56 protein-coding genes, 1 pseudogene and 1 riboswitch (1 of these 58 running past the window's edge) are annotated in these 54,299 nt (G+C 74.1%); of the genes and pseudogenes, 25 read left to right on the top strand and 32 right to left on the bottom strand.

What is annotated here, in order from left to right; all coding sequences use genetic code 11:
* Both RIM90_RS05170 and RIM90_RS05165 read right to left on the bottom strand, forming a co-directional pair.
* A pseudogene (locus RIM90_RS05170) lies at positions 1-132 on the bottom strand (4-hydroxybenzoate 3-monooxygenase) (its annotated part extends 135 nt beyond the left edge of the window); the annotation flags it as partial.
* A gap of 201 nt (positions 133-333) precedes the next feature.
* On the bottom strand, positions 334-741 hold the full coding sequence (locus RIM90_RS05165; RefSeq protein ID WP_309059347.1) for a CoA-binding protein: 408 nt from the start codon (positions 739-741) through the stop codon (positions 334-336).
* A gap of 125 nt (positions 742-866) precedes the next feature.
* Here RIM90_RS05165 and RIM90_RS05160 point away from each other — a divergent pair, with 125 nt between their 5' ends.
* From RIM90_RS05160 to RIM90_RS05140, 5 genes are all read left to right on the top strand, one after another.
* On the top strand, positions 867-1,631 hold the full coding sequence (locus RIM90_RS05160; protein ID WP_309059346.1) for a hypothetical protein: 765 nt from the start codon (positions 867-869) through the stop codon (positions 1,629-1,631).
* Positions 1,628-2,170, top strand: coding sequence for a histidine phosphatase family protein (locus RIM90_RS05155; RefSeq protein ID WP_309059345.1), 543 nt, complete (start codon positions 1,628-1,630; stop codon positions 2,168-2,170). The genes RIM90_RS05160 and RIM90_RS05155 overlap by 4 nt, the downstream gene beginning before the upstream one ends.
* 41 nt (positions 2,171-2,211) lie before the next feature.
* Positions 2,212-2,838, top strand: coding sequence for a YigZ family protein (locus tag RIM90_RS05150; protein WP_309059344.1), 627 nt, complete (start codon positions 2,212-2,214; stop codon positions 2,836-2,838).
* Positions 2,839-2,961: 123 nt separating this feature from the next.
* Positions 2,962-4,125, top strand: a complete 1,164-nt coding sequence (locus tag RIM90_RS05145) for an exonuclease SbcCD subunit D (protein WP_309059343.1) — start codon at positions 2,962-2,964, stop codon at positions 4,123-4,125.
* Positions 4,122-7,115: an SMC family ATPase gene (locus RIM90_RS05140; protein ID WP_309059342.1), complete on the top strand. Its 2,994-nt coding sequence runs from the start codon at positions 4,122-4,124 to the stop codon at positions 7,113-7,115. The genes RIM90_RS05145 and RIM90_RS05140 overlap by 4 nt, the downstream gene beginning before the upstream one ends.
* Before the next feature lie 31 nt (positions 7,116-7,146).
* On the opposite strand, the gene RIM90_RS05135 is transcribed toward RIM90_RS05140, so the two are convergent.
* Positions 7,147-7,593 carry an Lrp/AsnC family transcriptional regulator gene (locus RIM90_RS05135; RefSeq protein ID WP_309059341.1) on the bottom strand — a complete coding sequence of 149 codons (447 nt, stop codon included), beginning with the start codon at positions 7,591-7,593 and terminating at the stop codon, positions 7,147-7,149.
* 93 nt (positions 7,594-7,686) lie between these two features.
* Here RIM90_RS05135 and RIM90_RS05130 point away from each other — a divergent pair, with 93 nt between their 5' ends.
* Together RIM90_RS05130 and RIM90_RS05125 are read left to right on the top strand one after the other, a co-directional pair.
* Positions 7,687-8,181, top strand: a complete 495-nt coding sequence (locus RIM90_RS05130) for a rhodanese-like domain-containing protein (protein ID WP_309059340.1) — start codon at positions 7,687-7,689, stop codon at positions 8,179-8,181.
* Positions 8,182-8,360: 179 nt separating this feature from the next.
* Complete coding sequence (locus RIM90_RS05125) at positions 8,361-9,206, top strand: SDR family oxidoreductase (protein WP_309059339.1); 846 nt, start codon at positions 8,361-8,363, stop codon at positions 9,204-9,206.
* Between the two features lie 27 nt (positions 9,207-9,233).
* Here RIM90_RS05125 and RIM90_RS05120 read toward each other — a convergent pair whose 3' ends face one another.
* Both RIM90_RS05120 and RIM90_RS05115 read right to left on the bottom strand, forming a co-directional pair.
* Positions 9,234-10,922 (bottom strand): DUF885 domain-containing protein, encoded by a 1,689-nt coding sequence (locus RIM90_RS05120; protein WP_309059338.1) that lies wholly within the window; start codon positions 10,920-10,922, stop codon positions 9,234-9,236.
* Between the two features lie 32 nt (positions 10,923-10,954).
* The gene (locus RIM90_RS05115; protein WP_309059337.1) at positions 10,955-11,446 is read right to left on the bottom strand and encodes an Lrp/AsnC family transcriptional regulator; all 492 of its coding nucleotides are present in this window, start codon (positions 11,444-11,446) and stop codon (positions 10,955-10,957) included.
* A 60-nt stretch (positions 11,447-11,506) separates the two neighbouring features.
* Between RIM90_RS05115 and RIM90_RS05110 the strand changes: the two genes are divergently transcribed.
* Positions 11,507-12,694: a PLP-dependent transferase gene (locus tag RIM90_RS05110; protein WP_309059363.1), complete on the top strand. Its 1,188-nt coding sequence runs from the start codon at positions 11,507-11,509 to the stop codon at positions 12,692-12,694.
* A gap of 69 nt (positions 12,695-12,763) precedes the next feature.
* Here the strand turns inward: RIM90_RS05110 and RIM90_RS05105 are convergent, their stop codons facing one another.
* The 4 genes from RIM90_RS05105 to RIM90_RS05090 all read right to left on the bottom strand — a co-directional run bounded on the left by RIM90_RS05105 (position 12,764) and on the right by RIM90_RS05090 (position 18,256).
* Positions 12,764-14,107, bottom strand: coding sequence for a GNAT family N-acetyltransferase (locus tag RIM90_RS05105; RefSeq protein ID WP_375165400.1), 1,344 nt, complete (start codon positions 14,105-14,107; stop codon positions 12,764-12,766).
* Positions 14,108-14,192: 85 nt separating this feature from the next.
* On the bottom strand, positions 14,193-15,779 hold the full coding sequence (locus tag RIM90_RS05100) for an alkaline phosphatase D family protein (RefSeq protein WP_309059335.1): 1,587 nt from the start codon (positions 15,777-15,779) through the stop codon (positions 14,193-14,195).
* Between the two features lie 46 nt (positions 15,780-15,825).
* The gene (locus RIM90_RS05095; protein WP_309059334.1) at positions 15,826-17,352 is read right to left on the bottom strand and encodes a PLP-dependent aminotransferase family protein; all 1,527 of its coding nucleotides are present in this window, start codon (positions 17,350-17,352) and stop codon (positions 15,826-15,828) included.
* Between the two features lie 70 nt (positions 17,353-17,422).
* Positions 17,423-18,256, bottom strand: coding sequence for an alpha/beta fold hydrolase (locus RIM90_RS05090; protein ID WP_309059333.1), 834 nt, complete (start codon positions 18,254-18,256; stop codon positions 17,423-17,425).
* A gap of 184 nt (positions 18,257-18,440) precedes the next feature.
* On the opposite strand from RIM90_RS05090, the gene RIM90_RS05085 reads away from it, so the two are divergent.
* Together RIM90_RS05085 and RIM90_RS05080 are read left to right on the top strand one after the other, a co-directional pair.
* Positions 18,441-19,325, top strand: a complete 885-nt coding sequence (locus RIM90_RS05085) for an RNA polymerase sigma-70 factor (protein ID WP_309059332.1) — start codon at positions 18,441-18,443, stop codon at positions 19,323-19,325.
* Positions 19,326-19,572: 247 nt separating this feature from the next.
* A complete protein-coding gene (locus tag RIM90_RS05080) occupies positions 19,573-20,334 on the top strand; it encodes a GntR family transcriptional regulator (protein ID WP_309059331.1) in 762 nt (253 codons plus the stop codon).
* A 75-nt stretch (positions 20,335-20,409) separates the two neighbouring features.
* Here the strand turns inward: RIM90_RS05080 and RIM90_RS05075 are convergent, their stop codons facing one another.
* The 3 genes from RIM90_RS05075 to RIM90_RS05065 all read right to left on the bottom strand — a co-directional run bounded on the left by RIM90_RS05075 (position 20,410) and on the right by RIM90_RS05065 (position 23,517).
* Complete coding sequence (locus tag RIM90_RS05075) at positions 20,410-21,567, bottom strand: ROK family transcriptional regulator (RefSeq protein WP_309059330.1); 1,158 nt, start codon at positions 21,565-21,567, stop codon at positions 20,410-20,412.
* Between the two features lie 106 nt (positions 21,568-21,673).
* Positions 21,674-22,336 (bottom strand): response regulator transcription factor, encoded by a 663-nt coding sequence (locus tag RIM90_RS05070; protein WP_309059329.1) that lies wholly within the window; start codon positions 22,334-22,336, stop codon positions 21,674-21,676.
* Between the two features lie 14 nt (positions 22,337-22,350).
* Positions 22,351-23,517 (bottom strand): histidine kinase, encoded by a 1,167-nt coding sequence (locus RIM90_RS05065; protein WP_309059362.1) that lies wholly within the window; start codon positions 23,515-23,517, stop codon positions 22,351-22,353.
* Positions 23,518-23,626: 109 nt separating this feature from the next.
* Here RIM90_RS05065 and RIM90_RS05060 point away from each other — a divergent pair, with 109 nt between their 5' ends.
* Both RIM90_RS05060 and RIM90_RS05055 read left to right on the top strand, forming a co-directional pair.
* Positions 23,627-24,547 carry an ATP-binding cassette domain-containing protein gene (locus tag RIM90_RS05060; protein ID WP_309059328.1) on the top strand — a complete coding sequence of 307 codons (921 nt, stop codon included), beginning with the start codon at positions 23,627-23,629 and terminating at the stop codon, positions 24,545-24,547.
* Between the two features lie 2 nt (positions 24,548-24,549).
* Positions 24,550-25,275: an ABC transporter permease gene (locus tag RIM90_RS05055; RefSeq protein WP_309059327.1), complete on the top strand. Its 726-nt coding sequence runs from the start codon at positions 24,550-24,552 to the stop codon at positions 25,273-25,275.
* A 20-nt stretch (positions 25,276-25,295) separates the two neighbouring features.
* Here RIM90_RS05055 and mug read toward each other — a convergent pair whose 3' ends face one another.
* The 8 genes from mug to RIM90_RS05015 form a co-directional block, all read right to left on the bottom strand.
* A complete protein-coding gene (gene mug / locus RIM90_RS05050) occupies positions 25,296-25,793 on the bottom strand; it encodes a G/U mismatch-specific DNA glycosylase (RefSeq protein WP_309059326.1) in 498 nt (165 codons plus the stop codon).
* Between the two features lie 44 nt (positions 25,794-25,837).
* Positions 25,838-27,280 (bottom strand): adenylosuccinate lyase, encoded by a 1,443-nt coding sequence (gene purB, locus RIM90_RS05045; RefSeq protein WP_309059325.1) that lies wholly within the window; start codon positions 27,278-27,280, stop codon positions 25,838-25,840.
* A gap of 90 nt (positions 27,281-27,370) precedes the next feature.
* Complete coding sequence (locus tag RIM90_RS05040; protein WP_309059324.1) at positions 27,371-28,147, bottom strand: SGNH/GDSL hydrolase family protein; 777 nt, start codon at positions 28,145-28,147, stop codon at positions 27,371-27,373.
* 75 nt (positions 28,148-28,222) lie between these two features.
* Positions 28,223-29,236, bottom strand: coding sequence for a hemolysin family protein (locus RIM90_RS05035; RefSeq protein ID WP_309059323.1), 1,014 nt, complete (start codon positions 29,234-29,236; stop codon positions 28,223-28,225).
* Positions 29,233-30,636, bottom strand: coding sequence for a hemolysin family protein (locus RIM90_RS05030; RefSeq protein ID WP_309059322.1), 1,404 nt, complete (start codon positions 30,634-30,636; stop codon positions 29,233-29,235). Before RIM90_RS05030 ends, RIM90_RS05035 begins: the two co-directional genes overlap by 4 nt.
* Positions 30,637-30,807: 171 nt before the next feature.
* The gene (locus RIM90_RS05025; RefSeq protein WP_309059321.1) at positions 30,808-31,269 is read right to left on the bottom strand and encodes a GNAT family N-acetyltransferase; all 462 of its coding nucleotides are present in this window, start codon (positions 31,267-31,269) and stop codon (positions 30,808-30,810) included.
* A 487-nt stretch (positions 31,270-31,756) separates the two neighbouring features.
* Positions 31,757-34,324, bottom strand: coding sequence for an ABC transporter permease (locus RIM90_RS05020; protein ID WP_309059320.1), 2,568 nt, complete (start codon positions 34,322-34,324; stop codon positions 31,757-31,759).
* A 4-nt stretch (positions 34,325-34,328) separates the two neighbouring features.
* A complete protein-coding gene (locus RIM90_RS05015; RefSeq protein ID WP_309059319.1) occupies positions 34,329-35,159 on the bottom strand; it encodes an ABC transporter ATP-binding protein in 831 nt (276 codons plus the stop codon).
* Between the two features lie 200 nt (positions 35,160-35,359).
* Here RIM90_RS05015 and RIM90_RS05010 point away from each other — a divergent pair, with 200 nt between their 5' ends.
* Both RIM90_RS05010 and RIM90_RS05005 read left to right on the top strand, forming a co-directional pair.
* Positions 35,360-35,635 carry a toxin-antitoxin system HicB family antitoxin gene (locus tag RIM90_RS05010; RefSeq protein ID WP_309059318.1) on the top strand — a complete coding sequence of 92 codons (276 nt, stop codon included), beginning with the start codon at positions 35,360-35,362 and terminating at the stop codon, positions 35,633-35,635.
* Positions 35,636-35,639: 4 nt separating this feature from the next.
* Positions 35,640-36,014, top strand: coding sequence for a fic family toxin-antitoxin system, toxin component (locus RIM90_RS05005; protein WP_309059317.1), 375 nt, complete (start codon positions 35,640-35,642; stop codon positions 36,012-36,014).
* Here RIM90_RS05005 and RIM90_RS05000 read toward each other — a convergent pair whose 3' ends face one another.
* From RIM90_RS05000 to bioB, 4 genes are all read right to left on the bottom strand, one after another.
* A complete protein-coding gene (locus RIM90_RS05000) occupies positions 36,015-36,707 on the bottom strand; it encodes a class I SAM-dependent methyltransferase (protein ID WP_309059316.1) in 693 nt (230 codons plus the stop codon).
* A gap of 150 nt (positions 36,708-36,857) precedes the next feature.
* Positions 36,858-37,574, bottom strand: coding sequence for a dethiobiotin synthase (gene bioD / locus RIM90_RS04995; protein ID WP_309059315.1), 717 nt, complete (start codon positions 37,572-37,574; stop codon positions 36,858-36,860).
* 1 nt (position 37,575) lies between these two features.
* On the bottom strand, positions 37,576-38,856 hold the full coding sequence (locus tag RIM90_RS04990; RefSeq protein WP_309059314.1) for an adenosylmethionine--8-amino-7-oxononanoate transaminase: 1,281 nt from the start codon (positions 38,854-38,856) through the stop codon (positions 37,576-37,578).
* On the bottom strand, positions 38,849-40,075 hold the full coding sequence (gene bioB / locus RIM90_RS04985; RefSeq protein ID WP_309059313.1) for a biotin synthase BioB: 1,227 nt from the start codon (positions 40,073-40,075) through the stop codon (positions 38,849-38,851). The genes RIM90_RS04990 and bioB overlap by 8 nt, the downstream gene beginning before the upstream one ends.
* A gap of 147 nt (positions 40,076-40,222) precedes the next feature.
* On the opposite strand from bioB, the gene RIM90_RS04980 reads away from it, so the two are divergent.
* The gene (locus RIM90_RS04980; protein WP_309059312.1) at positions 40,223-41,350 is read left to right on the top strand and encodes an 8-amino-7-oxononanoate synthase; all 1,128 of its coding nucleotides are present in this window, start codon (positions 40,223-40,225) and stop codon (positions 41,348-41,350) included.
* A gap of 68 nt (positions 41,351-41,418) precedes the next feature.
* Here RIM90_RS04980 and RIM90_RS04975 read toward each other — a convergent pair whose 3' ends face one another.
* Both RIM90_RS04975 and RIM90_RS04970 read right to left on the bottom strand, forming a co-directional pair.
* Positions 41,419-41,643 carry a DUF397 domain-containing protein gene (locus tag RIM90_RS04975; RefSeq protein ID WP_309059311.1) on the bottom strand — a complete coding sequence of 75 codons (225 nt, stop codon included), beginning with the start codon at positions 41,641-41,643 and terminating at the stop codon, positions 41,419-41,421.
* 9 nt (positions 41,644-41,652) lie between these two features.
* The gene (locus tag RIM90_RS04970; protein WP_309059310.1) at positions 41,653-42,513 is read right to left on the bottom strand and encodes a helix-turn-helix transcriptional regulator; all 861 of its coding nucleotides are present in this window, start codon (positions 42,511-42,513) and stop codon (positions 41,653-41,655) included.
* Positions 42,514-42,724: 211 nt separating this feature from the next.
* On the opposite strand from RIM90_RS04970, the gene RIM90_RS04965 reads away from it, so the two are divergent.
* Positions 42,725-43,198, top strand: coding sequence for an ATP-binding protein (locus RIM90_RS04965; RefSeq protein ID WP_309059309.1), 474 nt, complete (start codon positions 42,725-42,727; stop codon positions 43,196-43,198).
* On the opposite strand, the gene RIM90_RS04960 is transcribed toward RIM90_RS04965, so the two are convergent.
* The 4 genes from RIM90_RS04960 to RIM90_RS04945 form a co-directional block, all read right to left on the bottom strand.
* Entirely contained in the window at positions 43,170-43,802 is a 633-nt protein-coding gene (locus RIM90_RS04960; RefSeq protein WP_309059308.1) for a DUF6328 family protein, read from the bottom strand. The genes RIM90_RS04965 and RIM90_RS04960 overlap by 29 nt on opposite strands.
* 88 nt (positions 43,803-43,890) lie before the next feature.
* On the bottom strand, positions 43,891-44,364 hold the full coding sequence (locus RIM90_RS04955; RefSeq protein WP_309059307.1) for a C40 family peptidase: 474 nt from the start codon (positions 44,362-44,364) through the stop codon (positions 43,891-43,893).
* Positions 44,365-44,367: 3 nt separating this feature from the next.
* Positions 44,368-44,570, bottom strand: a riboswitch (cyclic di-AMP (ydaO/yuaA leader).
* A 336-nt stretch (positions 44,571-44,906) separates the two neighbouring features.
* A complete protein-coding gene (locus tag RIM90_RS04950) occupies positions 44,907-45,215 on the bottom strand; it encodes a hypothetical protein (protein WP_309059306.1) in 309 nt (102 codons plus the stop codon).
* Between the two features lie 7 nt (positions 45,216-45,222).
* Complete coding sequence (locus tag RIM90_RS04945) at positions 45,223-45,858, bottom strand: ATP-dependent Clp protease proteolytic subunit (protein WP_309059305.1); 636 nt, start codon at positions 45,856-45,858, stop codon at positions 45,223-45,225.
* Positions 45,859-45,964: 106 nt separating this feature from the next.
* On the opposite strand from RIM90_RS04945, the gene RIM90_RS04940 reads away from it, so the two are divergent.
* Complete coding sequence (locus tag RIM90_RS04940) at positions 45,965-46,252, top strand: type II toxin-antitoxin system Phd/YefM family antitoxin (RefSeq protein ID WP_309059304.1); 288 nt, start codon at positions 45,965-45,967, stop codon at positions 46,250-46,252.
* A 134-nt stretch (positions 46,253-46,386) separates the two neighbouring features.
* Here RIM90_RS04940 and RIM90_RS04935 read toward each other — a convergent pair whose 3' ends face one another.
* The gene (locus tag RIM90_RS04935) at positions 46,387-47,418 is read right to left on the bottom strand and encodes an ABC transporter permease (RefSeq protein WP_309059303.1); all 1,032 of its coding nucleotides are present in this window, start codon (positions 47,416-47,418) and stop codon (positions 46,387-46,389) included.
* A gap of 163 nt (positions 47,419-47,581) precedes the next feature.
* Here RIM90_RS04935 and RIM90_RS04930 point away from each other — a divergent pair, with 163 nt between their 5' ends.
* The 7 genes from RIM90_RS04930 (at position 47,582) to RIM90_RS04900 (ending at position 52,880) form a co-directional block, all read left to right on the top strand.
* Entirely contained in the window at positions 47,582-48,211 is a 630-nt protein-coding gene (locus tag RIM90_RS04930; RefSeq protein WP_309059302.1) for a TetR/AcrR family transcriptional regulator, read from the top strand.
* 137 nt (positions 48,212-48,348) lie between these two features.
* Positions 48,349-48,651 carry an urease subunit gamma gene (locus RIM90_RS04925; protein ID WP_309059301.1) on the top strand — a complete coding sequence of 101 codons (303 nt, stop codon included), beginning with the start codon at positions 48,349-48,351 and terminating at the stop codon, positions 48,649-48,651.
* A gap of 17 nt (positions 48,652-48,668) precedes the next feature.
* Complete coding sequence (locus tag RIM90_RS04920) at positions 48,669-48,980, top strand: urease subunit beta (RefSeq protein WP_309059300.1); 312 nt, start codon at positions 48,669-48,671, stop codon at positions 48,978-48,980.
* Complete coding sequence (locus RIM90_RS04915; protein ID WP_309059299.1) at positions 48,973-50,694, top strand: urease subunit alpha; 1,722 nt, start codon at positions 48,973-48,975, stop codon at positions 50,692-50,694. The genes RIM90_RS04920 and RIM90_RS04915 overlap by 8 nt, the downstream gene beginning before the upstream one ends.
* Positions 50,694-51,380 (top strand): urease accessory UreF family protein, encoded by a 687-nt coding sequence (locus RIM90_RS04910; protein WP_309059298.1) that lies wholly within the window; start codon positions 50,694-50,696, stop codon positions 51,378-51,380. The genes RIM90_RS04915 and RIM90_RS04910 overlap by 1 nt, the downstream gene beginning before the upstream one ends.
* 67 nt (positions 51,381-51,447) lie before the next feature.
* Positions 51,448-52,125, top strand: coding sequence for an urease accessory protein UreG (gene ureG, locus RIM90_RS04905; protein ID WP_309059297.1), 678 nt, complete (start codon positions 51,448-51,450; stop codon positions 52,123-52,125).
* Complete coding sequence (locus RIM90_RS04900) at positions 52,113-52,880, top strand: urease accessory protein UreD (RefSeq protein WP_309059296.1); 768 nt, start codon at positions 52,113-52,115, stop codon at positions 52,878-52,880. The genes ureG and RIM90_RS04900 overlap by 13 nt, the downstream gene beginning before the upstream one ends.
* 86 nt (positions 52,881-52,966) lie before the next feature.
* Here the strand turns inward: RIM90_RS04900 and RIM90_RS04895 are convergent, their stop codons facing one another.
* The gene (locus RIM90_RS04895; protein ID WP_309059361.1) at positions 52,967-53,692 is read right to left on the bottom strand and encodes a lysophospholipid acyltransferase family protein; all 726 of its coding nucleotides are present in this window, start codon (positions 53,690-53,692) and stop codon (positions 52,967-52,969) included.
* A 285-nt stretch (positions 53,693-53,977) separates the two neighbouring features.
* On the opposite strand from RIM90_RS04895, the gene RIM90_RS04890 reads away from it, so the two are divergent.
* Positions 53,978-54,299 (top strand): RpiB/LacA/LacB family sugar-phosphate isomerase (locus RIM90_RS04890; protein WP_309059295.1); only part of this gene is annotated, 322 nt, incomplete at its 3' end.

Genomic DNA, 54,299 nt, shown 5'->3' with positions numbered 1-54,299 from the left:
GGACGGCCACTGCGAGAACTCCTGGTGGTCCCACACGCGTCGCAGGCACGCCGAGGAGTAGCCGGCCAGTGCGCTGTCGTCGCCCTTCGTGAGCCGGGCGGCCAGCGCGTCCCCGAGCAGGAAGGCGTCGTACCGGCCACCCTGCAAGGGGCCGGACCGTGCCCCGGGGCCCCGTCGGCGGCACGCCCGGACCGGCGACCGGACGATCCGCACGAAACGGCCCGGGACCCGTCCGGCGGATCAAGCCGGGGGAGACCGACGGCACTTCGCGAGCACGGGTGAGCGGGGCGGCGGGAGTGTCCCGCGCCCTTGGCGTGATCCGCCGGACAGGCCTCAGCGGAGCCGGGGTATCTCGATCGCCGGGCAGCGGTCCATGACCATCTCCAGCCCCGCCGCACGGGTGCGCTCGCAGGCCGCCTCGTCGATGACGCCGAGTTGGAACCACACCGCGCCGGCGCCCTTGGCCACCGCCTCGTCCGCGACGGCTCCGGCCAGGTCGCTGTTGACGAACACGTCCACGACGTCCACGTCGAAGGGGATGTCCGCGAGCGAGGCGTACCCCCGCTCGCCGTGCACCGTCTCGGCCTTCGGGTGCACCGGCACCACGCGCTTGCCGAAGCGCTGCAGCACCTGGGCGACGCCGTACGCCGCGCGCTGCCGGTTCGACGACAGGCCCACCACGGCCCAGGTGTCACCGAGCTCGGTGAGGATCTTGCGGACCGTTGCCTCGTCGCCGTACACCGTCGGCCTCCCGGAGCGTCGTGAAGGTGCTGTTCTCCCGGGAACGACCCGGGGTGCGCGGTGATTCCCGGCGGCGGCCGTACGTCCGGCCCGGATCCGCCACGGCGGCCCGAAAAGCGGGCGAGATGCCTGCGTACGACCGCTCGCGCGCCTACGCTCGCCTCGTGCTGCGCATCATCGACGCCCGAACCGGCGAACTCGTGGACGCCGCCCCCGCCCGGCGGGGCCTGACCCGCGTCCAGGCCCACACGCGCGGGCTCGACCCGACGAACCTGCGCGTGCTGCTCGTCGCCGACCTGCTCGTGCGCGCCCTGGAGCTCGGCGGCACCCCGGTGTGGGCGCTGCTCACCGGCGAACGGCAGCAGGCGGAACTGCGCGCGGCGGGCGCGGCACTCGGCGTCCGGCCCTTCGAGGACGGCCGGGACGCGGGCACCGGCCTGGGCGAGGCACAGGTCCTGCACGTGGTGAGCGAGGGCGGCGCGGCACCCGACGGAGTGCGCATCGCCGTGGCCCCCGTCCACTGGGAGGCGTCCGGCCCCCCCGGCGAAGCCGACCCCGCCGTGCTGCGCCTCGCCCTGCTCGCGCGTCCCAGAAGCACACCCCTGCGGGTCGGCACGGCCACCCTGGACGACGCCGGCGACACCCTCGCCCACTGGCGCCGCGCGGTCGCCGCCTGGGCGCACAGGCCCTCACGCCCCATCCCCGACCAGGTGCGCGCGGACCTGCGGACCGCCTGGGAGGACGACCTCGACGCGACCGGTGTGCTCCGCGTCCTGCGCGCGGTGGAGACCGTCCCGGACCTGGCGGACGGCGCCCGCTTCGAGACGTACGCCTACGCGGACCGGCTGCTCGGCCTCGACCTCACCCGCGACCTGGGCTCCCCGGCATGATCGAGCGCGCCGGGGCGGGACCGCTGCGCCGCCTGGTCGTCCTGCGCCACGCCAAGTCCGCCCGACCGGGGGGCGTCACCGACCACGAGCGCCCCCTCGCGCCGCGCGGCCGCAGGGACGCCCCCGCCGCCGGACGCGCGCTCGCCGAGGCCGACTGCCTGCCGGGCCTCGCGCTGTGCTCCACCGCCGTACGGGCCCGCCGGACCTGGGAACTGGCCGCCGCGCAGTGGGGCACGCCCCCGCCGGTCCGGTACGACCCGCGGCTGTACGCCGCCGGCGTCCCCGAACTGCTGGCCGTGGTGCACGAGACGCCGGCCGACGTCGAGACGCTGCTGCTGGTCGGCCACAACCCCGGCCTGGAGGACCTGGTCCTGACGCTGGCCGGCGACGGCCTGGACGACACCCTGGACCGCGTCCGCGAGAAGTTCCCGACCTGTGCCGTCGCCGTCCTGTCCTGGCGCGGCGCCGACTGGCGGGACCTCGCCCCCGGCACCGCGCTGCTGACGTCGGTGACCGTGCCCCGGGGCGGGAAGCGCTGACCGGGGCGGCCGGCCCGCGCGGCGGCGCATAGGCTGGCCGGATGCAGGACGAGTACCGCACCGTCGCGCGCGCGGGTGTGCACGAGATCGAGATCAACCGCTCCCGCTTCCTGTGCGCCCTCGCTCCGGCGGCCACCGAGCAGGAGGCGCAGGACTTCGTCGCCGCCGTGCGCAAGGAGCACGCCGACGCCACCCACAACTGCTGGGCGTACGTCATCGGTGCCGACGCCTCGACCCAGAAGGCCAGCGACGACGGCGAGCCCGGCGGCACCGCGGGCGTCCCCATGCTCCAGATGCTGCTCCGCCGCGACATGCGGTACGTCGTCGCCGTCGTCACCCGCTACTACGGCGGCGTCAAGCTCGGCGCCGGCGGCCTCATCCGCGCGTACGGCGGCGCCGTCGGCGAGGCCCTGGACACCCTCGGCACGATCACCCGGCGCCGCTTCCGGCTGGCCACGGTGACCGTCGACCACCAGCGGGCCGGCAAGGTCCAGAACGACCTGCGCGCCACCGGCCGCGAGGTGCGGGGCGTGCACTACGGCGAGGAGGTCACGATCGAGATCGGCCTCCCGGACGCCGACGTGGCCGCCTTCCGCGCCTGGCTCGCCGACGCGACCGCGGGCACGGCCGGGTTCGAGCTCGGCGGAGAGGCGTACGGGGACGCGTGACGGGCACCGGCCGTACGCGCCCGCCTCCGGGCGCGTGCCGGGCACGACCGGGCCGGGCCGTGACGGAGCGATACGGGAGTAACCGCCCGTGCCGTCGGGCCCGGCGGATACCCTGCGGGAATCATGAGACTGCTGCACACTTCCGACTGGCATCTCGGCCGGGCGTTCCACCGGGTCAACATGCTCGGTGCCCAGGCCGCGTTCGTCGACCACCTCGTCACCACCGTGCGGGAGCGCGACGTGGACGCGGTGGTCGTGTCGGGAGACGTGTACGACCGCGCGGTGCCGCCGCTCGCCGCGGTCGAGCTGTTCGACGACGCCCTGCACCGCCTCGCCGGTCTCGGCGTGCCGACGGTGATGATCTCCGGCAACCACGACTCGGCCCGCCGTCTCGGCGTCGGCGCCGGGCTCATCGGGCGCGCGGGCATCCATCTGCGCACCGAACCGTCCGCGTGCGGCACGCCCGTGGTGCTGTCCGACCCCCACGGCGATGTCGCCTTCTACGGGCTGCCGTACCTCGAACCCGCTCTGGTGAAGGACGAGTTCGGCGTGGAGAAGGCCGGCCACGAGACGGTGCTCGCCGCCGCCATGGACCGGGTCCGCGCCGACCTCGCCGCACGCGCGCGCGGCACCCGTTCCGTCGTCCTCGCACACGCCTTCGTCACCGGCGGCCGGCCCAGCGACAGCGAGCGGGACATCACCGTCGGGGGAGTGGCCGCCGTGCCCGCCGGGGTGTTCGACGGCGTCGACTACGTGGCGCTCGGGCACCTGCACGGCTGCCAGACCCTCACCGAGCGGGTGCGCTACTCCGGCTCCCCGCTGCCGTACTCCTTCTCGGAGGCCGACCACCGCAAGAGCATGTGGCTGATCGACCTGGACGCCGACGGGGCCGTCACCGCGGAGCGCGTCGACTGCCCGGTGCCGCGCGCCCTGGCCCGGATCCGCGGCACCCTGGAGGAACTGCTCGCCGATCCCGCACTGGCGCGGCACGAGGAGGCGTGGGTCGAGGCGACGCTCACCGACCCGGTCCGCCCGGCCGACCCCATGGCCCGGCTGACCGAGCGCTTCCCGCACACCCTCAGCCTCGTCTTCGCCCCGGACCGGCCGGCGGACGACCCCGGGGTGTCCTACGCCCGCCGCCTCGCCGGCCGCGGCGACCAGCAGATCGCCGAGGACTTCGTGGCCCATGTGCGCGGCGCCGGCCCCGACGAGCACGAACGCGCCGTCCTGCGGGACGCCTTCGACGCGGTCCGCGCGGACGAGGCGGTACGGGAGGTGGCCCGGTGAGGCTGCACCGGCTGGACATCACCGCCTTCGGGCCCTTCGGGGACTCCCAGACCGTCGACTTCGACGAACTGTCCGCCGCCGGGCTCTTCCTGCTGCACGGCCCCACCGGCGCCGGGAAGACCTCGGTGCTGGACGCCGTCTGCTACGCCCTGTACGGCTCCGTCCCCGGGGCCCGGCAGAGCGGCCAGGGCACGACCCTGCGCAGCGACCACGCCGCACCGGGAACCCGTACCTCGGTCACCCTCGAACTCACCGTCGCCGGACGCCGGTTGGAGATCACCCGGCAACCGCCCTGGGAGCGCCCGAAGAAGCGCGGCACGGGCACCACGCTGGACAAGGCCCAGACCTGGCTGCGCGAGCGCGACGCGGCCTCGGGCACCTGGAAGGACCTCAGCCGTTCACACCAGGAGATCGGCGAGGAGATCACCCAGCTCCTCGGCATGAGCCGGGAGCAGTTCTGCCAGGTCGTGCTGCTGCCCCAGGGCGACTTCGCGCGCTTCCTGCGCGCCGACGCCGAGGCGCGCGGCAAGCTGCTGGGGCGCCTCTTCGACACCCGCCGCTTCGCCGACGTGGAGAAGCGCCTCGCCGAACGCCGACGTGCCGCCGAGGCCCGGGTACGGGACGGCGACGCGGCCCTGCTGGCCGACGCGCACCGCATGCAGCAGGCGGCGGGCGGCGTCCTGGAGCTGCCCGAACTGGCGCCGGGCGAACCGGGGCTGGCCGAGGCGGTGCTGAGCGCGGCCGCCGTGGCCCGCAGCACCGCGCGCGAACAGCTCGCCGTCGCCCACTGCCGCCTCGCCGCCGCCGAGTCCGCCCAGGCCGCCGCCGACCGGGTCCTGGACGACGTACGCGAACGGGACCGCCTGCAGCGGCGGTTCGCCGAGGCGCGGGAGCGGGCGGCGCGGCTTTGGGAACGGGCCGGAGACCACCGGGAGGCACAGGCGCGCATGGAGCGGGCCCGCAAGGCCGAGGCGGTCGCCCCCGCCCTGGAACTGCGGGACGCCGCCGACGCGGAGCACCGCCGGGCGGCCGCCGCCGAGGCACACGCGCGTGCCCTGCTCCCGGCGTCCTTCGCGGACGAGGGAGCGGCCGGGCTCGCGGCCGCCGCCCGCCGCGCCGCCGAGGAACTGGGCGGGCTGGAGTCGGCCCGCCGGGCCGAGCGGAGGCTGGCGGAACTCCTCGAGGAGCGGGCCGGGCTGGAGCGTCAGGAGCGCGCCGACGAGGAGGTGCTGCACGACGCGGAGAGCTGGCTCGCGGGCTGGGAGGAAACCAGGGCCGGTCTCCAGGCCCGCATCGAGGCCGCGCAGCAGGCCGAGACCAGGGCCGGTGAACTCGCCGTACGACGCGACCCCGCGCAGAGGCGGCTGAACGCGGCACGGACGCGCGACCGGCTGGCCGAGGACGTGGAGAGGGCCGCCGAACAGGTCCGCGCCGCCCGGGAACAGGCTCTGAAGGCCAAGCAGCACTGGCTCGACCTCAAGGAACAGCGCCTGAGCGGCATCGCCGCCGAACTGGCCGCGGGCCTCGCCGACGGTGCGCCCTGCGCGGTCTGCGGCGCCACCGAACACCCCGCCCCCGCCCGCAAGGTCGACGGACACGTCGGCCGCGAGGCGGAGGAGCGCGCCCTGGCCGGCTACCAGCGCGCAGAGGAACAGCGCGCCGAGGCCGAGCGGCGCCTCGGCGCCGTACGCGAGGCGCTGGCCGCCGCCGGCGCGGAGGCCGGTGACACGCCCACCGAAGAACTCGCCCTCGCGGCGCAGGAGTTGGAGGGCCAGTACGCCGAGGCCCGGGCCGCCGCCTCGGACCTGCACTCCGCCCGGGAAGAGATGCGCCGGGCGGAGCACGAGCACGAGCTGCGGGTCGTCGCCCAGCGGGAGGCGGCGGTCCGGGCCGCCTCCCGGGTGGGCCACCGCGACCGGCTGGACCGTGAGAAGGCCGCCCTGGAGGAGGAACTGGCCCAGGCACGGGGGGCCGCGACCAGCGTGGCCGCGCGCGCCGAGCAGCTGGAGCGGAGCGTCACCCGGCTCACGGACGCCGCCGACGCCGCCCGAGCCGCCGAGGACGCGGCCCAGCGGCTCAAGGACGCCGACGCCCGGCTCGCCGACGCCGCCTTCCGCGCGGGCTTCGACACCCCGCAGGCCGCGGCCGACGCCCTCCTCGACGACACCGCCCACCGCGAACTGCAGCGGCGCCTGGACGCCTGGCGGCACGAGGAGGCCGCCGTCCGTGCCGTCCTCGCCGAACCGGAGACCGCGGCCGCCGCACAGCGGCCGCCCGCCGATCCCGCCTCCGCGCAGCGGACCGCCGAGGACGCGGCCCGCCGGGTGCGCGAGGCGGCCTCCGCGCGCGACGCGGCCGCCCGCCGCTGCACCGAGCTCGACCGGCTCTCCGCACGGGCCACCGCCTCGGTGCGCCGGCTGGGGCCGCTGCGCGAGGAGTACGACCGCGTGGCCCGCATGGCCGGCCTCGCCGCGGGCACCTCGGCCGACAACGAGCGCAGGATGCGCCTGGAGTCGTACGTCCTGGCGGCACGCCTGGAGCAGGTCGCCGCCGCCGCGACGGTACGCCTGCACCGCATGTCGTCCGGCCGCTACACCCTCGTCCACTCCGACGACCGCACCGGACGCGGCCGCAGCGGACTCGGCCTGCACGTCGTGGACGCCTGGACCGGCCGGGAGCGCGACACGGCGACCCTCTCGGGCGGCGAGACGTTCTTCGCCTCGCTCGCCCTCGCCCTCGGCCTCGCCGACGTCGTCACCGACGAGGCGGGCGGGGTCCGGCTGGACACCCTCTTCATCGACGAGGGCTTCGGCAGCCTCGACGACCAGACCCTCGACGAGGTCCTGGACGTCCTGGACTCGCTGCGCGAACGCGACCGCAGCGTGGGCATCGTCAGCCACGTCGCCGATCTGCGGCGGCGGATCCACGCCCAGCTGGAGGTCGTGAAGGGCCGCTCGGGGTCGGCGCTGCGGCAGCGCGGGGTCCGCTGACTCCGGACGGAGGCCGTGCGCGTCCGCGGCGTCAGCGCCCCAGCGCGCGGCGCGGCAGCGGCGAGGAGTAGACGACGCTGGTGGTCACCGACCCCAGCGCGCCGATCCGGCCCGACACCTCCTCCAGATGCCGCATCGAACGGGCGGCGACCTTGATGACGAAGCAGTCGTCACCCGTGACGTGGTGCGCCTCCAGGATCTCGGGCGTCGCGGCGACGAGGTCGTGGAACGGCTTGTAGTTGCCGGTCGGATAGCGCAGCCGGACGAAGGCCAGGACCGGCAGGCCGATCCGCTCCGGGTCCACCACCGCCGCGTACCCCTGGATGACCCCGGCCTCCTCCATGCGCCGCACCCGCTCGGTGACCGCGCTCGCGGACATGGAGACGGCACGGGCCAGCTCGGCGAAACTGGCCCGCCCCTCCCGCTGGAGGACGTCGAGAATGCGCCAGTCGGTGGCGTCCGGGGAATACGCGGTCATTCCCGAGGGATAGCAGGGGATCCACGCCCGATCAAGACCGAGGCCGGGGAATGTCCCTTCTGCCCGGGGTTTCGCGGCCGTAGTTTCTCTGTCATGACCTCTACCGCCATGACCCCTGCCACCACCGTGAACCCCGTGCTGCGCGTCGCCCCCGCCGCCCCGGCCGTGGCCGCCGCCCACTTCCGTGCGAGCCTCGCGTTCCACACCGACGTCTCCGACGTGGCCGCCGCCCTCGCGGCCGGCGGAGATCCCGGGTTCGTCCTGGTGGACTCCCGCTCCACCGAGGCCTGGGACCGGGGCCGTGTCCCGGGCGCGGTCCACCTGCCCACCGCGCTCGTCCCCGAGCGGGCCGCGGAACTCCTGGACCCGTCGGTGCCGGTCGTGACGTACTGCTGGGGCCCCGGCTGCGACGGCGCCACCCGCGCCGCGCTCGCCCTCGCCGAACTCGGCCACCGGGTCAAGGAGATGCTCGGCGGCTTCGAGTACTGGGTGCGCGAGGGCTTCGCGTTCGAGACCTCGCGGGGCCGCGGGCGCCGTGCCCCCGACCCCCTGACGGCACCGGTGGACGCCGGGGACTGCGGCTGCTGAACCCCCGGGTTCAAACACGCGGCCGACCCGGTGGGTTGTGCCGCACAAGCGCCGGCCACGTGCGACGCACGCTCGCCCCGGCCGTTGCGCGGTCCGCCCGGCCGCGGCACGGACACACGAGGGGACCGCGGCGGAAAACGGGGTGCGCCGGTCCACCGCGTCCTCCATCATGGGCGACCATGCCCAGACTCCCGCATCCCGCCCCCGAAGCACTCCGCCGTGACCCCCTGCCCCTGCGCGGCCGGACCGCGCTGGTCACCGGGGCCAGCAGACGCGGCGGCATCGGACACGCCGTGGCCCGGCGCCTCGCCGCCCACGGCGCGAGCGTCTACCTGCACCACCACGTGCCGCACGACGCCGCCATGCCCTGGGGCGCCGACCGGATCGAGGAGGTGACCGCCTCCGTGCGGGAGGCCCAGGGCGACCCCGGCGCACGGGTGGTCGCCGGGCCGGGCGACCTCGCCGATCCGGACGTCCCCGCCGAACTGCACGCCCGGGCCGCCGCGGCGCTCGGCGGACGGCTCGACATCCTCGTCGCCAACCATGCCCTCAGCGGCTCCGACGGCACCCTCGACACGATCGACACGGGGATGCTGGACGCCCACTGGGCGGTCGACACCCGCTCGGTGCTGCTGCTCGTCCAGGCCCACGCCCGCCACCGCGCCGCTCTGCCTCCGCGCACCCCGGGCGGGCGCGTGGTGATGATGACCTCCGGGCAGGACATCGCCGGCGGCATGCCGGGCGAGATCGCCTACGCCCTCCAGAAGGGCGCGCTCGCCTCCATCACCCGCTCCCTGGCGACCACGCTCGCCGAGCACGCGGTCACGGTGAACACCGTCAACCCCGGCCCGGTCGACACGGACTACCTCACCGGCGACGCCTACGAGGCCGTCGCCGCGCGCTTCCCCGCCGGGCGCTGGGGCATGCCCGACGACCCCGCCCGCCTCATCGCGTGGCTGGCCACGGACGAGGCGGACTGGATCACCGGTCAGGTCATCGACTCGGAGGGCGGTTTCCGGCGCTGACGGCGCCGCCCCGGCCCCACGGCCGGATCACAGCGCCGACAGCTCGTCCACCAGGTCGTCCAGGCCCAGCGAACCCTGGGACAGGGCCGCCATGTGCCAGGCCTTGAGGTCGAAGGCGTCGCCGTGCCGCTTGCGGGCGTTCTCCCGGCCCAGCAGCCACGCCCGCTCGCCGAGCTTGTAGCCGATCGCCTGACCCGGAATCGTCAGATAACGGGTCAGTTCGCTCTCCACGAAGTCCGCCGGGCGGCTGCTGTGCGCCCCGAAGAACTCCTGCGCCAGCTCCGGCGTCCAGCGCTCGCCCGGACGGAACGGCGAGTCCGCCGGGATCTCGAGCTCCAGGTGCATGCCGATGTCGACGATGACCCGGGCCGCCCGCATCATCTGCGCGTCCAGGTAGCCCAGCCGCTCCTCGGCGTCCGCGAGGAAGCCGAGTTCGTCCATCAGCCGCTCCGCGTACAGTGCCCAGCCCTCGGCGTTGGCGCTGACCATGCCCACGGAGGCCTGGTAGCGGGAGAGGTCCTCGGCCACGTGCACCCACTGCGCCAGCTGGAGGTGGTGTCCGGGGACGCCCTCGTGGTACCAGGTGGAGACCAGGTCGTAGACCGGGAAGCGGGTCAGGCCCATCGTGGGCAGCCAGGTGCAGCCCGGCCGGGAGAAGTCCTCCGACGGAGGCGTGTAGTACGGCGCCGCCGCGCTGCCCGGCGGGGCGATCCGCGACTCCACCCTCCGTACCCGCTCGGCGAGGTCGAAGTGGGTGCCGTCCAGGGACTCGATCGCCCGGTCCATCACGCCCTGGAGCCAGTCGCGGACCTCGTCGACGCCCTCGATGTGCCGGCCGTGCTCGTCGAGGTGCGCCAGCGCCACCCACGGGGTCTCGGCGCCCGGCAGGATCTTCTCGGCCTCCTTCCTCATCTCGCCGAGCAGCCGGTGGTACTCGGACCAGCCGTACGCGTACGCCTCGTCCAGGTCCAGATCGGTGCCGTTGAAGTAGCGGGCCCAGCGGGCGTAGCGCTCCCGGCCCACGGTGTTCGGCGCGCCCTCGATCGCCGGCGCGTACACGTCGCGCATCCAGTCCCGCAGTTCCACGACGGCGGCGGTGGCCGCGCGAGCCGCCTCGTCCAGGTCCGCGCGCAGCGCGTCCGGACCGGCCGAGGCGAAGTCCTCGAACCAGCCGCGGCCCTCGCCGGTGTCCGCCCACTCGGTGAGCTGCTCGACGAACGTGGCCGTCGGGCGCGGAGCCGCGTACAGCTTGCGCTCCAGGCCGAGCGCGAGGGACTCCCGGTAGCCGGCCAGCGCGGCCGGCACCGCGCGCAGCCGCTCGGTGACCTGCGACCAGTCCTCCTCCGTCTGCGTCGGCGTCACCGTGAACACCTCGCGCACCGAGTGCGCGACCGTGCCCAGGTTGCCGACCGAACGCAGCCCCTCGCCGGCCTCGTGCACGGCCAGCTCCGCGGTGAGCCGCTCGCGCAGCAGGCGGGCGCAGCGGCGCTCGATGCCGCTGTCCGCGCCGGGGAGGCGCTCGGCCTCGTCGAGTCGCGCGAGCGTGGCCCGCTGGAGCTCGGCGAGCGCCTCCTGGCCGGCGGGCGAGAGATCGGGCAGGCGGGAGGAACTCTCCTTCACGCCGAGGAAGGTTCCGGTGACCGGGTCGAGGGCGATGAGCTCGTCGACGTAGGAGTCGGCGACCTGACGGGGCAGCGCGCTGTGGGTCTGAGACATGCGGACCATCCTGGTACGGGGCCCGCGGCACGTCACCCGGTTTGCGCCGAGGGCGAAGGCGGCAGCAGCGGCCCGCAGTCCCACTGCTGGAAGATCAGCCGGGTCTCCACCCGCGCCACCTCCCGCCGCGCCGTGAACTCGTCGAGCACCAGCCGCTGCAGATCCGCCATGTCCGCGACCGCGACGTGCACGAGGTAGTCGTCGGGACCGGTCAGATGGAACACGGTCAGCGACTCGGGCAGCGCCCTGATCCGCTCCACGAAGGGTCCCACCAGCTCCCGCCGGTGCGGCCTGACCTGAACCGACAGCAGCGCCTGCAGGCCCCGCCCCAGCTTGGCCGGATCCAGCTTCAGCCGGTGCCCGAGGATCACGCCGGACCGGCGCAACCGGGTCACCCGGTCCAGGCAGGTCGACGGCGCGACCCCGACCTGCGCGGCGAGATCCCGGTACGTCGTCCGGGCGTCGTTCTGCAACAGCCGCAGCAGATGGAGGTCCACCGGATCCAGTACGACAGATTCGGCCACGGGCCGAACGTAACACGGGGACCGGCTCCGGTGACCCGTTCGGTGTTCACCCTTCCGTCCATGGACCTGGGCATGGACACGCACACCACCAAGAGGGCACTCGACACCGAGGCCGTGCACGCGGGCCGGGACGACCTCGCCGGTCAGGGGCTGCACGCCCCGCCGATCGACCTGTCCACCACCTACCCCTCGTACGACAGCCGCGGCGAGGCCGACCGGATCGACGCCTTCGCCACCACCGGCGCCGAGCCGGACGGCCCGCCGGTCTACGGACGGCTCGGCAACCCGACCGTCGCCCGCTTCGAGACCGCCCTGGCCCGCCTCGAGGGCACCGAGTCGGCGGTCGCGTTCGCCAGCGGCATGGCCGCGCTCAGCGCCGTCCTGCTGGTCCGCGGCTCGGCGGGCCTGCGCCACGTCGTTGCGGTACGGCCCCTGTACGGATGCAGCGACCACCTGCTGACCGCCGGACTGCTCGGCTCCGAGGTCACCTGGACCGACCCGGCCGGGGTCGCCGACGCGCTGCGCCCGGACACCGGTCTGGTGCTGGTCGAGTCCCCGGCCAACCCCACGCTCGCCGAGATCGACCTGCGGGCCGTCGCCCACGCCTGCGGCTCCGTACCGCTGCTCGTCGACAACACCTTCGCCACCCCGGTCCTCCAGCGCCCGGCCGAGCACGGGGCGCGGCTGGTGCTGCACAGCGCCACCAAGTACCTCGGCGGGCACGGGGACGTGCTGGCGGGCGTGGTGGCCTGCGACGAGGAACTCGCCGGGCGGCTGCGTCAGGTGCGGTTCGCCACGGGCGGCGTGCTGCACCCGCTGGCCGGCTATCTGCTGCTGCGGGGCCTGTCGACCCTGCCGGTGCGGGTGCGGGCCGCGTCCGCGAGCGCCGCCGAACTCGCCCGCCGGCTCGCCGCCGACCCGCGCGTGGCCCGGGTGCACTACCCCCGCATCGGCGGGGCGATGGTCTCCTTCGAGGTGCACGGCGACCCGCACCGGGTGATCGGCGGCGTACGGCTGATCACCCCGGCGGTGAGCCTCGGCAGCGTGGACTCCCTCATCCAGCACCCGGCGTCCATCAGCCACCGCATCGTCGACGCCGACGACCGCAGGAACGCCGGAGTGAGCGACCGGCTGCTGCGGCTCTCGGTCGGCCTGGAGGACGTCGAGGACCTGTGGGCCGACCTGGACGGGGCCCTGGGGGAGCGGGCCGGCACGACGGCCCGCCCGGAGGCACTGGCGCAGGGCTGAGGCTTCGCGCACCCGTCGGTCCGCCCGGCAGCACCCGCCGGGCGGACCGACGTGCCGCCGTACGAGGAACTACGGCCGGCCGATCCCCGTCCGCCGGCCGCGGAGCTCGGAGAGGCGGCCCGCGGCCGGCTCGGCGTCCAGGCGGGCCGTGACGACCAGGGTGCCCTCCTCGATCTGGTAGTCGAGGGGGAGTCCGAGACCGCGCATCGCGGCGACCATGCCGGTGTTGGACGCCTGCGTCACGGCGTACACGGTGGCGCAGCCGGCGTCGGCGGCCAGGGCGACCAGCCGTGCGAGGAGTTCGCCGCCGATGCCCCGGCGCTGCCAGGCGTCCTCCACGATCAGCGCCACCTCGGTCTCGTCGCCGTCCCACAGCAGATGCCCGAGGCCGACGATGCGTCCGGAGGCCGTCTGCGCGGCGAGCGTCCGCCCGAAGCGCGGACCGAGCAGGTGGTTCAGATAGCGGTCCGCGTCGTCGACCGGCCCGTGGTACCGCATGCGCAGGGTCCGCTCCGAGCACCGCTCGTGCATCGCCCGGGCCGCCCGGAGGTCGCCGGTGTCCGCCCGGCGTACGGAGATGTCGCTGCCCTCGGGCAGCGTGAGCACGTCCCGGCCGTGCGGGATCCTCGGGCCGAGCCGGGCGTCCAGGTCCACCAGTGCCCGGGCCCGGGCGAACTCGGTCGGGGTGAACGGCAGGTACGGCCGTTCCACGGTGATCACTCCGCCCTCCGGGGCGCGCAGCCGCATCACGGTGTCCTCCAGGACCCCCTCCACCGGCACGGCCGGCGCCGTCCCGTGCCCGCCGGCCGGTGCGGCGGGAAGCGAACGGATCGTGCACCGCCCCAGCAGCTGCCGCAGCGCCAGCGGCAGTTCCGCCGCGTCCTGGGCGGTGCGCGCGGCCAGTCCCAGCACCCGGGTCGGGGCGTCCACCAGATCGTGGGCGTCGGCCCGCTCGATCCAGGTGTCCGCACCCCCGGCGCGCGACACCGCCCCGGTGAGATCGGATCCGGTCAGATCGGCCGGGACCCGCAGCAGGAACTCGTCCACCGTGCCCTCGCCCAGCGGGTGCGTCTGCAGGCTGAGGATGTCGACCCGCAGCCCGGCCAGCGCCGTGCACAGGGCGGCCAGCGAACCCGGGGCGTCCTTCACCGTCGTCCGCATCCGCCACAGCACGCCGCCGCCCCGGGCCGCGCCGGCGGGTGACGGCGCGGCCGGCCCGGTCGCCTCCTCCGCCTCGGCGGACGGCGGCCGGGCGCCGCCGGTATCGTGTGCCGGCGGCGCGTGTCCGTGGCGCCGTGCCCACCATGTGTGGAACGCCGCCGTGCACAGCTCGGCGAGTCCGGCCGGGTTCCACCGGTGGTGTGCGGGGCGTCCGTGCCGGGTGCGTGTCGCTTCAGACATGTCTCGACTCATGCAGCCACTGTGAAGGAATCGTGTTTCGTGATCACGAACGCACTGTGACTGGCGAGTAAAGACTCCCTATGTCTGTTTTGTTGCGCTACTGACCGACCAGGCCCGGCTGCAGCGTCTGCGTGAACAGCACGGTGCCGTCCTGCTCCCGCATCCGCACCGTCAGCACGCCGCTGTCGCCGTCGATGTCCACCTCACCGAAGAACTGGTAGCCGCCGGCGGGCGAGACGTTCGACGCGGTGGGCGCCTTCACGAACACCCGCTCCGGACCGAAGGTGCCGTCGAGCGCGCTGGCCGGGAAGGCGCCCGCGTTCAGCGGACCGGAGACGAACTCCCAGAACGGCTCGAAGTCGCCGAACGCGGCCCGTGAGGGCTGGTAGTGCTGGGCCGAGGTGTGGTGCACGTCGGCCGTCAGCCACACCGTGCCGGTGATCCGCCGGTGCTTGATGAACCGCAGCAGCTCCGCGATCTGCAGCTCCCGTCCCAGTGGCGCCCCCGGGTCGCCCTGGGCCACCGCCTCGACGTGCTTGCGGCCCTCGCTCGTGTCGGACACGACGAGGCCGATCGGCATGTCGGCGGCGATCACCTTCCACACCGCCCGCGACCGCGCCAGTTCCCGCTTGAGCCACTCCAGTTGCTCGCGCCCGAGGATGCCCTGCGGGTCGACGGTCTGGTCACCGGGGGAGTTGGGGTTGCGGTACGTCCGCATGTCCAGCACGAACACGTCGAGCAGCGGCCCCTGCCGCAGCACCCGGTACACCCGCCCCTCCCGGGCACCCGGCCGCAGCGTGGACATCGGGAAGTACTCGCCGAACGCGCGCCGCGCCCGGGCCGCCAGCACATCGACGCTCTTCTCCGTGTACCGGGTGTCCGTGTCCGCGATCCGCTGGCCGGGGTACCAGTTGTTGCGCACCTCGTGGTCGTCCCACTGCACGATGGACGGCACCTGGGCGTTGAACCGGCGCAGGTTCTCGTCGAGCAGGTTGTAGCGGAAGTTGCCCCGGAACTCGGCGAGGGTCTCGGCGACCTTGGACTTCTCCTCGGTGGTGATGTTCCGCCAGGTGCTGCCGTCCGGCAGGGTGGCGGTGGCGGCGATGGGACCGTCGGCGTAGACGGTGTCGCCGCTGAACAGGAAGAAGTCCGGGTCGAGCCGCGCCATCGCGTCGAAGATGCGGTAGCCGCCGAAGTCGGGGTTGATGCCCCAGCCCTGCCCGGCCAGGTCGCCCGACCACACGAACCGCACACCGGCGCGCCGCCTCGCCGGCACCGTGCGGAACGTGCCGGTGACCGGTTCGCCGGTGCGGCGCGGGTCGTCGGGGTCGGCGAGCAGCACGCGGTAGTGGATCTGCTCGCCGGGCGGCAGTCCCCGCAGCCGGGTGGTGCCGGTGAAGTCCGTGCCCGCGCCGAGCAGCGGACCGTGCCATCTGCGCGGACGGCGGAACGACTCGGTCGCCGACGTCTCGACGATCATCCGGGCCGGGCGGTCGGAACGCACCCACACCAGCCCGGAGTCACGGGTCACGTCGCCCGTCTGCACGCCCCAGTCGGCCCGCGGACGCCCGGACCGGGCGAAGGCGGGCGCCGCGCCGAGCGCGGTGGGCAGGGTCAGGGCCGCCGAGGCCGCGAGGGAGCCGCGCAGGACCGCGCGGCGGTCCGGGAACGGACGGTGTGACATGGATGCGCCTCCAGGGACGGGATCCGGCCGATGTGCGCTGCCACACCTACTCGGGCGACGCGGCTCGCACGCGAACCCCGGGTGAACAACTGATCGTGCGGGCGGGGGAGGCTGCGTGCACCGGCCCTCGGCCGGTGACGGCCTCGGCCATCAGCCGGACACCCTCGTGGATCCGTGCGGGCGGCACGTGCGCGTACCCCAGCACGAGCCGCACGGCCTTGTCCGCCCCGTCGTCGTGTGCCGCACCGGTGTGCGTGTAGTCCGTGAGCGGGCGCACCGCCACACCGGCCTCCGCCACGCGTGCGAGGAAGCGCTCCTGCGGCCCGTACCGCTTCGGCAGCGAGGCGATGGCGTGCAGCCCCGCCGCGATCCCGGACACCTCGGCGCCCGGGAAGTGCGTGCCGAGGGCGGCGACCAGGGCGTCGCGCCGCTCGCGGTAGGCGCGCTGGCAGCGGCGCAGCTGGCGGTCGTAGTCGCCGCGTTCCAGGAACCGCGCGAACAGCGCCTGGTCCAGGGCCGGATGACCGAGGTCCATGGTCCGCTTGCGCTCCACCACCTCCTCGGCCCACGACCGCGGCACCAGCAGCCAGCCGAGCCGCAGCCCCGGGGCGAGGGACTTGCTGACCGAGCCGGTGTACGCCACGTGCTCGGGGTCGAGTCCCTGGAGCGCGCCGACGGGTGCGCGGTCGTAGCGGAAGTCGCCGTCGTAGTCGTCCTCCAGGACGATCCCGTCCACGGACCGCGCCCAGTCGAGCAGTTCGGCCCGGCGCCGCGCGGAGTACGCGATGCCGGTGGGGAACTGGTGCGCCGGCGTCGCGACGACCGCCCGTACCCCCGACGCCCGCAGCGGCTCCATGGCCGGTCCCTCGCCGTCCACGGGCACGGGAACGGCGGTGACCCCGGCCGAGGCGTACAGGGCGTCGTGCTGCGGGCTGCCGGGGTCCTCCACGCCGACCGCGCGCAGCCCGCGCGCGTGGAGCGCGAATCCCAGCAGCGTCATGGCCTGCGCGACCCCGGAGACCACCACGATCCGCTCGGGATCGGCCACCACGCCCCGGCGCCGCGCGAGCAGTTCGGCCAGCGCCGTGCGCAGCCGGGGCAGGCCGCGCGGATCGGGATAGTCCAGCTCCCGGTGCGGAAGGTCCGCCAGCACGTTCCGCTGCGCCGCGGCCCAGGCGGAGCGCGGGAACAGCGACAGGTCGGGGGTGCCGGGGACGAAGTCGGCGCGGGCGCCCGGGGATCGCGGGGCGAGGTCGTGCGCGTGCGGCCGGGCGGCCCGTACCGCGTCCCCCACCCACGTCCCGGCGCCCCGGCCGGAACGCAGATAGCCCTCCGCCGTCAACTGCTCGTACGCCTCGGTGATCAGCCCGCGGGACACTCCGAGGTCGGCGGCCAGATCACGGCTCGACGGCAGCCGGGTCCCCGGCGCCAGCCGGCCCGACCGCACCGCCTCGCGCAGCGCCGCCCGCAGTGAACGGCCACGCGCGCGTGCCGGTGCGGAGGCGGCGGGCAGGAGCAACTCCCAGGCGGAGGATGCGGGGTCCCCTCCGGAGGCGGTGTGCGGTGACGTCATGTCAGGGACATTAGAGGGGACGGCGGGTCCGGAGCGCCCCCGGCCACCCGCGGGATCCGCCGTACGGCCTTCAGCGGCGGCTGCCGTCGAGGATGACGCGCGCGACCAGCGCCGGGTCGTCGTTCATCGGGACGTGGCCGCAGCCGGGCAGCCGGATCAGCCGGGCCCGGGGGATGATCCGCTTGGCGCGGACGCCCTGCCGGGGGACGAGCAGCCGGTCCCGGGCGCCCCAGGCGACGGTCACGGGGACGCCGGGCACGTCGTCGGTGAACTGCACGGTGGCGCCCGCGCGGAGGGTTTCGGCGAAGCCGGTGGCGCCGGCGAGCGCGAGCGTCTCGGCGACCACGGCCTCGGGCGAACGGCGCCCCGGGCGGGCGTAGATGGTGCTGGTCAGTGCCGTCCGGCCGGCCGTGGAACGGGAGAGGCGCTCGACCAGCGGGAGCGGCATCCGTTCGGCGATCCGCCGCATGCCGAGCAGCACGGCGAAGGCGTACCGCCGCTCGGCCCGGGTCCAGAAACCGGCGGGGGAGAGCGCGGTGACGGACCGCACGAGCTTCTCGCGGCCCATCTCCAGGGCCAGCAGACCGCCGAGCGAGTTGCCCGCGACATGCGGCCGGTTCAGCTCCAGCGCCTCGCACAGGGCGCCGAGCGCGGCGCTCATGGTCGGCAGGTCGTGGGCGAGGCCGTCGGGCAGCGACGGGGAGACGCCGAAGCCGGGCAGGTCCACGGCGATCACCTCGCGCTCGGTCGCCAGGATGTCCGTCACCGGGTCCCAGGCCTGTCGGTGGTGACCGATGCCGTGGAGCAGGAGCAGCGGTTCGCCGCGGCCCGCGCGCGCGTAGGACAGGGTCACGGTCTGCGGGCCGAGGGGGGAGGTGACCTTGAAGGAGACGGTCGCGGACATGAGGGTGCTCCTCGTCTGGGACTCGCGGGATCGGACGCCGCCCGGCGTCGTAGACAGCTTGTCAGCAATTGCTACCCACGGGTAGACCCTTGCCTCCCCGCGCTCGTCACCGGTCGGTGGCCCTCCGTACCGGCACGCACCGTTCCGCCTGGACACGGCTGCGCGGGTCGGCTGGGATGGTGCCGTGACCACCGACACCGTGACCGATGTCTTCGAAGAGCACCGTCCCGTTCTCCTGGGAGTCGCCTACCGCATGCTGGGCCGGGTGGCCGACGCGGAGGACGTGGTCCAGGACGCGTGGCTGCGCTGGTCGGGCGGCGACCGCTCCGGTGTGCGCGAGCCGCGCGGTTTCCTGGTGCGCATCACCACCCGCCTCGCCATCGACCGGCTGCGCCAGATCAAGGCGCGCGGCGAGACCTACGTCGGCCCGTGGCTGCCGGAGCCCTACCTCACCGACTTCGGCGACACCGCTCCGGACACCGCCGAACAGGCCGTGCTCGCCGACTCCGTCTCCCTCGCCGTCCTCGTCGTCCTGGAGTCCCTGTCGCCGCTGGAGCGCGCGGTCTTCGTGCTGCGGGAGGCGTTCGGCTACCCGTACGCCGACATCGCGGCCATGCTCGACCGCGGTGAACCGGCTGTGCGCCAGCTCGCCGGGCGCGCCCGCAAGCACGTCGAGGAGCGGCGCCCGCGCTACGAGGTCGACCCCGCCCGGCGCCGCGACCTCACCGAGCGGTTCCTGGCCGCGGCGAGCGGCGGCGACCTGGAGGCGCTGATGGAGCTGCTCGCCCCGGACGTGCACCTCGTCGGCGACAGCGGCGGCAAGGCGCGCGCCCCGCTGCGGGTCCTCCAGAGCGCCGACCACGTGGGCCGCTTCCTCCTCGGAGCCGCCCGCAAGAGCGTTCCGGACCTCTCCTTCCGCTTCGTGGAGCTCAACGGCGGCCCCGCGGTGCTCGCCCTGTCCGGCGACAAGCCCGACTCCGTCTTCCAGCTCGACGTCGCCGACGGGCGCATCCGGACGGTGTACGTCATCCGCAACCCCGACAAGCTGCGTTCGCTGGCCGCCGCCTGACGGACGACCGGCGTCCGCGCACCGAGGCCCCCGCCGCGGCGGGGGCCTCGGCGCGTCCGGAGGGGCGCGGCCGGACGCGAACACGCCCTGACGCTCCGTGTCAGCGCGATCACGCCACGCGCAAGCGGGTCGGGGATTGGTATTGACCAAGGGTGGGGGGCGTCCTATCGTCACTGATAAGTGAAACAACCTTTAATAAACAAGGGCGCTAAAAACGCCGCCGGACACGGCGATCGCGGAGGACAGGGTGGGGACCACGCAGCTGGAAACGGTGCCGGAACCGAAGTACTGGCACCTCAAGACCGTGCTCAGCGAGGCGCTGGACTCGGAGTTCTCGGTGGGCGAGATCCTGCCCAACGAGCGCGACCTCGCCGCCCGCTTCGGCGTCGCCCGGGCCACGCTCCGGCAGGCCCTGGAACAGCTCGAACTGGAGGGCAGGCTGCAGCGCCGCCGCGGTGTGGGCACGACCGTCGCGCCGCCGCGCATGGGCGTGTCCGTCGGCACGGCACAGCACGCCTGGCCGGGCGGGCCGGACGACGCCTGGCAGCCCCTCGACTGCACGCTCGAGGTGCCGCCCGCGGCCGTCGCCGAGGCCCTGGTGACCGGCCGCGAGGAGCCCGTGCACATCGTGCGCCGCTCCCGCGTGTCGCACGGCCAGCCCGTCGCGGCCGAACTGCTCTACGTCCCGGCCGACTCGGTGCCCGACCTCTCCGGCATCGACGCGCCGTCCGGCGCGGCACGCGCGCGTGCGGTGCTGCGTGAACTGCAGCGCCTGGAACTGGAGCGGCAGGAGAACGCCGTGGAGCTCGGCTCCGCCCGCGCGGACGACGCCAGGGAACTGGACCGCCTGCCGGGCGCGCCCGTCCTCGTCGTCACCACCCGCTTCACCGCCCGGGGCCGCACCGCCGCGCTCTCCGTGGCCACCTACCGCGCGGACACCTGCCGGCTGACGTTCGGCGACTTCGGCGGCGTGGAGATCCACCACGGGCCCGAGCGCGCCGCCTCCTGAGCGCCGCGGTGTCCCGGCCCCGCCGCGCTCCCGGGCGCCGCGGGGCCGGCAGGCCGCCACCGGCGTACCGGCCCCTCACCGACGCGCCGTCACCGTGCCCTCCACCGCGAAGAGCTGCTCCTCCACGTGGTCCAGGGCGAGCCGCAGCGCGCCCGTCGCCACCGCCGCCTCGCCGAGGAGGGACAGGGCGACCCTGGGCGGTCGCAGGCAGTAGCGGGCCAGTTCGCGGCGCAGCGGCTCCAGGACCCCGTCCAGGCCGGCCGCCCAGCCGCCGATCACCACCAGCTCCGGGTCGAGGGCCAGCACCAGCGCCGCCACGTCGTGCACGAGCCGCTGGATGAAGCGGTCCACCGCCGCGAGCGCCCGCGTGTCGCCCTCGCGGGCCCGGGCGAAGACCTCGGCGACCGCCTGCTCGTCGAGCGGGTGCAGCGGCTCGTCCGTGGTGGACAGCAGCGTCTCCGGGGTCGCCTCCCGGCCCAGCAGGTGCAGCGCCCCGATCTCGCCGGCCGCCCCGCCGTACCCCCGGTGCAACCGCCCGCCGATCAGTGAACCGGCTCCCGGGCTCAGCCCGGCCAGCACGAACACCACGTCGTCGGTCTCCTTGGCGACGCCCTTCCAGTGCTCGGCGACGACGGCCGTGTTGGCGTCGTTCTCCACCAGTACCGGGCACTTGAAGAATCGGCTCAGACGCTCTCCGAGGCCCAGCCCCGTCCATCCGGGCAGCGCCGTGCCCAGCCGCACCGTTCCGTCGGCCTCGACGATCCCCGGCGTGCCCACACCCACGGCCCGCAGGGCGCCGCGCGCGACACCGGCCCGGCGCAGCAACTCGGCGACGGCGGTGCGCAGCCGCTCCAGCCGCTCGTCGGCCTCGACCGTCTCGTCGACGTCCCTGGCCTGGGCGCCGATCACCCGGCCGTCCAGGTCGGCCAGCAGCGCGGCCACCCGGTGCGCGCCGATCTCCAGGCCCAGCAGATGCCCGGCCTCCGCGCGGAACCGGAACCGCCGCGCGGGCCTTCCCTGCCGTCGCGCGGCACCCTCCTCGGCCGCCTTCTCGACGACGAGGCCCGCCTCGATGAGCCCTTCCACGACGCCCTCGACGGTCGGCCGGGACAGGCCCGTCACCCGGGTGATCTCGGTCAGCGTCGCGCAGTCCGTGGCCCGCAACGCGTGCAGCACCACCGCGGAGTTGATCCTTCGCAGCAGCGAGGGGTCCCCGCCGGTCAGCCGACCCACCGTCCGTCCTCCCAGCTCATGCGCACGTGGGCCGGATGGTACTCGGCGCGGCGCACCCCGGCGACTTCCGGGCACGGCCGCCTCCGCCCCGCCCCGCGGACACGGCTCACCTCGGCGCCACGAACCCCGACTCGTACGCCACGATCACCGCCTGCGTGCGGTCCCGCGCCCCGAGCTTCGCCAGCACGGCGCTCACATGCGACTTCACGGTCTCCGTGCCCACCACCAGCCGGGCGGCGATCTCCGCGTTCGACAGCCCCCGCGCCATCAGCCGCAGCACCTCCGCCTCACGCCCGGTCAGCCGCGCCCGCTCCAGTACGGCCCGCGCCGCGCGGTTGCCGCCGCCGTCGCCGTACTCGGCCGCGAGCCGGCGCACCGAGGCGGGGAACAGCAGTGACTCGCCCTCGGCGACCAGCCGCACCGCGTGCACGATCTCCGCGGGCCGCGCCCGCTTCAGCAGGAACCCGTCGGCCCCGGCACGCAGCGCCTCGTAGACGTACTCGTCGTTCTCGAACGTCGTCACCACGAGGATCTTCGGCGGCTCCCCGACCGTCCGCAGCAGCGCGCGCGTGGCCTCGATCCCGTCCAGCAACGGCATGCGCACGTCCATGGCGACCACGTCCGGCCGCAGCTGCCGCACCAGCGGGATCACCGCCGCCCCGTCGGCCGCCTCCCCGACCACCTCGATGTCGGGCTGTGCCTCCAGCACGGCTCGCAGCCCCGCGCGCACGAGGGGTTCGTCGTCGACGAGCAGAACGGTGACCGGCATCCGGCCAGCCTAGATCAACACGACTCGGGCCCGCTCAGCGGCAGTTCGGCCCGCACCGCCCAGTCGCCCTCGTCCGGCCCCGTACGCGCGCGGCCCCCGAGCAGCGCGGCGCGCTCCCGTATGCCGCGCAGCCCGCTGCCGCGCCCGGGGCCGGGTACGTCCTCCGTCAGCGGGTTGCGGACCTCCAGCAGGAGCGTGCCGCCGTCGACGCGGATCCGGACCCGCACGGGGACCGTCCCCGCGTGCCGGAGCGCGTTGGTCAGCGACTCCTGCAGGATGCGGTAGCCCTCGCGGGAGACCGGGCCGGGCACGGTGTCCAGAGGACCGGTCACCTCGGCGTCGACCTTCGCCCCGGAGGCCCGCGCGGACTCCAGCAGGCGGCCGGCGTCCGCGAGCGTGGGCCGGCCGCTCACGGGCGTCTCCGGCTCGCGCAGGATGCCGAGGACCCGCTCCAGGTCCTCCAGGGCGGCCCGGCCGGTCTCCTCGATGGCGTCCAGCGCCCGGTCGGTGAAGCCGGGATCGCCCGCCGCCCGTGCGGCGCCGGCCTGCACGACGGCGACGGTCAGGGCGTGGCCGATGGAATCGTGCAGCTCGCGTGCGATGCGGGTGCGCTCCAGGAGCTGTTCGGTCCTGGCCTCCAGGGCGGCCAGGCGTTCGGCGGGGGAGGGGCCGAGCAGCCGGCGCGCGGCGGCGGTGACCAGCTCGCCGAGCCCCACCACCACCGCGTACAGCACGATCAGGGGGAGCGGCACCAGCAGGGCGTAGGCCCAGTGCGGTCGAGCGTCCTCCAGCACGGGCACGCCCTCGGGGGTGCCCCCCGCGGCGACCTCGCCCGCGGAGTAGGCCAGGAGCGGCAGCCAGACCGTGGCGACCGTCGTCACCCCCGCCAGCGCCACCCGCACCGCGAGCCACAGCGCGGTGCGCAGCCGGTCCCGCCACGTCGCCGACGGCTCCTCGGAGATCCCCGGCTCCCGCTCGCTGGGCGTCAGCAGCAGCCTGGCCTGCACGCCCTCGCCCCTGCGGACCGCCGGGACCAGCCCCAGCGGGACCAGCACGAGCGCGGGCACCCACAGGGACGGATGGATGAACATCCACACGCTGAACGGCAGCGCGGGCACCCACAGGTGCAGCAGACGGGTGTACGTCGTCCCTCGCAGGAGCGGACGCAGGACGGTGGCCATTGCGTCATCGTGCCAGTCGGCGCCGGCCACCGGCCTCCCCCGCGCGGGGGAGGCGATCTCCACGTCCGGGGGAGGCCCCGAACGCGCCCGGGCGGCCAGGCTGACGTACATGACCAGCATCGACGTCCAGAACCTCACCAAGGAGTACGGCACCCGGCGAGCCGTCGACCACCTCACCTTCCGCGTCCTGCCCGGCCGTGTCACCGGCTTCCTCGGCCCCAACGGCGCCGGCAAGTCCAGCACCATGCGCCTGGTGCTCGGCCTCGACCACCCGACGTCCGGCTCCGCCACCATCGGCGGACGTCCCTACGCCACCCTCCAGGAGCCCCTGCGCCGTGTCGGCGCCCTGCTCGACGCGCAGGCGGCGCACGGCTCCCGCACCGGCCGCGATCACCTGCGCGTCCTGGCGGCGAGCAACCGCATCCCGGGCCGCCGGGTCGACGAGGTGCTGGAGGAGACCGGCCTGGGCCCGGTGGCGCGCCACCGGGTGCGGACCTACTCCCTGGGCATGCGCCAGCGGCTGGGCATCGCCGCCGCGCTGCTCGGCGACCCGGAGGTGGTCATGCTCGACGAGCCCTCCAACGGCCTGGACCCGGAAGGCATCGTGTGGATCCGCACCCTGCTGCGCCGGCTCGCGGACGAGGGGCGGACCGTCCTGGTTTCCAGCCACCTGATGAACGAGACCGCCTCCTTCGCCGACCACCTCGTCGTCCTCGGGCGGGGCCGTCTGCTGGCCGACACCCCGGTGCGGGAGTTCATCCACGCACGCGTGCGGCCCACCGTCCGCGTCCGCACCTCCGACCCCACTGCCCTCAAGAGCGCCCTCGCCCGGCACGGTCACGACGTGGTGGAACACCCGGACGGGCACTGGACCGTGCCGGACGCGCGGGTGGACGACATCGGACGCCTCGCCTCCGCCGCAGGGGTGCCGATCCTCGAACTCGCGGCGGACGAAGGCACGCTGGAACAGGCCTATCTGGACCTGACCGCGGCCGAGACCGAGTTCACCGCACAGCCCCAGGAGGTCTGACCATGCAGTTCGCACCCGTACTCCGGTCCGAGTGGCTGAAGATCCGCACGCTCCGCTCGCTCCTCGGGGCCCTCCTGGCGCTGTTCGCGGCGACCACGGCGTTCTCCGCGATCGCCGGTGTGTCGGACGCCTCGGACCCCGACTTCGACCCGCTGTTCACCGCCCTGTCCGGCGTCATGCCGGGCCAGATCGCCGCGATCTCCTTCGGCGCCATGGCCGTGTCGTCGGAGTTCCGGGGCGGCGCCCTGCGCGTCTCTCTGGCGGCGGTCCCGCAGCGCGGCCGCTGGTTCGCGGCCAAGGCGACGGCGATCGCCGTACCGGCGCTCGCCGTCGGGCTGCTGACCTCCCTCGCCGCGCTCCTCGCGGCACGCGCGGGACTGGGTTCCGCGGCGGACGGGCTCACCGGGGGCGAGCAGGCGCGCGCGGTCGTGGGCGGTGGCGTCTACCTCGCGCTGACGGCCCTGTTCGCCGCGGGCCTCGCGACCCTGCTGCGCAGCGGTGTGGCCACCCTCTCCCTTCTGATCCCCTTCATCCTCGTCGTGTCCTTCGTGATCGGCGACGCGGCCGGCACGGTCGTCGACTTCATGCCCGACAGGGCCGGTCTGCTGGTCCTCCAGCAGACCCACGAGGGAACGCTGGGCCCCTGGTCGGGGCTCGCGGTGACCGCGCTGTGGGCGGCCGCGGCGCTGCTGGCGGGAGCGTGGAGCCTGCGCCGCAGGGACGCCTGACCGGCAGCGCGGTCCGGCGCCTACCGCTGGGCCGCCTCCCGCAGCCGCGCGAACTCCTCGGCCAGGGTCGCCGGCGTCCAGTGCGCGTTCAGCCCGCTCGGATTGGGCAGCACCCACACACGCGTGTCGCCGATCGTCCGCGCCTGCGGCCCCACCCGCGCCTTCCGGTCGTCGAACGCGGCCCGGTACGCGGTGACCCCCAGCACGGCCAGCCACCGCGGACGGAGCCGGGCCACCTTCAGGGCGAGCAGCCGCCCGCCCTCCCGGTACTCCTCGGCGCTCAGTTCGTCGGCCCGCGCGGTCGCCCGCGCCACGACGTTGGTGATGCCGAGCCCGTACGACGGCAACTCCTCCTGCTCCGACGGCTTCAGCAGCCTCGGCGTGAAGCCGGAGCGGTGCAGCGCGGGCCAGAAGCGGTTGCCGGGGCGGGCGAAGTGGTGACCCGTGGCGGCCGTCATCAGGCCCGGGTTGATGCCGCAGAACAGCACGCGCAGGCCGTCCGCGACCACGTCCGGCACCAGCCGGTCGCGGGCGGCCTGCAGCTCCTCGGAGGTGAAGCGCGTCAGAGGATCGCCCCGGGGGTGTAACCGGCGGCGGCCGGGTGCTGCTTCACGATCGCGTCGATGCGGCCCACGACGGCGGCGACCTGGTCGCTCGCGGCGCCCGTGAAGGACAGCTTGTCCGCCATCAGCGCCTCCAGTTCACCCCGGTCGAGCGGCAGCCGCTCGTCGGCGGCGAGCTTGTCGAGGAGGTCGTTGCGCTCGGCACCCCGCTCGCGCATCGCCAGGGCCGTGGCGACGGCGTTCTCCTTGATCGCCTCGTGCGCGACCTCGCGTCCGACGCCCGCGCGCACCGCTCCCATCAGCACCTTGGTGGTGGCCAGGAACGGCAGGTAGCGGTCCAGTTCCCGGGCCACGACGGCCGGGAAGGCGCCGAACTCGTCGAGCACCGTCAGGAACGTCTCCAGCAGGCCGTCGAGCGCGAAGAACGCGTCCGGCAGCGCGACCCGGCGCACCACGGAGCAGGACACGTCGCCCTCGTTCCACTGGTCGCCCGCCAGCTCGCCGGTCATCGACGCGTAGCCGCGCAGGATCACCATCAGGCCGTTCACGCGCTCGCAGGAGCGGGTGTTCATCTTGTGCGGCATCGCGGAGGAGCCGACCTGGCCCGGCTTGAAGCCCTCGGTGACCAGCTCGTGCCCGGCCATCAGCCGGATCGTCTTCGCCAGCGACGACGGCGCCGCCGCCAGCTGCACCAGCGCGGTCACCACCTCGTAGTCCAGCGAGCGCGGGTACACCTGGCCGACCGAGGTGAACGCCTCGGAGAAGCCCAGGTGCCCGGCGATCCGCCGCTCCAGCTCCGCCAGCCTGCCCGCGTCGCCGCCGAGCAGGTCCAGCATGTCCTGCGCCGTTCCCACCGGGCCCTTGATGCCGCGCAGCGGGTAGCGGCCCAGCAGCTCCTCCACCCTGCCGTACGCGACGAGCAGCTCGTCGGCGGCGGTGGCGAACCGCTTGCCGAGGGTGGTGGCCTGCGCGGCCACGTTGTGCGAACGGCCGGCCATGACCAGCTCGCCGTACTCGCCGGCCAGCCTGCCCAGCCGCGCCAGCACGGCCACCGTGCGGTCGCGCATCAGCTCCAGCGAGAGCCGGATCTGCAGCTGTTCGACGTTCTCGGTGAGGTCGCGGGAGGTCATGCCCTTGTGCACGTGCTCGTGCCCGGCGAGGTCGTTGAACTCCTCGATCCGTGCCTTCACGTCGTGCCGGGTGACCTTCTCGCGCTCGGCGATGGACGCCAGGTCGACCTGGTCGAGGACACGCTCGTAGTCGGCGATCGCCGCGTCCGGCACCTCGATCCCGAGGTCCTTCTGGGCCCGCAGCACGGCGAGCCAGAGCTGCCGCTCCAGCTTCACCTTCTGCTCGGGGGACCAGAGCGTGGCGAGCTCGGCGGAGGCGTAGCGTCCGGCGAGGACGTTCGGGATACGGGGCTTGGCGGGCGCAGCAGTCACGTGTACGGAGTTTACTGGTGATTCGTGCAGGCCAGCGCCGCGGGGTGGTTCGTCCGAAGCTACAAGGGGCCGGGTCGGGGGCCGGAACCGCTACGTGCTCTCGTACGGCAGCAGTTCGGGGCGCTTGGGCGGCAGGCCGTCGCCCGAGGAGCGGCCGGTGAGCCGGCGGCCGATCCACGGCAGCAGGTGACGGCGGGCGAACCGGGCGTCCTCGACCCGTCGCGCCACCCAGTGCGGCGGCAGCGTCGCCTCCGGCGGCAGGTGCCATTCGGGGTCCTCGGCCGGGTAGCCGAGCGTCTGCCACACCGCCTCCGCGACCCTGCGGTGGCCCTCCGCGGTCAGGTGCAGCCGGTCCACGTCCCACAGCCGGGGGTCCCCGAGCGAGGGCGCCCCGTACAGGTCGACGACCAGCGCGCCGTGCCGCTCGGCGAGTTCGTCGACACAGGCGAACAGCGCCTCCATGCGCGGCCGGAAGCGCTCCAGGACCGGCCCCTGGCGGCCCGGGCTGCGCATCAGCACCAGCTGCTTGCAGTTCGGGGCCAGCCGTTCCACGGCCTCGGTCAGCAGGTCCCGCACCAGTCCCATGTCGCACTTGGGCCGCAGGGTGTCGTTGAGCCCGCCGACCAGGGTGACCACGTCGGCCCGCATGGCCGCCGCGACCTCCACCTGCTCGTCGACGATCTGCCGGATCAGCTTGCCGCGCACCGCGAGGTTGGCGTACCGGAAACCGGGTTGGACGGCCGCCATCCGCGCGGCCAGGAGATCGGCCCAGCCCCGGTACGTGCCGTCGGGCAGCAGGTCCGACATGCCCTCGGTGAAGGAGTCACCGAGGGCGACGAGGCTGGTGTGAGTGGGGTTCGTCTGCATGGCGACAGAGATGGTATCCCGTGCACATACCTGCCGGTCGGTCGACCTCCCCGGTCCGCCCGGCCCCCGCCCCGCTCAGGTCCGCTGCCCGAACAGCTCCCGCAGGACGTCCTCCATCGTGACCAGCCCCGCCAGCCGCCCGTCGGCCCCGATCACGGCCGCCAGGTGCGTACGGGTGCCCCGCATCGCCGCCAGGACGTCGTCCAGCGGTGTGCTCTCGCGCACCCGTGCGATGGGTCGCATGTCCCGCAGCCGGAACGGCAGATCCCGCGGTGAGGCGTCGAGGGCGTCCTTCACGTGGAGGTAGCCGACGATCCGCCGCCCCTCGTCCACCACGGGGAAACGGGAGAACCCGGACCGGGCCGACAGCTCCTCCAGCCCCTCGGGGGTGACCCCCACGCGCGCGTAGACCACGCGCTCCAGTGGCAGCACCACGTCCCGCACCGACCGTCGGCCCAGTTCCAGCGCGTCGTGCAGGCGTTCCCGCGCGCGTTCGTCGATCAGGCCGGCCTCGCCGGAGTCCCTCACGATACGGGCCAGCTCGGCGTCCGAGTAGGACGCCACGACCTCGTTCCGCGCCTCGACCCGCAGCAGCTTCAGCAGGGTGTTGGCGAAGGCGTTGACCGTGAAGATCACCGGGCGCAGCGCCCGGGACAGCGCCACCAGGGGCGGACCCAGCAGCAGCGCGCTGCGCACCGGCTCGGCGAGCGCGATGTTCTTCGGCACCATCTCGCCGAGCAGCATGTGCAGATACGTCGCGAGCGTCAGCGCGATCACGAAGGACATCGCGTGTCCCGCGCCCTCCGGGACACCCACCGCGTGGAACACCGGTTCCAGCAGATGCTCGATGGCCGGCTCGGCGACGACGCCCAGGATCAGGGTGCACAGGGTGATGCCGAGCTGCGCGGCCGCCATCAGCGCGGACACGTGCTCCAGACCCCACAGCACGCTCCTGGCGCGCCGGTCGCCCTGATCGGCGTACGGCTCGATCTGGCTGCGGCGGACCGAGATCAGCGCGAACTCGGCACCCACGAAGAAGGCGTTGAGGACGAGGGTCGCCAGACCGATCAGCAACTGTACGGCGGTCATCGCCGTGCCCCCTTCTCGTCCGTCGCCCGGGCCGTCCGCGTGTGCGTCTTCGGGGGCGCGGTCCCGTCCGCCCCCGGATCGGTGGGGTGCGTGTCGTCGGGGGGAGCGTGCATGAGGACGCGGGCCGCGCGGCGGCCGGTGGCGTCCAGTACCTCCAGCCGCCAGCCGACGACCTCGAAGGTGTCGCCGACGGCCGGGATGCGGCCGAGCTCGGTCGCCACGAGCCCGGCGAGGGTCTCGTACGGCCCCTCCGGCACCCGCAGGCCGATCCGGGCGAGCTGGTCCACGCGGGCGGAGCCGTCGGCGGAGAAGAGCGTGCGGCCGTCCTCGTCGGTACCCGCCCGGACGAGGTCGGGGGTCTCGTGCGGGTCGTGCTCGTCGCGGACCTCGCCGACGACCTCCTCGACGATGTCCTCCAGTGTGGCCACGCCCGCCGTGCCGCCGTACTCGTCGATCACCACGGCCATGGTGCGCCGCCCGGAGAGCCGGTCCAGCAGCCGGTCGACGGTGAGCGACTCGGGCACCAGGAGCGGTTCGCGCATCATCTCGGACACGGGGACCCGCGCACGGCGCTCCGCGGGCACCGTCAGCACGTCCTTGACGTGCGCGGTCCCGACCACCGAGTCGAGGGTGCCGCGGTAGACGGGGAACCGGGACAGCCCGGTCGCCCGGGTCACGTTCGCCACGTCCTCGCAGGTCGCCTGGACCTCCAGGGCGACGACCTGGACGCGCGGGGTCATCACGTTCTCCGCGGTGAGGTCGACGAGGTTCAGCGTGCGGACGAACAGTTCGGCGGTGTCCGGCTCCAGCACGCCCTCCCTCGCGGAGTGCCGGGCGAGCGCCGCGAGCTCCTGGGGTCCGCGCGCGGACGCCAGTTCCTCGGCGGGCTCGACGCCGATGCGGCGCACCATGCGGTTGGCCGTGTTGTTCAAGTGGGTGATGAAGGGCCGGAAGGCGGCACTGAACCAGCGCTGTGCGTTGCCCACCCGCTTGGCCACGGCCAGCGGCGACGAGATCGCCCAGTTCTTCGGCACGAGCTCGCCGACCACCATCAGGAACACGGTCGACAGGGCCGTACCGATCACCAGCGCGAGGGAGCGCGCCGCCGAGCCGGAGACGCCGACGTCCTCCAGCGGGCCCGCGATCAGCGCCGCGATCGACGGCTCGGCGAGCATGCCGACCACCAGGTTGGTGACCGTGATGCCGAGCTGCGCCCCGGAGAGCTGGAAGGTCAGATTCCGTACGGCCTTGAGCGCCCCCGGGGCTCCCCGCTCGCCGCGCTCGGCGGCATGCTCCAGCTCGGCGCGTTCGACCGTGGTGAGGGAGAACTCGGCCGCGACGAAGACACCGCAGGCGAGTGAGAGCAGGATCGCCACCAGAAGGAGGAGCACTTCGGTCATCGGGTCACCCCCGTCCCATGGTCGGACGGGAGGGGGACGGACGCGCGATGTCGCGGACCGGGAGGCTCGCCCATGGGCGGACGCACACAACCTTTCATGGATGACCGAGTGGCCCCCCGGGGGTAAAGAATCAGCAAAGGAGTGTCGTCGGGCCGTGGATCACGCCGTGCGTCACCCGGTGAGCGGCTTCACCCAGCGACGCCACCGTTCCTCCGGCGCGTACCCCGCGGCGCCCCAGGCACGGTGCGCGGTCTCGTTGCGCTGGAGCACCATGGCGTCCGCGCGGCGCCCGCCGAGCCGTACGAACCGCTCCTCCGCGGCGGCCAGCAGGGCGGAGGCGATCCCCTGGCGTCGGTGGTCCGGGTGCACCGCCAGCCGGTACAGGTGGCAGCGCCAGCCGTCGAAGCCGGCGATCACCGTGCCGACCAGGTCCCCGTCCCTCCCCTGCTCTCGGCCCTGCCCGAGCGGGGGGACCTCCACGGCGAGGATCAGTGCCTCGGGGTCGCGGGCGACCAGTCGCTCGACGCCGGCCCGGTCGTCGCTGATGCTCGTGCCCTCGGCGGCCACCTTCCAGAAGGCCAGCACGGTGTCGAGGTCCTCGGGCCCGGCGGCCCGTATGCGCAGTTCGATCATGCGGTGATCACAGCACACGCGGTCGCCGGCGACACGGCGTTTCACGATGTGGACCACGTGGCCGCGCGGTCCGGTCGCTCACCACCGCGGACCCGCGCGTGCACGTCCCGTGCGTCTCGCACGCGCCGTGCCGCTTCCACGGGCGTGCGCGTCCGTGCTGCTCTCCGCGTGTGCGCAGACCCGTGCCGCTCCCCCGCGTGCTCAAGTCGGGCACGGCGTCGCATGCGGGTTCCGTGCCGTTTCCGCGTGCGCAGACCCCGTGCCCCGGCGTGCGTTCCCGCCGCGGGCCACCCGCACGCGTGCGGGCCCGTGGCGGAGGGGATCCGGTCGCCGTTCCCTGCTCTCGGCCGCCCCGCACGCGTGCGGGCCCGGGCCGCTTTCCGCGTGTGCGGGTCCGTGCCGGTCCCACACGCGCGCACCTTCCGCGGGGCCTTCCGCGCGCGGGCCCCCTCCGCCGTCGCCGCGCGGCGGCACGCGCGTCTGCGGCTCATGCGTGCGCGATCGCCTCCAGCACGTTCATCCGCGACGCCCGCAGCGCCGGCAGCAGTGCCGCCGCGATGCCGACGACCGCCGAGCCGATGACGACCGCCACGACGGTGCCCCAGGGGACGGCGAGTGCGGTCATGTCCTGCAGCGCCAGTACCTGCTGGACGCACAGGCCCCACACCAGCCCCAGCGCGAGTCCCAGGACCGCGCCGAAGACCGCGATCACCACCGACTCCAGCCGGATCATCCGGCGCAGCTGCCGCCGGGACAGGCCGATCGCCCGCAGCAGTCCGATCTCCCGGGTCCGCTCCACCACCGACAGCGCGAGGGTGTTGACCACCCCGAGCACCGCGATGATGATCGCCAGTCCCAGCAGGGCGTAGACGAGGTACAGCAGGACCGCGATCTGGTCGTGCACCAGCTCCTTGTAGTCGGCCTGGTCCCGGGCCCGCACCTGCGGATACGGGTCGAGCGCCGTCTCCAGGCGGTCGCGCAGTTCGTCCGCGCTCGTGCCGCCGGCCGCGTTGACGTACAGCGCGGAGTCCTGCCCGCCCGGCACGTACTCCTCGACCGTCGCGATGCCGAGGAACAGCCCGCCCCGCGTTCCGAAGCCCCCGCCGCCCTCCAAGTCGGTGAGGGCGGCCACCGTCAGCTCGGTGCGCCTCCCGCCGGGGAACTCCACCGGGACCGTGCTGCCGACGCGGACGTCGTGCTCCGCGGCGAAGCCGGCGTCCATGGCGAGGTTGCCGTCCGCGAGGGCCGCCGCCGTGTCGCCGCGCGCGTAGGTCACGCGTGCGACGTCGTCGACCCGGTCGTCGTATCCGGCGGCGGTGGTCTCGATCCGTTCCCCGTCCGGCAGTCGTACCGCCAGCGGCGCGAACCGCTGCCGGACGACGAGCCCCACGCCCTCCGTGTCCCGCACCCGTTCGGTGACCTCCTGGGAGAACGGCACGAAGTTGGCGTTCTGGATCACGAAGTCGGCACCCAGCGTCCTGTCGATCTGCTCGTCGAAGGAGCGGGACATCGAGGCGCTGGCCACCGACATGCCGCCCACCAGGGCGAGCCCCACCATCAGCGCGGCCGCGGTGGCGCCGGTGCGGCGGGGGTTGCGCAGGGCGTTGCGCTGGCTCATCCGGCCGACCGGGCCGAACAGCGCGGGGAAGGCCGCGCCCAGGACCCGGATCACCGGCCGCACCAGCAGCGGCCCGGCGATGACGGTCGCGACCAGCGTGAGGACCACCCCGATCCCCAGCAGGGAGGCCGCCGTCGACGTCTCGCCGCAGACCACGCACCCGATCAGCGCGGCGGCGCCGAGCGCACCCACCACGGAGCCCGCCCCCGCGCGCATGCGCAGCGGCCGGCCGACCCCGGCGATCTCGGCGTCGGCGAGCGCGGCCATCGGCGACACGCCCGCCGCGCGGCGGGCCGGGAGGTAAGCGGCCGCGAAGGTGACGCCGACACCGACCGCGTACGCGGTGACGGGCGTGGCCCACCCGATGACCATCTCCGCGGTCTTCAGGTTCATGCCGAACGCGCTCATGAGCCGGATCAGCCCGAAGGCGAGCCCGATGCCGGCCGCCAGCCCCAGCGTCGAGCCGACCAGACCGAGCAGCACCGCCTCGGTGAGCACGGACCGGCGGACCTGCCGCCGGTCGGCTCCGAGCGCCCGCAGCAGGCCGAGTTCACGGGTGCGCTGGGCGATCAGCATCGAGAAGGTGTTGACGATCAGGAAGACGCCGACCAGGACCGCGATCCCGGCGAAGCCGAGCATCACGTACTTGACCACGTCGAGGAACCCGCCGAGTTCGTCGGCGGCCGTCCGGGCCTGCTCGTCGGCGGTCTCGACGGCGTAGGTCCCGGCGCCGAGCTCCGCGGTGACACGGCGCTTCAGCTCCGCGTCGGTCACCCCCGGCGCCGCGTCGACCGAGATGCTCGTGGCCCGGTCCGCCGAGCCCAGCAGCCTGGTCGCGGCGACCTCGGGATCCAGGAAGACGAGCGCCGCACCGGGGTTCGTGGTGGTGAACGTGGCGATGCCGACGACCTCCACCCGGAACGTGCCGGGCTGGGCGTGCACGGACAGCGTGTCCCCGATCTCCACGCCCTTGGCGTCGGCCGTGTCCGCGTCGAGCACGGCCTCACCGTCTCCGCGCGGGGTGCGGCCGGAGGTCAGCTCCACGACGCTGCGCTCGCTGACGTACCAGTCCACGGCGATGGTGGGCGCGCCCGTCGTCGGCCCCACCGACTCGTTGTCGCCGTCGACGACCGTGATGTTCTCGGCCTCGACGTCCGGGTGGGCCGACTCGACCCCGTCGATGCCGGTCAGCTGCCCGGCGAGCGAGGCCGGCAGCGTCCGCACCGCGCCCGTGGGCACCGACGACTCCAGGTCGTCCCGGGGGGAGACGGTCACATCGGCGGAGCTGGACGCGAAGAGCCGGTCGAAGGTGCGCGAGACCGTGTCGGAGAAGATCAGGCTGCCCGCGACGAACGCCACGGACAGGACGACGGCCAGCGCGGACAGCAACAGCCGTCCCTTGTGCGCGAGAAAGCTCCGGAGCGTCGCCTTCAGCACGGCCTCAGTCCTTGTCCGGGGCCGGACCGTCCGATCGGAGGGCCCCCTCGCCGGAGGGGGCGCGGATCACGTCGAAGCGCTTCATCCGTTCCAGCACCGCCTCTGCCGTGGGGCGCCGCATCTCGTCGACGATCCGGCCGTCCGCCAGGAAGAGCACCAGATCGGAATGGGCGGCGGCGCCCGGGTCGTGGGTGACCATCACGACGGTCTGGTGCAGCCGGTCCACGGCCTCCCGCAGGAAGCCGAGCACCTCCAGGCCGGCCCGCGAGTCGAGGTTGCCGGTCGGTTCGTCCGCGAAGATCAGCTCGGGCCGGGAGGCCAGCGCCCGCGCGCAGGCCACGCGCTGCTGCTGTCCGCCGGAGAGCTGCGCGGGCCGGTGCCGCAGCCGGTCCCGGAGACCGAGCGTGTCGATGACCCGGTCCAGCCACTGCCGGTCGGGCTTCCGCCCCGCGATGTCCATCGGCAGGGTGATGTTCTCCAGCGCGTTCAGGGTCGGGATGAGGTTGAACGACTGGAACATGAACCCGACCCGGTCCCGGCGCAGCCGGGTCAGCTCACTGTCCTTCAGACCCGTGATCTCGGTGTTCCCGAGCCACACCTGGCCGGCCGAAACGGTGTCGAGTCCCGCCAGGCAGTGCATCAGCGTCGACTTCCCCGAGCCCGACGGCCCCATCACCGCGGTGAACCGCCCGCGCACGATGTCCACATCCACCGAGTCCAGGGCGATCACGGCCGTCTCGCCCGAGCCGTACGCCTTGGTCAGACCGCGGGCGCGGGCCGCGATCCCGTCGGCCGACGCGAGGCCGGGAGCGTGCTCCGCAGCAGGTGTGGACAAGGCCGCCTCCTCCGGGTGGACGTCAGGTCCGCTCGTCGCGTCCGAGCGTAATGTGACCCGTCCCACACCCGGTATCCCCCGTGGGTGCAGGTCCCTCTCCGCCCCGGGTCTGGCCCCCGACACCGGTGTAAGGGGCACACACCTCTCGGCGGGGCCGGGCGCCCTTGCCGGTGCTAGCGTTCCGGCGCTAGCTTCGGGGCATGGCGAAGACCCAGCTGAACGTGCGCGTGGACGAGGGCACCGCCCGAGCGGCGCGGGAGCGCGCCCTGGCCCGCGGGATGAGCGTGAACCGCTACATCGAGGAACTGGTCCTGCAGGACACCGGCGAGGCCGGCCGCGCGTTCGTCGAGGCCGCCGCCGACTTCATGAAGCAGTACGAGGCCGTCTTCGCCGAGGAGTTCGACGGGGGTCCCGCCGCGCGAGCGGCGTCGAGGGCACGGGAGGACCGCGAGGGCACGCGCGAAGGTCGCCCCTGAGCCGTTGAGCGACCTGCGCATCGACCTCGCCTGGCTGCTGATGCTCGCCGAGCAGCAGACACCGGGAGACCCCCAGGTCACCGACTGGGGAGCCCTCGTCGCCGCCGTCGCGCGCCACCAGGCGGAGATATTCGACATCCCCGTCTACGACAGCCCGCACGCCCGCGCCGCGGCCCTCCTCCAGCTGCTGATCCACGTCCCGGCGCTGGAGCGCTCCAACGCCCTGTTCGCCTCCGCGGTCGCGTACGCCTATCTCGTCGCCAGCGGTCTGAAGGTCGTCACCTCGCCGGAGCAGGTCCGTGATCTGGCCCGGCTGGTCAAGAGCGGCGAGGCGTCCGTCGACGACATCGCGGCCGAGCTGCGCCGCTGGAGCGAGTGATCAGCGCCCGGCGTCCGCCGCGTCGGTCACCGGGCGCCACGCGGTACCGGTGACGCAGTAGGAGGTGGGCAGCCTCGGCCCGCTCTCCGGCATCAGCGTCCGCCGGTAGGGGCCGAGCTCGAACCCCGCCTCCCGCAGCGCGCCGACCGGGTCCCGGGACAGATGGCACCCGCCGGCCAGCGGCGGCCACACCGTGCGGTCCAGGGCGCGCTGGGTGAAGGCCATGACGCGGCCACCGCCCCGGCCGTGCTCGAAGAACCGCAGTTCGCCGCCCGGCCGCAGCACCCGCCTGAGCTCCGCGAGCGCCCGCGGCACGTCCCGCACGCTGCACAGCACCAGGGAGAGCACCCCCGCGTCGAACGCCTCGCTCTTGACCGGCAGCGCCTCCGCCACGCCCGGTGCCACGTCCACCGGCACCTGGGCGCGCAGGGCGGCCCGCACGGCCTGCTTCCGCAGCGTCTGCTCCGGTTCGATGGCGACGACCTGCGAGACGGTGCCCGGATAGTGCGCGAAGTTCAGGCCGTTGCCCGCGCCCACCTCGATCACCCGCCCGGACAGCCCGCCGAGCAGCCGCCTGCGCACCTCGGCCATTCCCGCCCGGGTCTCGGCGGTGACGCTGATCCGGGCGTAGCAGCGGGCGAACAGCGGGTGGTGCACGGGATCCCGCGCCACCTTCGCGGAGCCGGCGGACATGGCGGGTACCTCCCTGCTCATGGGGAAGAAGCCGGAAGGCCGGGGAGGCACGGGGTCCTCCCCGGGACGGGCCTCACCGCGATTCTCCCCCGCGGGAGGCGCTCGCACCTCCCCGCCGCCGGGGTGTTTCCCGCGCGCCTCCCGCCGCCGTCAGGGGGCCTCCCGCACCCGGAACGCCTCCGCGTCCCACGTCCCGTCCAGCCGGGGCGCCAGCCAGTGCGGTGCCGACGCCCGGAAGCCGGCCGGGTCCAGGGCCGCCGACCCGGCCGGTACCGCGCCCAGCAGCGGGACCCCGGTCACGTCCGGCAGGTCCAGCAGATTGCAGCGCGAGGCCAGATCGGGCTGTGCGGGCCAGCTGCCGATCACGACCCCCGCCGGATCGAGCCCGCGTCCGCGCAGCTCACGGGTCGTCAGCTCGGTGGCGTTGAGGGTGCCGAGACCCGCCGACGCCACCACCAGCACCGGCGCCGCCAGCAGCCCCGCCGCGTCCGCCAGCGTCCCGCCGGCCGCGTCGAACCGCACGAGCAGCCCGCCCGCGCCCTCCACCAGCACCAGATCGTGCTCGGTGGCCAGCTTGGCGGCCCGTTCGGCGACGTCGTGCGGATGCACCGGTGCCCGGCCGGCCCGGCGGGCGGCCGTGGCCGGCGCCAACGGATCCGGATAGCGGGCGAGTTCGTCCGCCGTCACGGCACCGGCGAGCCGGGCGACCTCGTCGGCGTCCCCGGGCTCGTCGGGTCCCACGCCCGTCTGCGCCGCCTTCAGCACGGCCACCGACCGGCCGGCCGACAACGCCGTCGCCGCGACCGCGGCCGTCACCACCGTCTTGCCGACCTCGGTGCCCGTGCCCGTGATCACCAGTACCGGCATGTCATCCCTCCTCCGCGGCCGCACACACCGCCCGCGCGATCAGCGCCACGTCCGCGTCGCCCGTGACGTACGGCGGCATGGTGTAGATCAGGTCCCGGAACGGCCGCAGCCACACACCTTCGCGCACCGCGGCCCGGGTGGCCGCGTCCATGTCCACGGCGTGATCGAGCTGGACGACACCGATGGCGCCCAGCACCCGCACGTCCCGGACCCCCGGCAGCCGTGCCGCCGGCGCCAGCCCGTCCCGCAGGCCCGCCTCGATCCGCTTGACCTCCGCGCGCCAGTCCTGTCCGAGCAGCAGCTCGACGGAGGCACAGGCCACGGCCGCCGCCAGCGGGTTGCCCATGAACGTCGGCCCGTGCGCCAGCACCGGCACCTCACCGCGCGAGATGCCGTCGGCCACCCGCGCGGTGCACAGCGTCGCCGCCATGGTCAGATAGCCGCCGGTCAGCGCCTTGCCCACGCACATCACGTCCGGGGCCACCGCCGCGTGGTCCGCCGCGAACAGGGCACCCGTGCGCCCGAACCCGGTCGCGATCTCGTCGAACACCAGCAGCACGTCGTGCGCGTCGCACGCCTCGCGCAGCACCCGCAGATACGCGGGGGAGTGGAACCGCATCCCGCCCGCGCCCTGCACCACCGGCTCCACGATCACCGCGGCCAGCTCACCGGCGTGCCGTTCGACCATCTCCCGCAGACGGTCGGCGTAGGACTCCTCGTACGCGGCGGGCGGGGCCTCGGCGAACACCTGACGCGGCAGCACCCCGGTCCACAGCTCGTGCATCCCGCCCTCGGGGTCGCACACGGACATCGGCTGCCAGGTGTCGCCGTGGTAGCCGCCCCGCCAGGTCAGCAGCCGCCGCTTCTCCGGCCGGCCCAGCGAACGCCAGTACTGCAGGCACATCTTGACCGCGACCTCGACCGACACCGATCCCGAGTCGGCGAGGAAGACGTGCTCCAGGCCGTCGGGCGACACGTCGACGAGGAGCTTCGCCAGCCGGACGGCGGGCTCGTGCGTGAGCCCGCCGAACATCACATGGCTCATCCGCGCGAGCTGCTCGCGGGCGGCCTCGTTCAGTACCGGGTGGTTGTAGCCGTGGATCGCCGACCACCAGGACGACATCCCGTCGACCAGCTCGCCCGAACCGTCGGCGAGCTTCAGCCGCACCCCGCTCGCCGACTCCACGACGAGCGGTTCCCGGCGGCCCGGCATGGGCCCGTACGGATGCCAGACGTGCCGCCGGTCGAGCTCCAGCAGTCCGGCGAGGGAGAGCTCAGGCATTGGGCGCGAGGTCCGTTCCGGCGCCCCGGCGGCGGACGGCGACCAGATCGGTGCGCGGCTCGTCGGCCCGGCGCACGGTCTCCCCGTCCGTACCCGCACAGGAGCCCGCACCCGCCGGTGCCGCACCGCACACCCCGCCGCCCTCGTGCGTCCCGCACCCGGCGCCTTCGTGCGTCCCGCACCCGTCGCCCTCGTGCGAGCCGCATCCGCCGCCCGCCCGGTGCTCCGGCAGGGTCACCCGGTCGGTGCCCTCCACCTCGAACCCGGCGTCCGCGATCATCTCCAGGTCGGCCCTGCCCGCCTGGCCCTCACTGGTGAGGTAGTCGCCGAGGAAGATCGAGTTGGCCAGGTGGAGCGCGAGCGGCTGCATCGTGCGCAGGTGCACCTCGCGGCCGCCCGCGATCCGCACCTCGACGTCCGGGCAGACGAACCGCACCATCGCCAGGATCCGCAGGCACCGCTGCGGCGTCAGGTGCCAGTCCTTCGCCAGCGGGGTGCCCTCCATCGGGATCAGGAAGTTGACCGGTACCGAGTCCGGGTCCAGCTCGCGCAGCGCGAAGACCACGTCGACCAGGTCCTCGTCGGACTCGCCCATACCGGCGATCAGCCCGGAGCAGGCGGAGAGCCCCGCCGCGTGCGCCTTCTGCACGGTGTCCACGCGATCGGCGTAGGTGTGCGTGGTGGTGATGTCCCCGTAGGTGGACTCGGAGGTGTTGAGGTTGTGGTTGTAGGCGTCCGCGCCCGCCTCGCGCAGCCGTTCGGCCTGGCCGTCGGAGAGCAGGCCGAGGCAGGCGCACACCTCGACGCCCTCGTTCTGCTCCTTGATCGCCTTGATGGTGTCGGAGACCCGGTCCACGTCGCGGTCGGTCGGACCGCGACCGCTGGCCACCAGGCACACCCGCTTCGCACCGCCCGCGAGTCCGGCGGCGGCGGCCTTCGACGCCTCGTCCGGCTTGAGCCAGGTGTACTTCAGGATGTCGGCCTTGGAGCCGAGCCGCTGGGAACAGTAGGAGCAGTCCTCCGGGCACAGGCCGGACTTGAGGTTGACCAGATAGTTGAGTTTCACCCGTCGGCCGAACCAGTGCCGCCGCACCTTCCCGGCCGCGGCCACCACGTCGAGCAGGTCGTCGTCGGACGTCGCGAGGACGGCCAGCGCTTCCCCACGGGTCGGCGTCTCGCGCCGAAGCCCCTTGTCCACCAGCGTGTTCAGCAGGTCCATGAGAGCCGATCCTGTCCTACTCGACCCGCTCGGGCCAAGGAGAGTTCGTACAACAGAGCCGCTTCGAGGTGTGGGTATTGCCACACAGTGGTCCGTCGGCCGTCCCGCTAGTGTCTGTGCACTGCCTACAAAAGCCCCGGAGGACCCATGGCGTTCGGCTGGATCGACGAGCAGGCGGATCTGCGCCGCCGCGCCGGACTCGTGCGGACGCTGCGCCCGCGGGCGGCCGACGCGCCCCTCCTCGACCTGGCGAGCAACGACTACCTCGGCCTGGCCCGTCATCCCGAGGTCACCGAGGGCGCGGCACGGGCCGCGCGGACCTGGGGCGGCGGAGCCACCGGCTCACGGCTCGTCACCGGCACCACCGAACTCCACGCCGAGCTGGAGCGCGAGCTGGCCGGCTTCTGCGGTTTCGAGGCGGCCCTGGTCTTCTCCTCCGGTTACGCGGCCAACCTCGCCGCGGTCACCGCGCTGGCCCCGCACGGCTCCCTGATCGTCTCCGACGCGGGCAACCACGCCTCGCTCATCGACGGCTGCCGGCTGGCCCGCGGTACGACACAGGTCGCCGCGCACGCCGACCCCGACGCGGTGCGCAAGGCACTGGACGCGCACGACGGACCGGCCGTCGCCGTCTCCGACACGGTCTTCTCGGTGGACGGCGACGCCGCCCCGCTCGCCGCGCTGGCCGAGGCGTGCCGGGAGCACGGTGCGGGGCTGGTGCTCGACGACGCCCACGGCCTCGGCGTGCTCGGCGACGGCGGCCGGGGCGCCCCGCACGCGGCGGGGATCGCGGGCGCCGACGACGTCGTCGTGACGGTCACGCTGTCCAAGTCGCTCGGCAGTCAGGGCGGGGCGGTGCTCGGCCCGGCCCGGGTGATCGAGCACCTGGTCAACGCGGCACGGACGTTCATCTTCGACACGGGTCTGGCCCCCGCGGCGGCGGGGGCGGCCCTGGCGGCGCTGCGGCTGCTGCGCCGCGAACCCGGGCGCGCGGCACGGGCGGGCGAGGTGGCGCGCGAGCTGCACACCCGGCTGACGGCCGCGGGGCTGGGAGCGGTGCGCCCGGACGCCGCGGTCGTCTCCGTGCGCGCCCCTTCCCCGGAGCAGGCCGTGCGATGGGCGGCCGACTGCCGGGCGGCCGGCCTGTCCGTGGGCTGCTTCCGTCCTCCTTCCGTGCCCGACGGCATCTCACGGCTCAGACTGACCGCCCGCGCGGACCTGTCCGGGGCAGAGATCGAACGCGCTGTACGGGTGATCGGCGAAACGCGGCCATGAGTCGGCGTGGCACGGCCGTGCGTCGCCCGGCGAAGGGCTGATCGGTCGGGTCGTCGGACGACCGGTGATCAGCGGACCGCGGTCACGAACTCCGCCCAGCTCCCGGGGGAGAAGAGCAGCGCGGGCCCGGCCGGGGCCTTGGAGTCGCGCACGGCGAGCAGTCCGGCCAGGGGGCCGAAGGCCGGCCGGGCCGTCTCGACGCAGTTGTTCGCGCCCGTGCTGTAGCTGCTGCGCAGCCACCGCACACCGTGCAGGTCGAGGCTGGAAGGAACGGTCCGAGGCGGTGCAGGCATCGTGCCTCCTTACGCGCCGGCGGCTGTACCGGCGATGAAATCCAACGAGTCCTCGGGTGAAAGGGCGTGGATCGAAAGGGCGTTGAAGGCCTCCGAGTAGGCCCGGAGGTCTTCTTTCCGCTCCAGATAGAGGCTACTCGTCAAGTGGTCGAGAACAACCACATCCAGATCAGAAGTGCGCGAAAATGAGAAGATTACGAAAGGGCCGGTGACGCCGATGTGCGCTCCGGCGGTGAACGGCAGCACCTGCAACCGCACTTGGGGCAGCCGGGCCGCCTCGACCAGCCGCGCCAGCTGGCGGGCCATCACACCGGGACCGCCGACCTCCCGGCGCAGCACCGCCTCGTCCAGGACCGCGCTCAACTCCAGCGGAGGATCCGCCCGCAGCACGTCCTGCCGGGCCAGCCGCACCTCCACCAGGGCGTCCAGCCGCTCCTCCGAAGCGCCCTCCAGCGCGGCCTGCGTCACCGCCCGCGCGTACTCCGGCGTCTGCAGCAGCCCGGGGATCACCGTGGTCTCCAGGGTGCGCATCGCGCTCGCCTGGGACTCCAGACTGATGAAGTCCCGGTAGGTCGGCGGCAGTACGCCGCGGTAGGCGTGCCACCAGTGGTGCCGGCCGTCGCCGTCGCCGGAGCCCGACAGCACCAGCAGCAGTTCCCGCAGCTGCGGGTCGGCCACGCCGTAGGCGTCGAGCAGTAACCGGACGTCGGCCGGTTTCACCCCGCTCGTGCCGGTCTCGATCCGGCTCACCTTCGACTGGTGCCAGCCCACCAGCCGGGCCGCCTCACCACTGGTGAGCCCCGCCGAGGTGCGCAGCGTGCGCAGTTCGGCGCCCAGTTTCCGACGGCGCACCGCGGGACCGTGCTGCATGGAGCCTCCTTACTCCTTCCGGGTCGCCCGCATACGGTCTTTCGTCGCAGAGTTCACCGCTTTGGGCGACAGATATATGCATATCCCGGTGGATCGCCGCCCCGCGCCGTGCGGTGATGGCAGTCTGGCGGCGAAGCACCAGTGCGGGACCGTACTCGAACCATCCGCTCCGTGTCGGGCTGCGGTCCCGTGGGAAAGGGACGACGTCGCCATGGCAGACCATCTGGAAGCATCCGTCACTCTGCCGAGCGATCCCGCCTCGGTCTCCGCGGCCCGTGCCTACGTGGTGGACATGCTGGCGGAGTGGGGCATGCCGGCGGACACGGACGTCTCCGACACCGTCCGGCTGATCGTCTCCGAACTCGCCACCAACGCCGTACAGCACACCCTGGGGCAGTCACCCACCTTCACGGTGGACGTGGTCCTCGACCGTGACGAGCGGTTGCACGTCGGTGTCACCGACAGCCATCCCCGCTTACCCAAGCGGCTGCCCGCCGCGGTCCAGCAGGACAACGGCCGCGGACTGGTCATCATCCGCTGCCTGACCGCGGAATGCGGGGGGAGGCTCAGGGTCCGCCCCACGCGTGAGGGGGGCAAGACCGTCTCCGTCGAACTGCCGTGGACCCTCCCGGTCGCGGAACCGGTCACGGAACCGGTCACGGCGGCGGGCCGGCAGGAGCTGTAGGGACCGTCACCGCGAGGGGGTGACCGGCGAGACGCCGTCGCGGCGTGAACGGCCCGCGGCCGCTTCGGCACGGCCACGCGGCACCGCGGGGCCCGGGCTCCGCCCCGGCGGCCTCCGCCCGCGGCTGCGGGGTCACGCGCCGCGCCAGCCGGGGGAGCAGTCCCCACAGGCCGAGACAGAGGACGAAGGTGCCCGCTCCCGCGGCGATGCCCCCGGCCCCGCCGGTCGTCACGTCCACCACCAGCAGCACCGAACCGCTGGACGTGAACACCAGCACCACGCGGCCGGCCGCGGCCGGCCGCGACGAAACCCGCACGGTGCGCGGCCTGGCGCCCTGCTGGGACAACGAACGGTGCAGCGCGGCGGGCGCGGTGAACAGCGCGGCGGCGGGCACGGCCAGCGGCAGGGTGATGACACAGGTGACGCGCTGCACCGTGTCGAGCGAGCCGAAGCGTGAGGTGAACGCGAGCGACAGCGGGAAGGCGAAGAGGATCTGCACACCCGTCCGGGTGGGCCGCAGTTCCTGGAGCAGCCCGGCGAGGTTGCGGTCGGCGCGCCGCAGCGGGGTCTCGTTGCGCGCGGTGCAGGGGCGGTGCTCGGCCATGCGGTGACGGGTGACCCGCTGAGGCCCGTCATGCCCGGCGGGGCGGCGGCGCGTCGGGGAGCCGCCGCCCCCGCGGGTCACTTGCGGGTCACTTGACCCGGCCGTACCAGACGCTGCGGGTCCAGATCTTCTGCAGGCGCACCACGTCCCCGGTCTTCGGGGCGTGCCAGATCTTGTCCTTACCCGCGTAGATGCCGACGTGGTAGACGTTGCTGCCCGAGTGGAAGAACACCAGGTCGCCCGCCTTGCGGTTCTTGGCGGAGACGCGGTGCGTCTTGTTGTACTGCTGTGCGGCGGTGCGTGGCAGCTTCTTGCCCGCCTTCTTGAACGAGTACAGGGTGAGCCCGGAGCAGTCGAACCTGTACGGCCCGGTGGCGCCCCACTTGTAGGGCGAGCCCTTCTTCGAAGCGGCGACCTGCAGGGCCTTGGTGGCCGCGCTCGCGGCCGAGGCCTCCGAGGCGGCACCCGGGACCACGATCGAGCCGCCCACGGCGGCCAGGGTGAGGGCCGAGGCCGTGCCGGCCCGGGCCATGAGAGACGGGACACGATTGAGCGCAGTCATGCGCAACCCTTCGTCAGCCGCCTGTGAAGGATGACCTGTCGGATTCGGGCTGGCGAAGTTGCCCGGCCGCACGTGTGCGGCTTCACCCCAAGGGCTGCTCGGAACCGAGGTCCCGGCGACCCGTCGTGCTTGGGTCCTCCACTCCTGCCGATCCACTCCTGTCGACCGGTCATCCGGGCGGCGGCAGGACTCGGCGTCCGCCCGGATCGCCCCGCCGCGGCGGCGGGGTCTTGTCGTCAGTCAGGGATCTTGGCCCATGACCCGCCCGAAATCCCAATGGAACCGGGGATTTGTGTTGTTACTCACCACTCACCCGTTCGGGTGGACACCTTCCTGTTCGAGTCGTTGTCAAGAGCGCCGGGGAGCCCCGGACCAGCATCGGAATGCCCCATTCCGCCCTCCGGGTACGCGTGTTGTGCAACTTCGGCGACCCGAAAACAGCAGGCATATCTGCGCCGGATGGGGGTACGCCATTTGGTCCGTTTCAGCTCCGGTTCCGGACGTACCGCCGCCGAGGGCGGCCGCCCGGACCGGAGCGGGCGTCAACAGCCGGGGTCCGGCGGCAGGGTGAGCCGGGCGGTGCGCCGTTCGCCGTCCAGTACCCGCAGCGCCCGGACCAGTGTGGCGCAGTGCAGTTCGGTCTCGCCGCGCCGGTGCATCACGGTCAGCGCGTCGCGCAGCGCGACGGCCTTGCCGACCAGCGCCTGTGCGGCGCGCAGTCCGCGATAGGTGTCACCGTCCGCGGCGGGGTTGATGCGGCCGAGCAGGTCGACGACCTCGAGGTAACGGTCGATCAACTCGGCCTCCGCGCGGGTCAGCGCGGGCAGGGGAGGCAGTTCCGGTGGCAGCATCGGCGGCTCACCTCGTGCCGGTGGCGGGGTGAACGCCCCTGCGGCCGGGCACGATCCGGTCCGCCAGGCCGTGGTCCACCGCCGCCCGCGCGTCGAGGACCGTGTCCCGCTCGATGTCCGACCGGACCTGTTCGGCGGTGCGGCCCGTGTGCCGGACGAGCATCTCCTCCATCCGGGACCGGATGCGGGCCAACTCCTCCGCCCGGATCGCCAGATCGCTCGCCCGGCCCTGTGCCGGCTCGGTCAGGGCGGGCTGACGGAGCACCAGGCGGGCGCCGGGCAGCACGAATCGCTTGCCCGGGGTGCCGGCGGCGAGCAGCAGCGCGGCGGTCCCCTCGGCCCGGCCGAGGCAGATCGTCTCCACGTCGCAGGTGACGTAGCGCAGCGTGTCGTAGATCGCCGACATGGCGTGGAACGAGCCGCCGGGGGAGTTGACGTAGAGCGAGACGTCCCGGTCCGGTGCCTGGTGCTCCAGGTACATGAACTGGGCCATCACGTCGTTCGCGGAGGTCTCGTCGATCCGGGTCCCGAGAAGGACGATCCGCTCCTGGAGCAGCTTCGAGTACGGATCCATCGTCCGGTGCCCGGACGCCGTGCGATCGGTGAACTCGGGCAGGACGTGGCGGGCGGACGGTCGGGTCATGCGAACCCCTCCTGTGGCAGAGCGCGGCCGTCTCCGGCGCACGCGTCGCTGTCTCTGCGGCCTCTGTAAAAAATGTACAGGACGTACGTGACGTTATGATGGACGCATGGCCTACGAGATTCCGGTGACGCAAGCCAGGGCTGAGCTCGCCGACCTGATCAACCGGGTGGTGTACGGCGGTGAACGCGTCGTCGTGACCCGGCACGGAAAGCCCCTCGTCGCCCTCGTGTCCGCCGATGACCTGCGACGGCTCGAGGAGCTCCAGGAACTCCAGGAGCCCGCGGAGGAGCAGGTGATCAGTACGGTCGCCGGCGTCCGCGAGGCCACACCCGCCTCCCGTGGACAGCAGCGGTTCGGCATCGCGGCGGAGCACCGGGGGACGGCCACCTCGTAAGACCTCGCCGGACGACGAGGCCGTGCACCCCCGTCCGCCGCGGCGGGAGTGCACGGCCGTTCCTGTGCGGCCGGTGACCCTCGCGGCCGGTCGGCAGGCGGCGTGCGTCCGGTCGGTCGACGGCGTGCGGCCGGTCAGCCGGCGGCGGCCGGGTTCCGCCCGGGTGCGGGCTCCGCGTTCCCCGTCCGCCGCTTCGGCGCGCCGGCGAGCAGGACGGCGCCCAGGCCCAGCGCCGCCCACCAGGTCAGCGTCAGGGCGGGGCCGGTGCCGGCCGCGCCGTCGAAGAAGGACACCGAGCGCAGCAGCGACACGCCCGCGCCCGGCGGCAGCCACTGGCCGATCGCCCCGGCCGGCTCCGGCAGCATCTCCGGCGCCGAGGCCGCCCCCGAGAAGGGGTTGCCGAGCAGCATGATCAGGAGGGTGCCGAGCCCGAGGCCGGCCCGCCCGATCAGCGCCGCCAGTCCCGCGACCGCCGCGCCCATGGCCAGCGCGGCCAGCCCGAACGTGCCGGCCACGGCCCACCAGTTCCCCGGGACGGCCTCCAGCCAGCTCTGCGCCAGCGCCGCGGCCACCACGCCGACCAGGGCGGCCGACACCACCAGCGCGGTCGCCGCGCGCGCACCGCGCAGCCCCAGCAGGGTCACCGCGGTGCCGGCCCCGATTCCGGCCAGGGCGAGCGGCAGCACGCTCGCGTTCATGGCCGCGCCGCGCGGATCGCCCGCGGCCGCGGGCACCACGTCCGCGGTCGTGACCCGGGCGCCGGCGGCGGACGCCGGGTCCGCCACCGCCTGCTGCAGCGTCTGGGCCACGACCGGGCTCGCGGCGGAGGCGGTGAGCAGCTTCGGACCCTGCTCGGTGACGACGACCGCGCCGTACACCTCGCGGTCCTCGACGGCCTCCCGGGCGGCGGACTCGTCTGCGTAGCGGTGGAGGTCGAAGGCGCCCTCCCGGCCCTCCAGTCGCTGCTCCACCGGTGCGGTCGCGGCGGCGGGACCGGCCACGCCGAGCGGCAGGTCACGGGGCGCCGTACGGGCCGCGGGCCAGGCGAAGGCCCAGAGCGCCAGCGCCACCAGGGCGGGGATCAGCACGATCACGGCCACGACGCGCCGGTGCGGCGGCACGGAGAGGGCCGGACGGTGCGCGGAGGCGGCGGATGAGGTGGGCATGAGGGCTCCTTGGGGTGCTTCCCGGAGGCCGAGCGGCTTCTGCGGCGGGTGCCCGACGTCTCGGCGGCCGCTCAAAAAGAAGGATCGTTCGTTTTTCTTTGTCATCACCGTCCCGCTTCCGGTGCTCCTTGTCAAGAAGGAACGTTCGTTTTAAGTTGGCCGCATGGCCCGCGTATCCCAGGAACACCTCGACGCCCGCCGCCGCCAGATCCTCGACGGCGCCGCGTCCTGCTTCGCCCGCAACGGCTTCCACGCCACCTCGATGCAGGACGTGCTCAAGGAGGTGGACCTCTCCGCGGGTGCCGTCTACCGGTACTTCAGCGGCAAGGAGGAACTGATCGCCGCGATCGTGACCGAGGTGCTCGACACGGTGCGCGGCATTTTCGAGCGGGCCGCCCAGGAGAGCCCGCCGCCCACCCCCGATGTGCTCATCCCGCGAGCCCTGGCCCGGATGCGGGAGCAGCGGCCGGCCACCCTGGAGGGCGGCGAGTGGATGTTCCCGCGGCTGATGATCCAGGTGTGGACGGAGACCACGCGCAGCCCCGAACTGGCGGTCGTGCTGGGCGACGGATACCGGAACGTCCGCACGGCCTGGGGGGAGATCGTCGAGAGCTACAAGGACGCCGGCCTGATGCCCGCCGACGCCGACGCCGACGCCATGGCGCGGACGATGATCGCGCTCGTGCAGGGCTTCGCGGCCCAGATGGCCCTTTTCGGCGGGATCTCCGAGCAGACGCTGGGCGACGGTCTGCGGGCGCTGATGTCGGTGGGCCGCGCCCCCGCGGACACCTGACACCGGATCACGGCGCGGTTAACGTCCCCGAAACGCCGCCCGACTAGCCTGCCGGTCCACGCCACCGGGATCTCGCCCCGGGGCCGCGGCAACCGGGCCCCGCGCGGCCCGGAGCGAGGACTGTGAGGTGGGACGCCGTGCAACTGACCCCGCACGAGCAGGAGAGGCTCCTGATCCATGTCGCGGCCGACGTGGCGGCCAAGCGCCGCGCCCGCGGGCTGCGGCTGAACCACCCCGAGGCGGTCGCTCTCCTCGCCTCGCACATCCTCGAGGGCGCCCGGGACGGCCGCACCGTCGCCGAACTCATGGCGTCGGGACGCCGGTTGCTCACCCGGGACGACGTCATGGAGGGCGTCCCCGAGATGATCCACGACGTCCAGGTGGAGGCCACCTTCCCGGACGGCACCAAGCTCGTCACCGTCCACGACCCCATCGTCTGACGGGGGGAGCCGCCGCCGTGATTCCCGGAGAGATCCTGTTCGCCGACGATCCGATCGCCTACAACGCGGGCCGTCGGGTCACCCGGCTGACCGTCCTCAACACCGCCGACCGGCCCGTGCAGGTCGGCTCCCACTACCACTTCGCCGAGACCAACCCGGGCCTGGAGTTCGACCGCGCGGCGGCCCGCGGCAAGCGGCTGAACGTCCCCGCGGGAACCGCCGTACGTTTTGAACCCGGCATCCCGGTCGAGGCGGAACTCGTCCCGCTCACCGGAGCCCGTGTCGTGCCCGGACTGCGCGGGGAGACCGGGGGTGCCCTCGATGCCTGAGATCTCCCGCGCCGCCTATGCCGACCTGTTCGGCCCGACGGCCGGCGACCGCATCCGGCTCGCCGACACCGACCTCCTGATCGAGATCGAGGAGGACCGCTCCGGCGGCCCCGGACTCGCCGGGGACGAGGCCGTGTTCGGCGGCGGCAAGGTCATCCGCGAGTCCATGGGCCAGGCCCGTGCCGCCCGCGCGGACGGCACCCCGGACACGGTCGTCACCGGTGCGGTCGTCGTCGACCACTGGGGCGTCGTCAAGGCCGACGTCGGCATCCGGGACGGCCGGATCACCGGCATCGGCAAGGCGGGCAACCCCGACACCATGGACGGTGTCCACCCGGACCTCGTCATCGGCCCCGAGACGGAGGTCATCGCGGGCAACGGGCGGATCCTGACCGCCGGCGCCATCGACGCGCACGTCCACTTCATCTGCCCGCAGACCGCCGACGAGGCGCTGGCCTCCGGCGTCACCACCCTGGTCGGCGGCGGCACCGGCCCCGCCGAGGGATCCAAGGCGACCACCGTCACCCCCGGGCCGTGGCATCTGGCGCGGATGCTGGAGGCGATGGAGGCGTACCCGCTCAACATCGGCCTGCTCGGCAAGGGCAACACCGTCTCCCACGAGGCGATGCTCTCCCAGATCAGGGGCGGCGCGGTCGGGCTGAAACTGCACGAGGACTGGGGATCGACCCCGGCCGTCATCGACGCCTCGCTGACCGTCGCCGAGCGGACCGGCGTCCAGGTCGCCATCCACACGGACACCCTCAACGAGGCCGGATTCGTGGGCGACACGCTCGCCGCGATCGCCGGGCGCGGCATCCACGCCTACCACACCGAGGGCGCGGGCGGCGGACACGCCCCGGACATCATGACGGTGGTCTCCGAGCCGCACGTCCTGCCCAGCTCGACCAATCCGACCCGGCCGTTCACCGTCAACACCGCCGAGGAACACCTCGACATGCTGATGGTGTGCCACCACCTGAACCCCGCGGTGCCGGAGGACCTGGCCTTCGCCGAGTCCCGGATCCGGCCGTCCACCATCGGCGCGGAGGACGTCCTGCACGACCTGGGCGCCATTTCGATCATCTCCTCCGACTCCCAGGCCATGGGACGCGTCGGCGAGGTGATCATGCGGACCTGGCAGACGGCCCATGTGATGAAACGGCGGCGCGGCGCCCTCCCGGGCGACGGGCGCGCGGACAACCGCCGGGTGCGTCGCTATGTCGCCAAATACACGATCAACCCGGCCCTCGCCCAGGGCCTCGCCCGCGAGGTCGGCTCCGTCGAGACCGGAAAGCTGGCCGACCTGGTGCTGTGGGACCCGGCGTTCTTCGGGGTCAAACCCCGGCTCGTCCTCAAGGGCGGGCAGATCGCCTACGCGCAGATGGGCGACGCCAACGCCTCGATCCCCACACCGCAGCCCGTCCTCCCGCGCCCGATGTACGGCGCGACCGGCCGGGCACCGGCCGCCAACTCGCTGAACTTCGTCGCCCCGGCGGCGATCGAGGACGCGCTGCCGGAACGGCTGGGGCTGGGCAAGCGGTTCACGGCGATCGACTCCACACGCGGGGTGACCAAGGCGGACATGCGCGAGAACGACACCCGGCCCGATGTGCGCATCGACCCGGACAGCTTCGCCGTGCACATCGACGGGGAACTGATCGAGGCGGTTCCGGCCCCCGAACTGCCCATGGCCCAGCGGTACTTCCTCTTCTGATGGCCTCCGCGACACCGAGGGCCGCACTGCTCGTCCTGGCCGACGGCCGCTTCCCCGCCGGGGGACACGCGCACTCCGGCGGTGCGGAGGCGGCGGTCGGCGCCGGACGGATCACCGGGGCGAGCACGCTGGAGGACTTCTGCCGGGGGCGCCTCCACACGACGGGACAGGTGTCGTCGGCGCTCGCGGCGGCGGCCGCACTGGGCGCCGACCCCGTCCTCCTGGACGAGGCGGCCGACGCCAGGACACCCTCGCCCGCGCTCCGGTCGGCCGCGCGCAGACTGGGCCGGCAACTCATGCGGGCGGCGCGTGGGACCTGGCCGTCGGCCGAACTGGACGCGCTGGCGGGGCGGTTCCCCAAGGGGGCGCACCAACCGGTGGTTCTGGGCCTCACGGCACGGGCGGCCGGACTGGGCCCGGCCGACGCGGCGTACTGCGCGGCCTACGAGAGCGTGAGCGGGCCGGCGACGGCGACGGTGCGGCTGCTGGGCCTCGATCCCTTCGACGCGACGCGCGTACTGGCCCGGCTGGCGCCGGAGCTGGACCGGGTGGCCGACCGGGCGGTCGAGGCGGCGCGGAGGGTGGCCGACGAGGGGAGCGACGCGCTGCCCGCGGCGTCGGCGCCGCTGCTCGAGACCGACGCGGAGGCCCACGCGACGTGGCCGGTACGCCTGTTCGCGTCATAGGACCCGTGGGACAGGACCCGCGGGGAAGGCCGCCGGACCGTCACGAGAGAGGGAGGACCACATTTCCATGCACCTCGACCACGCCCACGGCGGCCCCGGGGCCGTGAGCGCCGACGCCCGCCGCCCGGACGGCACCCGCCGGGCTCTCCGTATCGGACTGGGCGGCCCCGTCGGGTCCGGGAAGACCGCCACCGTGGCCGCCCTCTGCCGGGCCCTGCGGGACGAGGTGTCGCTCGCCGTCGTCACCAACGACATCTATACGCGGGAGGACGCCGAGTTCCTGCTCCGTGAGGCCGTGCTGCCGCCCGAGCGGATCACCGCCGTGGAGACCGGGGCGTGTCCGCACACCGCGATCCGGGACGACATCTCCGCCAACCTCGAAGCGGTGGAGGACCTGGAGGACGAGGTGGGCCCGCTGGACCTCGTCCTCGTCGAGTCCGGCGGGGACAACCTCACCGCCACCTTCTCCAGAGGGCTCGTCGACGCGCAGATCTTCGTCATCGACGTGGCCGGCGGGGACGACATCCCGCGCAAGGGCGGCCCGGGGGTGACCACCGCCGACCTGCTGGTCGTCAACAAGACCGACCTCGCCCCGTACGTCGGCTCCGACCTCGGCCGCATGGCCGCCGACGCCGAGGCGCAGCGGGCCCCTCTGCCCGTGGTCTTCCAGTCGCTGCGCAGCGAGGAGGGGGTGGCCGGCGTCGCCGGCTGGGTGCGGGAGCGGCTCGCCGCGTGGACGGCGTGAACACCGCCGGCGTACGCGCCGTCGCCCGGATCCGGGCCCGCTCCGACGGCCGGGGCGGGACCTGCCTGCCCGTGCTGGAGAGCGACGGACCGCTGGCCCTCCGGCGGAGCCGGGGGAGCGGCGCCGAGGCGCGGGTCGTGCTCGTCGGCGCCATGAGCGGACCGCTCGGCGGTGACCGCTTCGCGGTGCGGACGGAGGTCGAGGAGGGCGCGCGGCTGCGCGTCGGATCGGCCGCGGCCACCCTCGCCCTGCCGGGACAGAACAAGGGCGGGGCCCGCTACGACGTACGGATCACCGTCGCCGACGGCGCCGAGCTGCACTGGCTGCCGGAGCAGTTGATATCCGCCCGGGGCAGCGAGCTGCGCGTCACCACCCGGGTCGACCTCGCCGCCCGGGCCAGGCTCGTCCTGCGCGAGGAACAGGTACTGGGACGCGCGGGGGAGCACCCCGGCACGCTCGCCGGCCGCCTGACCGTACGGATCGCCGGACGCGTCGTCCTCGACCAGGAGCTGGCCTGCGGGCCCGGGGCCCCGGGCGGCTGGGACGGCCCCGCCGTGCTCGCCGGACACCGCGCCGTCGGCCAGCTCGTCGTCGTCCGGCCCGAGTTCGCGGATGCTCCGGTCGGTCCGCGCCGGCTGGGGGACGGCGCCGCGGTGCTTCCGCTCGCCGGGCCCGCCGTCCTGGTGACCGCCGTGGCGCCGGACGCGTTGCGGCTCCGCCGCCTGCTCGACGAAGGGCTCTCCTCCCTGGGGTAGCCGTCCGCCGGCAGGGCCCACGCGTCGGGCCGCCGGATCCCGCGGTGCCACCGGCCCGGTCGCCCCCGCCGGTGTGCCCGGGACGGTCAGCCCTGCGGCAGGCGCGGGAACCGGCGCTTCTCCTGCGCCGTGCGCGCGGTCTCCTCCGCCTTGACGACGGCCGCGTACCGGTCGACGTACTCCTGCCCGGACAGGGTGAGGATGGCGTACATGATCTCGTCGGTGACGGCGCGCAGGACCGCCTTCTCGTGCTCCATGCCGGCGTAGCGCGAGAAGTCCAGCGGTTCGCCGAAGCGGATCACCACCGGATGGACACGGGGGACGACCTTGCCGGGCGGCTGCGCCTCGAAGGTGCCGATCATCGCGCAGGGAACCACCGGGACGCCCGCCTTGAGGGCCATCACCGCGACGCCGACCTTGCCCTTGTAGAGACGGCCGTCGTGCGACCGCGTGCCCTCCGGGTAGATGCCGAGCAGCTCCCCCTTGGACAGCACTCCGAGGCCCTCCCGGATGGCGGCCCGACCGGCCTCCTTGCCGGAGCGGTCGACCGGGATCTGCCCCGCGCTGTGGAAGAAGAACGCCGTCAGCCGGCCCTTGAGACCGGGGCCGGTGAAGTACTCGGCCTTCGCGAGGAAGGTGATGCGCCGCCTGAGCACCGCGGGCATCAGGAAGTGGTCCGAGAACGACAGGTGGTTGCCCGCCACGATGGCGGCACCGGACGACGGCACGTGCTCCAGGCCCTCGATCCGAGGCCGGAAGACCAGTCTCAGCAGCGGGCCCAGCAGCACATATTTCAGCAGGTAGTAGAACAAGGGCACGCTCCTCGACTCTGGCGGACGGGCGGGGCCGGCGCGCTCCAGCAGGTCATCCGGCACGTCGTGGGGGTGTCAGTCTAGGGTCTTCCGTTCGGGTCGGGCCGGGTCGGGGAGCGAGGCACGGTGCCGGGGCCCGCGAGCCCGGCATGACCCGGACGGGAGGCCCCAGGTCCGGGCCGGGTGGCCCGGCACCATGTCCGACGGGGCCGGAGCGCGGCCCGCGCCGGACGGCTGGGCCTCTGCCGGAGGCCTGCCCGGCCGCGGCCGGGTAGGCTCGGGAGCATGCGGATCTCCGTCTCCTCCGACATGGACGAACCCGTGGCCCGCGCCCTCCTCGCCGAGCTGCGCGAGCGCGGTCACGAGGTGCGCCCGCACGGCGCCCTGAGCCCCGGGGACGACCCGCAGTGGGCGGTCTGCTCCGAGGCGGCGGCCCGCGAGGTCGCCGACGGGACGGCGGACCAGGCGGTGGTGTGCTGCTGGACCGGCACCGGCGCGTCGATCGCCGCCAACAAGGTGCCGGGCGTCCGGGCCGCCCTGTGCACGGACGCCTATACGGCGGACGGCGCGCGCCGCTGGAACGACGCCAACGTGCTGGCGCTCAGCC

It is taken from the genome of Streptomyces sp., assembly GCF_031181555.1.
GTDB classification, from domain to species: domain Bacteria; phylum Actinomycetota; class Actinomycetes; order Streptomycetales; family Streptomycetaceae; genus Streptomyces; species Streptomyces fimbriatus.
This window is presented reverse-complemented; position numbering and strand designations above follow the sequence as displayed.

Coding starts and splice junctions, on each gene's coding strand:
- RIM90_RS05160 (WP_309059346.1), top strand. CDS start 867: ATGCCTGCGTACGACCGCTCGCGCGCCTACGCTCGCCTCGTGCTGCGC.
- RIM90_RS05155 (WP_309059345.1), top strand. CDS start 1,628: ATGATCGAGCGCGCCGGGGCGGGACCGCTGCGCCGCCTGGTCGTCCTG.
- RIM90_RS05150 (WP_309059344.1), top strand. CDS start 2,212: ATGCAGGACGAGTACCGCACCGTCGCGCGCGCGGGTGTGCACGAGATC.
- RIM90_RS05145 (WP_309059343.1), top strand. CDS start 2,962: ATGAGACTGCTGCACACTTCCGACTGGCATCTCGGCCGGGCGTTCCAC.
- RIM90_RS05135 (WP_309059341.1), bottom strand. CDS start 7,593: ATGACCGCGTATTCCCCGGACGCCACCGACTGGCGCATTCTCGACGTC.
- RIM90_RS05130 (WP_309059340.1), top strand. CDS start 7,687: ATGACCTCTACCGCCATGACCCCTGCCACCACCGTGAACCCCGTGCTG.
- RIM90_RS05125 (WP_309059339.1), top strand. CDS start 8,361: ATGCCCAGACTCCCGCATCCCGCCCCCGAAGCACTCCGCCGTGACCCC.
- RIM90_RS05120 (WP_309059338.1), bottom strand. CDS start 10,922: ATGTCTCAGACCCACAGCGCGCTGCCCCGTCAGGTCGCCGACTCCTAC.
- RIM90_RS05110 (WP_309059363.1), top strand. CDS start 11,507: ATGGACCTGGGCATGGACACGCACACCACCAAGAGGGCACTCGACACC.
- RIM90_RS05105 (WP_375165400.1), bottom strand. CDS start 14,107: ATGAGTCGAGACATGTCTGAAGCGACACGCACCCGGCACGGACGCCCC.
- RIM90_RS05100 (WP_309059335.1), bottom strand. CDS start 15,779: ATGTCACACCGTCCGTTCCCGGACCGCCGCGCGGTCCTGCGCGGCTCC.
- RIM90_RS05095 (WP_309059334.1), bottom strand. CDS start 17,352: ATGACGTCACCGCACACCGCCTCCGGAGGGGACCCCGCATCCTCCGCC.
- RIM90_RS05090 (WP_309059333.1), bottom strand. CDS start 18,256: ATGTCCGCGACCGTCTCCTTCAAGGTCACCTCCCCCCTCGGCCCGCAG.
- RIM90_RS05070 (WP_309059329.1), bottom strand. CDS start 22,336: ATGCCGGTCACCGTTCTGCTCGTCGACGACGAACCCCTCGTGCGCGCG.
- RIM90_RS05065 (WP_309059362.1), bottom strand. CDS start 23,517: ATGGCCACCGTCCTGCGTCCGCTCCTGCGAGGGACGACGTACACCCGT.
- RIM90_RS05060 (WP_309059328.1), top strand. CDS start 23,627: ATGACCAGCATCGACGTCCAGAACCTCACCAAGGAGTACGGCACCCGG.
- RIM90_RS05055 (WP_309059327.1), top strand. CDS start 24,550: ATGCAGTTCGCACCCGTACTCCGGTCCGAGTGGCTGAAGATCCGCACG.
- RIM90_RS05040 (WP_309059324.1), bottom strand. CDS start 28,147: ATGCAGACGAACCCCACTCACACCAGCCTCGTCGCCCTCGGTGACTCC.
- RIM90_RS05035 (WP_309059323.1), bottom strand. CDS start 29,236: ATGACCGCCGTACAGTTGCTGATCGGTCTGGCGACCCTCGTCCTCAAC.
- RIM90_RS05030 (WP_309059322.1), bottom strand. CDS start 30,636: ATGACCGAAGTGCTCCTCCTTCTGGTGGCGATCCTGCTCTCACTCGCC.
- RIM90_RS05025 (WP_309059321.1), bottom strand. CDS start 31,269: ATGATCGAACTGCGCATACGGGCCGCCGGGCCCGAGGACCTCGACACC.
- RIM90_RS05010 (WP_309059318.1), top strand. CDS start 35,360: ATGGCGAAGACCCAGCTGAACGTGCGCGTGGACGAGGGCACCGCCCGA.
- RIM90_RS05000 (WP_309059316.1), bottom strand. CDS start 36,707: ATGTCCGCCGGCTCCGCGAAGGTGGCGCGGGATCCCGTGCACCACCCG.
- bioD (WP_309059315.1), bottom strand. CDS start 37,574: ATGCCGGTACTGGTGATCACGGGCACGGGCACCGAGGTCGGCAAGACG.
- RIM90_RS04990 (WP_309059314.1), bottom strand. CDS start 38,856: ATGCCTGAGCTCTCCCTCGCCGGACTGCTGGAGCTCGACCGGCGGCAC.
- bioB (WP_309059313.1), bottom strand. CDS start 40,075: ATGGACCTGCTGAACACGCTGGTGGACAAGGGGCTTCGGCGCGAGACG.
- RIM90_RS04980 (WP_309059312.1), top strand. CDS start 40,223: ATGGCGTTCGGCTGGATCGACGAGCAGGCGGATCTGCGCCGCCGCGCC.
- RIM90_RS04975 (WP_309059311.1), bottom strand. CDS start 41,643: ATGCCTGCACCGCCTCGGACCGTTCCTTCCAGCCTCGACCTGCACGGT.
- RIM90_RS04970 (WP_309059310.1), bottom strand. CDS start 42,513: ATGCAGCACGGTCCCGCGGTGCGCCGTCGGAAACTGGGCGCCGAACTG.
- RIM90_RS04965 (WP_309059309.1), top strand. CDS start 42,725: ATGGCAGACCATCTGGAAGCATCCGTCACTCTGCCGAGCGATCCCGCC.
- RIM90_RS04960 (WP_309059308.1), bottom strand. CDS start 43,802: ATGGCCGAGCACCGCCCCTGCACCGCGCGCAACGAGACCCCGCTGCGG.
- RIM90_RS04955 (WP_309059307.1), bottom strand. CDS start 44,364: ATGACTGCGCTCAATCGTGTCCCGTCTCTCATGGCCCGGGCCGGCACG.
- RIM90_RS04950 (WP_309059306.1), bottom strand. CDS start 45,215: ATGCTGCCACCGGAACTGCCTCCCCTGCCCGCGCTGACCCGCGCGGAG.
- RIM90_RS04945 (WP_309059305.1), bottom strand. CDS start 45,858: ATGACCCGACCGTCCGCCCGCCACGTCCTGCCCGAGTTCACCGATCGC.
- RIM90_RS04940 (WP_309059304.1), top strand. CDS start 45,965: ATGGCCTACGAGATTCCGGTGACGCAAGCCAGGGCTGAGCTCGCCGAC.
- RIM90_RS04935 (WP_309059303.1), bottom strand. CDS start 47,418: ATGCCCACCTCATCCGCCGCCTCCGCGCACCGTCCGGCCCTCTCCGTG.
- RIM90_RS04930 (WP_309059302.1), top strand. CDS start 47,582: ATGGCCCGCGTATCCCAGGAACACCTCGACGCCCGCCGCCGCCAGATC.
- RIM90_RS04915 (WP_309059299.1), top strand. CDS start 48,973: ATGCCTGAGATCTCCCGCGCCGCCTATGCCGACCTGTTCGGCCCGACG.
- RIM90_RS04910 (WP_309059298.1), top strand. CDS start 50,694: ATGGCCTCCGCGACACCGAGGGCCGCACTGCTCGTCCTGGCCGACGGC.
- ureG (WP_309059297.1), top strand. CDS start 51,448: ATGCACCTCGACCACGCCCACGGCGGCCCCGGGGCCGTGAGCGCCGAC.